General features: G+C 59.2%; 42 protein-coding genes and 13 pseudogenes. 25 read left to right on the top strand and 30 right to left on the bottom strand.

Going from position 1 to position 50,068, the window contains the following annotated elements; genetic code table 11:
* From B4968_RS04565 to B4968_RS25565, 3 genes are all read left to right on the top strand, one after another.
* Nucleotides 1-871 (top strand): thiamine pyrophosphate-dependent enzyme (locus B4968_RS04565; RefSeq protein WP_241525561.1); only part of this gene is annotated, 871 nt, incomplete at its 5' end.
* Nucleotides 868-2,007 carry an indolepyruvate oxidoreductase subunit beta family protein gene (locus B4968_RS04560; RefSeq protein WP_338153203.1) on the top strand — a complete coding sequence of 380 codons (1,140 nt, stop codon included), beginning with the start codon at nucleotides 868-870 and terminating at the stop codon, nucleotides 2,005-2,007. The genes B4968_RS04565 and B4968_RS04560, both read left to right, overlap by 4 nt.
* A 40-nt stretch (nucleotides 2,008-2,047) precedes the next feature.
* The gene (locus B4968_RS25565; RefSeq protein WP_420916457.1) at nucleotides 2,048-2,428 is read left to right on the top strand and encodes a DUF6537 domain-containing protein; all 381 of its coding nucleotides are present in this window, start codon (nucleotides 2,048-2,050) and stop codon (nucleotides 2,426-2,428) included.
* Nucleotides 2,429-2,498: 70 nt separating this feature from the next.
* Here B4968_RS25565 and B4968_RS04555 read toward each other — a convergent pair whose 3' ends face one another.
* On the bottom strand, nucleotides 2,499-2,678 hold the full coding sequence (locus B4968_RS04555; protein ID WP_083097020.1) for a hypothetical protein: 180 nt from the start codon (nucleotides 2,676-2,678) through the stop codon (nucleotides 2,499-2,501).
* A gap of 224 nt (nucleotides 2,679-2,902) precedes the next feature.
* On the opposite strand from B4968_RS04555, the gene B4968_RS04550 reads away from it, so the two are divergent.
* From B4968_RS04550 to B4968_RS24045, 7 genes and pseudogenes are all read left to right on the top strand, one after another.
* Entirely contained in the window at nucleotides 2,903-4,459 is a 1,557-nt protein-coding gene (locus tag B4968_RS04550; RefSeq protein ID WP_083097018.1) for an ABC transporter substrate-binding protein, read from the top strand.
* A 159-nt stretch (nucleotides 4,460-4,618) separates the two neighbouring features.
* On the top strand, nucleotides 4,619-5,599 hold the full coding sequence (locus B4968_RS04545; RefSeq protein WP_083097016.1) for an ABC transporter permease: 981 nt from the start codon (nucleotides 4,619-4,621) through the stop codon (nucleotides 5,597-5,599).
* A pseudogene (locus B4968_RS04540) lies at nucleotides 5,596-6,541 on the top strand (ABC transporter permease). Before B4968_RS04545 ends, B4968_RS04540 begins: the two are co-directional and overlap by 4 nt.
* 5 nt (nucleotides 6,542-6,546) lie before the next feature.
* A complete protein-coding gene (locus tag B4968_RS04535) occupies nucleotides 6,547-7,563 on the top strand; it encodes an ABC transporter ATP-binding protein (RefSeq protein WP_083097014.1) in 1,017 nt (338 codons plus the stop codon).
* A pseudogene (locus B4968_RS04530) lies at nucleotides 7,560-8,581 on the top strand (ABC transporter ATP-binding protein). Before B4968_RS04535 ends, B4968_RS04530 begins: the two are co-directional and overlap by 4 nt.
* A gap of 29 nt (nucleotides 8,582-8,610) precedes the next feature.
* Nucleotides 8,611-9,330: a LysR family transcriptional regulator gene (locus B4968_RS04525; protein WP_241525560.1), complete on the top strand. Its 720-nt coding sequence runs from the start codon at nucleotides 8,611-8,613 to the stop codon at nucleotides 9,328-9,330.
* Nucleotides 9,282-9,545 (top strand): LysR family protein, encoded by a 264-nt coding sequence (locus tag B4968_RS24045; protein ID WP_241525559.1) that lies wholly within the window; start codon nucleotides 9,282-9,284, stop codon nucleotides 9,543-9,545. The genes B4968_RS04525 and B4968_RS24045 overlap by 49 nt, the downstream gene beginning before the upstream one ends.
* A gap of 136 nt (nucleotides 9,546-9,681) precedes the next feature.
* On the opposite strand, the pseudogene nqrF reads toward B4968_RS24045, so the two are convergent.
* The 6 genes and pseudogenes from nqrF to B4968_RS04495 all read right to left on the bottom strand — a co-directional run bounded on the left by nqrF (nucleotide 9,682) and on the right by B4968_RS04495 (nucleotide 15,515).
* Nucleotides 9,682-10,901, bottom strand: a pseudogene (gene nqrF / locus B4968_RS04520) (NADH:ubiquinone reductase (Na(+)-transporting) subunit F).
* 13 nt (nucleotides 10,902-10,914) lie between these two features.
* On the bottom strand, nucleotides 10,915-11,523 hold the full coding sequence (gene nqrE / locus B4968_RS04515) for an NADH:ubiquinone reductase (Na(+)-transporting) subunit E (protein ID WP_083097012.1): 609 nt from the start codon (nucleotides 11,521-11,523) through the stop codon (nucleotides 10,915-10,917).
* Entirely contained in the window at nucleotides 11,523-12,176 is a 654-nt protein-coding gene (locus B4968_RS04510; RefSeq protein ID WP_083097010.1) for an NADH:ubiquinone reductase (Na(+)-transporting) subunit D, read from the bottom strand. The genes nqrE and B4968_RS04510 overlap by 1 nt, the downstream gene beginning before the upstream one ends.
* Complete coding sequence (locus tag B4968_RS04505; RefSeq protein WP_083097008.1) at nucleotides 12,176-12,982, bottom strand: Na(+)-translocating NADH-quinone reductase subunit C; 807 nt, start codon at nucleotides 12,980-12,982, stop codon at nucleotides 12,176-12,178. The genes B4968_RS04510 and B4968_RS04505 overlap by 1 nt, the downstream gene beginning before the upstream one ends.
* Nucleotides 12,975-14,146 (bottom strand): annotated as a pseudogene (locus tag B4968_RS04500) (NADH:ubiquinone reductase (Na(+)-transporting) subunit B). The gene B4968_RS04505 and the pseudogene B4968_RS04500 overlap by 8 nt, the downstream one beginning before the upstream one ends.
* A gap of 30 nt (nucleotides 14,147-14,176) precedes the next feature.
* Nucleotides 14,177-15,515 (bottom strand): annotated as a pseudogene (locus tag B4968_RS04495) (Na(+)-translocating NADH-quinone reductase subunit A).
* A gap of 215 nt (nucleotides 15,516-15,730) precedes the next feature.
* On the opposite strand from B4968_RS04495, the gene B4968_RS04490 reads away from it, so the two are divergent.
* On the top strand, nucleotides 15,731-16,756 hold the full coding sequence (locus B4968_RS04490; protein WP_083097006.1) for an FAD:protein FMN transferase: 1,026 nt from the start codon (nucleotides 15,731-15,733) through the stop codon (nucleotides 16,754-16,756).
* A 12-nt stretch (nucleotides 16,757-16,768) separates the two neighbouring features.
* Nucleotides 16,769-17,017: a (Na+)-NQR maturation NqrM gene (gene nqrM, locus B4968_RS04485; protein WP_083097004.1), complete on the top strand. Its 249-nt coding sequence runs from the start codon at nucleotides 16,769-16,771 to the stop codon at nucleotides 17,015-17,017.
* Between the two features lie 99 nt (nucleotides 17,018-17,116).
* On the opposite strand, the gene B4968_RS04480 is transcribed toward nqrM, so the two are convergent.
* On the bottom strand, nucleotides 17,117-17,305 hold the full coding sequence (locus B4968_RS04480) for a hypothetical protein (RefSeq protein ID WP_083097002.1): 189 nt from the start codon (nucleotides 17,303-17,305) through the stop codon (nucleotides 17,117-17,119).
* Between the two features lie 113 nt (nucleotides 17,306-17,418).
* On the opposite strand from B4968_RS04480, the gene B4968_RS04475 reads away from it, so the two are divergent.
* The gene (locus B4968_RS04475; RefSeq protein ID WP_083097001.1) at nucleotides 17,419-17,940 is read left to right on the top strand and encodes a CBS domain-containing protein; all 522 of its coding nucleotides are present in this window, start codon (nucleotides 17,419-17,421) and stop codon (nucleotides 17,938-17,940) included.
* A gap of 57 nt (nucleotides 17,941-17,997) precedes the next feature.
* Here B4968_RS04475 and B4968_RS24040 read toward each other — a convergent pair whose 3' ends face one another.
* The 14 genes and pseudogenes from B4968_RS24040 to B4968_RS04435 all read right to left on the bottom strand — a co-directional run.
* Nucleotides 17,998-18,444 carry an IclR family transcriptional regulator gene (locus B4968_RS24040; RefSeq protein WP_241525556.1) on the bottom strand — a complete coding sequence of 149 codons (447 nt, stop codon included), beginning with the start codon at nucleotides 18,442-18,444 and terminating at the stop codon, nucleotides 17,998-18,000.
* 29 nt (nucleotides 18,445-18,473) lie between these two features.
* Nucleotides 18,474-18,791 carry a helix-turn-helix domain-containing protein gene (locus tag B4968_RS24035; RefSeq protein ID WP_241525555.1) on the bottom strand — a complete coding sequence of 106 codons (318 nt, stop codon included), beginning with the start codon at nucleotides 18,789-18,791 and terminating at the stop codon, nucleotides 18,474-18,476.
* A 67-nt stretch (nucleotides 18,792-18,858) separates the two neighbouring features.
* Nucleotides 18,859-19,524 (bottom strand): TRAP transporter large permease subunit, encoded by a 666-nt coding sequence (locus B4968_RS25080; RefSeq protein ID WP_277620914.1) that lies wholly within the window; start codon nucleotides 19,522-19,524, stop codon nucleotides 18,859-18,861.
* Nucleotides 19,488-20,210, bottom strand: a complete 723-nt coding sequence (locus B4968_RS25075; protein ID WP_277620913.1) for a TRAP transporter large permease subunit — start codon at nucleotides 20,208-20,210, stop codon at nucleotides 19,488-19,490. The genes B4968_RS25080 and B4968_RS25075 overlap by 37 nt, the downstream gene beginning before the upstream one ends.
* 77 nt (nucleotides 20,211-20,287) lie before the next feature.
* On the bottom strand, nucleotides 20,288-20,758 hold the full coding sequence (locus tag B4968_RS04460) for a TRAP transporter small permease (protein ID WP_241525553.1): 471 nt from the start codon (nucleotides 20,756-20,758) through the stop codon (nucleotides 20,288-20,290).
* Between the two features lie 154 nt (nucleotides 20,759-20,912).
* A complete protein-coding gene (gene dctP, locus B4968_RS24030) occupies nucleotides 20,913-21,521 on the bottom strand; it encodes a TRAP transporter substrate-binding protein DctP (RefSeq protein ID WP_277620915.1) in 609 nt (202 codons plus the stop codon).
* A gap of 7 nt (nucleotides 21,522-21,528) precedes the next feature.
* On the bottom strand, nucleotides 21,529-21,843 hold the full coding sequence (locus B4968_RS24025) for a type 2 periplasmic-binding domain-containing protein (RefSeq protein WP_241525551.1): 315 nt from the start codon (nucleotides 21,841-21,843) through the stop codon (nucleotides 21,529-21,531).
* The gene (locus B4968_RS24020; protein ID WP_241525550.1) at nucleotides 21,801-21,974 is read right to left on the bottom strand and encodes a hypothetical protein; all 174 of its coding nucleotides are present in this window, start codon (nucleotides 21,972-21,974) and stop codon (nucleotides 21,801-21,803) included. Before B4968_RS24020 ends, B4968_RS24025 begins: the two co-directional genes overlap by 43 nt.
* 78 nt (nucleotides 21,975-22,052) lie before the next feature.
* Nucleotides 22,053-22,301 (bottom strand): AMP-binding enzyme, encoded by a 249-nt coding sequence (locus tag B4968_RS24015; protein ID WP_241525562.1) that lies wholly within the window; start codon nucleotides 22,299-22,301, stop codon nucleotides 22,053-22,055.
* A gap of 249 nt (nucleotides 22,302-22,550) precedes the next feature.
* Nucleotides 22,551-23,497, bottom strand: a pseudogene (locus B4968_RS04450) (class I adenylate-forming enzyme family protein); the annotation flags it as partial.
* A gap of 167 nt (nucleotides 23,498-23,664) precedes the next feature.
* Nucleotides 23,665-24,810, bottom strand: coding sequence for an acyl-CoA dehydrogenase family protein (locus tag B4968_RS04445; protein ID WP_083096997.1), 1,146 nt, complete (start codon nucleotides 24,808-24,810; stop codon nucleotides 23,665-23,667).
* Nucleotides 24,811-24,822: 12 nt separating this feature from the next.
* Nucleotides 24,823-26,019 (bottom strand): acyl-CoA dehydrogenase family protein, encoded by a 1,197-nt coding sequence (locus B4968_RS04440; RefSeq protein ID WP_083096995.1) that lies wholly within the window; start codon nucleotides 26,017-26,019, stop codon nucleotides 24,823-24,825.
* A gap of 271 nt (nucleotides 26,020-26,290) precedes the next feature.
* Entirely contained in the window at nucleotides 26,291-26,542 is a 252-nt protein-coding gene (locus B4968_RS25560) for a peptidoglycan-binding domain-containing protein (RefSeq protein ID WP_338153205.1), read from the bottom strand.
* A gap of 42 nt (nucleotides 26,543-26,584) precedes the next feature.
* Nucleotides 26,585-27,443 (bottom strand): annotated as a pseudogene (locus tag B4968_RS04435) (lytic murein transglycosylase); the annotation flags it as partial.
* Between the two features lie 193 nt (nucleotides 27,444-27,636).
* Here B4968_RS04435 and B4968_RS04430 point away from each other — a divergent pair.
* Both B4968_RS04430 and B4968_RS04425 read left to right on the top strand, forming a co-directional pair.
* Nucleotides 27,637-28,877 (top strand): annotated as a pseudogene (locus B4968_RS04430) (lytic murein transglycosylase).
* Between the two features lie 163 nt (nucleotides 28,878-29,040).
* On the top strand, nucleotides 29,041-30,054 hold the full coding sequence (locus B4968_RS04425) for an NAD-dependent epimerase/dehydratase family protein (protein ID WP_083096993.1): 1,014 nt from the start codon (nucleotides 29,041-29,043) through the stop codon (nucleotides 30,052-30,054).
* Between the two features lie 84 nt (nucleotides 30,055-30,138).
* Here B4968_RS04425 and B4968_RS04420 read toward each other — a convergent pair whose 3' ends face one another.
* Both B4968_RS04420 and B4968_RS04415 read right to left on the bottom strand, forming a co-directional pair.
* Entirely contained in the window at nucleotides 30,139-31,206 is a 1,068-nt protein-coding gene (locus B4968_RS04420) for a ParB/RepB/Spo0J family partition protein (protein WP_083096991.1), read from the bottom strand.
* Nucleotides 31,199-32,586, bottom strand: a pseudogene (locus tag B4968_RS04415) (AAA family ATPase). Before B4968_RS04415 ends, B4968_RS04420 begins: the two are co-directional and overlap by 8 nt.
* A 599-nt stretch (nucleotides 32,587-33,185) precedes the next feature.
* Here B4968_RS04415 and B4968_RS04410 point away from each other — a divergent pair.
* Nucleotides 33,186-34,456 (top strand): annotated as a pseudogene (locus B4968_RS04410) (replication initiation protein).
* A complete protein-coding gene (locus tag B4968_RS04405; protein WP_083096989.1) occupies nucleotides 34,453-34,965 on the top strand; it encodes a hypothetical protein in 513 nt (170 codons plus the stop codon). Before B4968_RS04410 ends, B4968_RS04405 begins: the two are co-directional and overlap by 4 nt.
* A 20-nt stretch (nucleotides 34,966-34,985) precedes the next feature.
* Here the strand turns inward: B4968_RS04405 and B4968_RS04400 are convergent, their stop codons facing one another.
* The gene (locus B4968_RS04400) at nucleotides 34,986-35,417 is read right to left on the bottom strand and encodes a MarR family winged helix-turn-helix transcriptional regulator (protein WP_083096987.1); all 432 of its coding nucleotides are present in this window, start codon (nucleotides 35,415-35,417) and stop codon (nucleotides 34,986-34,988) included.
* A 167-nt stretch (nucleotides 35,418-35,584) separates the two neighbouring features.
* On the opposite strand from B4968_RS04400, the pseudogene B4968_RS04395 reads away from it, so the two are divergent.
* The 8 genes and pseudogenes from B4968_RS04395 (at nucleotide 35,585) to B4968_RS04365 (ending at nucleotide 42,879) form a co-directional block, all read left to right on the top strand.
* A pseudogene (locus tag B4968_RS04395) lies at nucleotides 35,585-37,513 on the top strand (FAD-dependent monooxygenase).
* 151 nt (nucleotides 37,514-37,664) lie between these two features.
* A complete protein-coding gene (locus B4968_RS04390) occupies nucleotides 37,665-38,429 on the top strand; it encodes an SDR family NAD(P)-dependent oxidoreductase (RefSeq protein WP_083096985.1) in 765 nt (254 codons plus the stop codon).
* Nucleotides 38,430-38,440: 11 nt separating this feature from the next.
* Nucleotides 38,441-39,208, top strand: a complete 768-nt coding sequence (locus B4968_RS04385) for a crotonase/enoyl-CoA hydratase family protein (RefSeq protein WP_083096983.1) — start codon at nucleotides 38,441-38,443, stop codon at nucleotides 39,206-39,208.
* A gap of 4 nt (nucleotides 39,209-39,212) precedes the next feature.
* Nucleotides 39,213-39,407: a hypothetical protein gene (locus B4968_RS24010; RefSeq protein WP_241525549.1), complete on the top strand. Its 195-nt coding sequence runs from the start codon at nucleotides 39,213-39,215 to the stop codon at nucleotides 39,405-39,407.
* A 44-nt stretch (nucleotides 39,408-39,451) separates the two neighbouring features.
* Entirely contained in the window at nucleotides 39,452-39,709 is a 258-nt protein-coding gene (locus B4968_RS24005) for a MarR family winged helix-turn-helix transcriptional regulator (RefSeq protein WP_241525548.1), read from the top strand.
* Between the two features lie 103 nt (nucleotides 39,710-39,812).
* A complete protein-coding gene (locus B4968_RS04375; RefSeq protein ID WP_241525547.1) occupies nucleotides 39,813-41,531 on the top strand; it encodes a feruloyl-CoA synthase in 1,719 nt (572 codons plus the stop codon).
* 10 nt (nucleotides 41,532-41,541) lie between these two features.
* Nucleotides 41,542-42,414 carry an amidohydrolase family protein gene (locus B4968_RS04370; RefSeq protein WP_083096981.1) on the top strand — a complete coding sequence of 291 codons (873 nt, stop codon included), beginning with the start codon at nucleotides 41,542-41,544 and terminating at the stop codon, nucleotides 42,412-42,414.
* A complete protein-coding gene (locus B4968_RS04365) occupies nucleotides 42,415-42,879 on the top strand; it encodes a DUF3237 domain-containing protein (protein WP_083096979.1) in 465 nt (154 codons plus the stop codon).
* Nucleotides 42,880-42,998: 119 nt separating this feature from the next.
* Here the strand turns inward: B4968_RS04365 and B4968_RS04360 are convergent, their stop codons facing one another.
* The 5 genes and pseudogenes from B4968_RS04360 to B4968_RS04340 all read right to left on the bottom strand — a co-directional run.
* Entirely contained in the window at nucleotides 42,999-43,835 is an 837-nt protein-coding gene (locus B4968_RS04360; protein ID WP_173907530.1) for an NAD-dependent epimerase/dehydratase family protein, read from the bottom strand.
* Between the two features lie 29 nt (nucleotides 43,836-43,864).
* The gene (locus B4968_RS04355) at nucleotides 43,865-45,073 is read right to left on the bottom strand and encodes a pyridoxal phosphate-dependent aminotransferase (protein ID WP_083096975.1); all 1,209 of its coding nucleotides are present in this window, start codon (nucleotides 45,071-45,073) and stop codon (nucleotides 43,865-43,867) included.
* Between the two features lie 55 nt (nucleotides 45,074-45,128).
* Nucleotides 45,129-46,343, bottom strand: coding sequence for an NAD(P)/FAD-dependent oxidoreductase (locus tag B4968_RS04350; RefSeq protein WP_083096973.1), 1,215 nt, complete (start codon nucleotides 46,341-46,343; stop codon nucleotides 45,129-45,131).
* Nucleotides 46,340-48,050: pseudogene (locus tag B4968_RS04345) on the bottom strand (hydantoinase B/oxoprolinase family protein). Before B4968_RS04345 ends, B4968_RS04350 begins: the two are co-directional and overlap by 4 nt.
* Before the next feature lie 4 nt (nucleotides 48,051-48,054).
* Nucleotides 48,055-50,068: pseudogene (locus tag B4968_RS04340) on the bottom strand (hydantoinase/oxoprolinase family protein); the annotation flags it as partial.

Here is a 50,068-nt window from a genome sequence, read left to right as displayed (position 1 = left end):
GTGTGAGCACCAGATCAGCGCCGATATCGGCTGCCACGTGTTTGCCTCTTTGCCGCCCTTTGACATTGGCGGCGCCACCATGGGCTATGGGCTGGGGCCTGCCTCGAATGCGGCCTTTGACGGCGGCGGCGCGCGGCGGGCAATCTCGATCATTGGCGATGGCGGCTTCTGGCACAACGGGCTGTCCACCTCCATTGGCAATATGGTGTTCAACAAGGCCGACAGCGTCGCGGTGATCGTGGACAACTACTATTCTGCCGCAACCGGCGGCCAGGACATCCTGTCCAGCCGCGCCGACAACCCGACCAAATCGACCAACAATTCCATCACCAACGCGCTGAGCGGCGTTGGCGTCCGCTGGATCCGCCACATTGACCACACCTATGACGTCACCAGAATGCGCGCCATCTTTCGCGAGGCCCTGACCACCGAGTATGACGGCCCCAAGGTGATCGTGGCCTCCAGCGAGTGCATGCTGAACAAGCAGCGCCGCGAAAAGCCAAAGCGCAACACGCAGATCGCCGGCGGCGCCCGGATGGAGATCCCCCGCTTTGGCGTCGATGAGGACATCTGCACCGGTGATCACGCCTGCATCCGCTTGTCCGGCTGTCCCTCGCTCTCGGTGAAACATCTGGACGACCCGCTGCGCGATGACCCCGTTGCCAGCATTGATCAAAGCTGCGTTGGCTGCGGCAATTGCGGCGAGGTGGCGGATGCAGCTGTGCTCTGCCCCAGCTTTTATCGAGCCGACGTGGTGCATAACCCGGCAAAGTTTGAGGCCTGGTGGGCGGGCCTCTCGGGCAGCATCATCTCCTGGCTGCAGACCCGCCGCCTGTCAGGCCGGGTTGAATTTCTGGAGACCGCCCCATGACCGCCCTGTTGCAAAGCTCTGCACCGCAGCCGGATCAGGCGCTACAGTCCATCCTGAAAATCGCCATTTTGGCCGTTGGTGGCCAGGGCGGCGGCGTGCTCACCTCCTGGATCGAAGCGGTTGCCCGCAGTCAGGGCTATGCGGTGCAGGCGACCTCGGTTGCCGGGGTGGCGCAGCGCACCGGGGCCACCATCTACTATATCGAGATGGCACCGATCAACGCAGAGGCCGCCGCCATGCCGGTCTTCTCTTTGGCGCCCGCTGGCGGCGACGTCGACATCATGATCGCGGCCGAAATGATGGAGGCCGGGCGGGCCATTCTGCGCGGTTTTGTGACGCCGGATCGCACCACGCTGATTGCCTCGACCCATCGCACCCTGGCCGTCTCGGAAAAAATGGCACCGGGAGATGGCATCGCCTCCAGTGAGGAGGTCCGCGCAGCCGCTGAGATTGCCGCCGATCAGCTCATCCTGTTCGACATGGACCGATTGGCGACTGAAAACGGCTCGGTGATTTCCTCGGCGCTGTTTGGCGCTCTTGCCGGATCCGGCGCCCTGCCCTTTGGCCGGGCGGCTTTTGAAGATGCCATTCGCGCCTCTGGCAAAGGAGTCAAAGCCAGTCTGCGCCCCTTTGGTGCCGCCTATGCCCGCGCCCAGTCAAACGCCCCCGAAACGACAGCGCCCGCACCAGAAAACCCCCGGCGCCCACCCGCCACAGGCCCGACGCACCTGCTGGGTCAATGGCAGGCGCTTGAGGCCGCGGCCCGCAATCTGTCCGCATCTGACATGGTACTGCACGGGCTGCGTAAGGTTGTCGGATTTCAGGACCTCGCCTATGGCCGCGCCTATCTCGACCATCTGCGCCCCTTTGCCAAACAGGATCACGGCGATGGCGCCCTGGTTGAGGCCGCCGCCAAACACATCGCCAATGCCATGTGCTATGATGACATCATCCGGGTGGCCGATCTGAAAACCCGCAAGGCGCGGTTTACCCGCATCCATACCGAGATGGACTCTGGCTCCAAGCCGGTGCTGCTGACCGAATTTTTTCACCCCCGCGGCGAAGAAATCATCAGCCCTGCCTGCAGGTGCGGGCGCCTGGATCGAGGCCCGTCCCCGGCTCGCCGCCTGGATTGACCGCCGCCTCAACAAGGGACGCCGCATTCGCACCCACCGCTTGCGCGGCTTCATCCTGCTTTATATCATTGCGGGGCTGCGCCGCACCCGGCGCTACAGTCTGCGTCACCGGATTGAACAGGCCCATTTGCAAAACTGGCTGACCCTGTGCCTGCAGACGATCCCGCGCAATTACGACTGCGCGGTTGAGCTGTTGCAGTGTCGCCGCCTGATCAAGGGCTATTCCGACACCCACGCGCGGGGATTGTCGAAATTTTCCCGCGTGCTGGACACCCTGCCCCTAGTGATAGAGCGCGACGATGCGGCGCAATGGATCGCCCGCCTGCGCGACGCGGCCCTTGGGGATGAAGAGGGCAAGGATCTGGAAGGCGCCATCAAAACGGTGATGTCCTTTGCCCAGCAACCCCCTGTGTCCTCGTAGAGTATCCGCCAACACTGCAGTTGCGACAAAAGGGCTGCGCCCGGTGACGAAGGGGCTGCGCCCGGTGCGACTATTTTTTCTTGTCGCGGGCGGCTTTCTCTTCCTTGGTCATTTTATTGTTCCAGACATTATTGCTGAGACCCAGCTCGCTTGGCTGCGGCTTGGTCTTGCCAACACTGACTTTGCCGCCCTTGTTCAGGAATTCCTGGATCAGGGCGTCATCGGTGGTTTCTTTGGGGACATGTTTCATGGGTTCAACCTACGCTTTATAATCGTGCCGGGCAACAACTGCTCATGTGATGATACTGTGACACCGCGATCGTGACCAGCGCGCGCCAGCCCCTCTGCGTATAGAGCACTATTCCGGATTTGCATGGGCAATTTGAAATTGGCATTGGCCCGCAGCCAGCCCGGTGCCTTAGGTAGCAGGCACAGATTAAGGCTGCCAACAAAGGCATCCGAAATGGAGGCAAAATGAATAAATTTATCCGCATTGCTGCGGCTGGTGTGATGTCGCTCGCCTTTGGCGCCGTGGCCCAGGCCGAAGTCACAGTTAAAGTCGCTTATGACGCAGACCCCGTTTCACTGGACCCGCATGAGCAATTGTCCGGCGGCACGCTGCAGTTTTCACACATGTCGTTTGACCCGCTGGTGCGCTGGACTCAGGACCTCCAGTTCGAACCCCGCCTGGCCAAAAGCTGGGAACAGATCGACGCCAATACCACGCGTTTTCATCTGCGCAGCGGCGTGAAATTTCACTCCGGCAACGTGATGACAGCGGCTGACGTGGACTGGACCTTTGATCGCCTGAAAGAAAGCCCTGATTTCAAGGGTATCTTCAGCCTCTTTACCGACGTGAAAGTGATCGACGATCACACCTTTGATCTGATCACCTCAGAGCCCTACCCGCTGGTGCTGCACACGGTGACCTATATCTTCCCGATGGATAGCAAGTTCTATTCCGGCACCACCGATGACGGCAAAGACCGCGCCGCACTGGTCAAGCATGGCGACAGCTTTGCCTCGCGCAATGTCTCCGGCACCGGCCCCTTTGTGGTCAGTGAACGTGAGCAGGGCGTGAAAATGGTCTTTGACCGTTTTGATGGCTACTGGGACAGCGAAACTGCCGGCAATGTCGACAAGATCATCCTGACCCCGATCAAGGAAAGCCCCACCCGTGTGGCTGCTCTGCTGTCCGGCGACGTTGATTTCATCGCGCCTGTGCCGCCAACCGATCTGGCCCGTGTTGCTGACAACGACGGCACCGACCTGATCACCATGCCCGGCACCCGGATCATCACATTCCAGATGAACCAGAACCGCGTAGAAGCACTGAAAGACGCGCGCGTCCGCCAGGCCATCGACTATGCTGTCAATAACGCCGGTATCGTGGATCGCATCATGCGCGGCTTTGGCACTGTTGGCGCCCAGGCAAGCCCTGCTGGCTATCTTGGTCACAATCCAGACCTGAAACCCCGCTTTGATCTGGCAAAGGCCAAGGAACTGATGGCCGAAGCAGGCTACGCGGACGGCTTTGAAATCTCCATGATGGCGCCAAACAACCGCTATGTGAACGATGACAAGATCGCACAGGCAGTGGCGTCAATGCTGGCAAAGATCAACATCAAGGTTGACCTGCAGACCATGCCAAAGGCCCAGTACTGGCCCGCCTTTGACGAGCGCGCAGCAGACATGATGATGATCGGCTGGCACTCTGACACCGAAGATTCCGCCAACTTCCACCAGTTCCTGAGCCATTGCTTTGATCAGGACACGGGCAATGGTCAGTACAACTCGGGCAACTTCTGCAATGCCGAAGCCGACATGCTGATGGCCAAGGCCAACGGCGAGACAGATGCCGCCAAGCGCGCCGAGATGCTGCAGCAGATGGAAACCATCCTCTACAACGAGGCCGCTTTCATCCCGCTGCACTGGCAGAACCTGGCCTGGGGTGTCCGCAAAGGTGTCCACGCCGACAAGATCGTGAACGCCCTGAACTTCCCTTACTTCGGTGACCTCGTCGTCGACTAAGGCCTTCTGTAGCCGGGGTGGGTCTGCGTGACCTGCTCCGGCTCTTTTCCAAGACATTTCATTGTGGCTATGCATCCTGACCGTCAGGGAGTACCAGCCATGACGACCCCTAATCAAATGCCCCAGGCACAGTAATATGCACCAGGAAGGTGCGAAAGCATGTTTGCTTACCTTGTGAAACGCGTGTTTCAGGCGATCGCGGTGATGTTTGTCATCTCGCTGATCGGCTTTGCTATTCAGGACAACCTAGGGGATCCGCTGCGCGAACTTGTCGGGCAATCCGTGAGCGAAGAGGTCCGTCAGGAGCTGCGCGACGAGCGGGGGCTAAACGACAGTTTCATGACGCAATACCTGCGTTTTGCCGGCAATGCGCGGCGGGGCGATCTGGGCACCAGCTATTTTTTCAAAGAGCCGGCGCTGGATGTGATCCTGAAAAAACTACCCGCCACGATGGAGCTGGTTCTGGGCGCGACGATCATCATTATCGGCCTGTCGATCCCCGTTGGCGTCTATACCGCAATCTACCCCAATACCATTATCAGCCGTCTGATCATGGGGATCTCGATCATTGGTATTTCGATCCCGGTCTTTCTGACAGCGATCCTGATGATCTATGTGTTTTCCGTTGAATACGGCTGGTTCCCCTCTTACGGCCGCGGCGATGTTGTGCATGTCTTTGGCTATTGGGAGACCAATTTTGCCACTGTAGATGGCTGGATGCATATCCTGCTGCCCTCGATCGCGCTGGCCTCAATCATGCTGCCGCTGTTTGTGCGCCTGATCCGGGCCGAGATGATGGAAGTGCTGCAAAGCGAATACGTCAAATACGCCAAGGCAAAGGGCATCCGGCCCTGGCGGATCTATTTTGTGCATGCGCTGAAGAATACCCTGCTGCCGGTGATCACCGTGGGCGGCGTGCAGATCGGCACCATGGTGGCCGATACCATCCTGACCGAGACAGTGTTTCAGTGGCCGGGCATGGGGTTCATGTTTCTGGAGGCGGTGAACCGCGTCGACACCCCACTGATCGTGGCCTACCTGATCGTTGTCGGCTTTATCTTTGTTGTCACCAATACAATCGTTGACCTGATCTACGGGCTGGTCAATCCCACCGTCAATCTTGCGAGGATGGGCGCATGAACAGCCTGAGCACCCCGACAGAGCCCACGCGCTGGTCGCCGATCTGGAACTCCAACATTGGCCTACAGCTTCCGCCGCAACCCGGTAGCCATTGTGTCGCTCACGGTTTTCGCGCTGATCGCAGTCCTGTCCTTTTGCGCGCCGCTGATCGCCCCGTTTGATCCCTATGATCCGGGTCAGATCGACATCATGAACAGCGAATACCCCCCCCTCTGGGTGAATGGCGCTGACGCGCAGTTCATGCTGGGCACCGATGATCAGGGCCGCGATCTGTGGTCAACCATCCTCTATGGTACGCGCCTGTCGCTGCTGATCGGCATCTGTGCCGTGGCACTACAGGCCTTTCTGGGCATCTCGATTGGCCTGATTGCCGGCTATGTCGGCGGTCGGATCGACAGCCTGCTGATGCGGCTGGCCGATATTCAGCTGTCGTTCTCGACGCTGATGGTGGCGATCATCTTTCTGGCGGTGACACAGGCGATGTTTGGGTCGGAAACCTTCAACCAATATGCGGTCTATTTCCTGATCGCGGTGATTGGCGTTGCTGAGTGGCCGCAATATGCCCGCACCGTGCGCGCCACTGTTCTGGCCGAGAAAAAGAAAGAATATGTCGACAGCGCCCGTGTTCTGGGCTTTGGCCCCGGCCGCATCATGGTGCGCCATATCCTGCCCAACTCGCTGACGCCGATCTTTGTGATCTCAACGGTGCAGGTGGCCAATGCCATCATCTCAGAGGCCTCACTGTCCTTTCTCGGGCTCGGCATGCCGCCAAGCCAGCCCTCGCTTGGCTCGCTGATTTCATCAGGGTTTGACTATATCTTTTCCGGAAGCTGGAGGATCACCGCCATACCCGGCATCGTTCTGGTGGTCCTGGTCCTGGTGATCAACCTTCTGGGTGACTGGCTGCGTGATGCCCTGAACCCCAAGCTTTATAAGGGATAAGCGCCATGTCCTTGCTTTCCGTGCGCGATCTCAGCGTCAAATTCGCCATGCGTGACACAACCGTGACGGCGCTGGATCAGATCAGTTTTGATCTGGCCAAGGGCGAACGTCTCGGCATTGTCGGCGAATCCGGCGCCGGCAAATCCATCACCGGCTTTGCCCTGATGAACCTGCTCAGCCGTCCCGGTTTTGTCGACAAGGGCAAAATCATGTTTCAGGGCGACGACATTGTTCAGATGCCTGAGGCCAGGATGCGCAATATTCGCGGCAACCAGATGGCGATGATCTTTCAGGATCCCATGGTCACGCTGAACCCGGTTCTGACCATCGGGCAACAGATGGTCGAAACCCTGCAGGCCCATCGCAAGCTGAGCAAGGCCGAGGCCGAACAGATTGCCATCGTCAAGCTGCGCGAGGTCTATATCCCTTCGCCAGAGGAGCGGCTGAAGCAATACCCGCATGAGCTGTCGGGCGGCATGCGCCAGCGCATCATCATTGCCATCGCCCTGCTGCTGGACCCGCAGCTGATCATCGCGGATGAGCCGACGACAGCGCTGGATGTGACCATTCAGGCCGATATCATGGAGCTGTTGCTGGAGCTGTGCCAGTCCAACAAGGTTGGCCTGATCCTGATTACTCACGATCTGGGCGTCGTCAGCCAAATGACCGAGCGCACATTGGTGATGTATGCCGGCCGCATCATCGAGGCCGGGCGCACCCGCGAAATCATCAATGATCCGCAACATCCCTATACGCAGGGTCTGATCAATGCGCTGCCGCAACAGACCAAACCCGGTCAACGCCTGAAGCAAATCCCCGGAAACATGCCCTCTCTGACGGCAATTCCCGCCGGATGCCCCTTCAGCCCACGCTGTGAATTCGTAAAACCCCATTGCCTCACAGAGGCGCCAAAGACCGTGCAATATGCTCATGTCGAGGTGGCCTGCCACGAGGTCAACCGGCTGCACAGTAGTACAGACAGTATCACACAGAGTGACAAAGCCGAGGAGATCCAGGCATGAAGACCCCTCAGCCTTTGTTGGAAATGCGCGGCCTCGAAAAACGGTTCGAGTTGGATCAGGGCTTTCTGGAAACGATCAAGTTGCGGGGCGGCAAAATCGTGCAGGAAAAGCGCGCCGTTCATGCGGTCAATAACATCTCGCTGCAGGTGGCCCCGGGAGAGGCGCTATGCGTGGTTGGCGAAAGCGGCTGTGGCAAGTCCACCGTTGCCCGGCTGATTGCCGGCCTGCTGACACCCAGCGCCGGTGAAATCCACTATGACGGGCAGCGCATCGACAACCGCTCACGCCGAGCCATGATGCCCCTGCGCAAAAAGATGCAGATGATCTTTCAGAACCCCTATGCATCGCTGAACCCGCGCATGACCATCCAGCAGGCGCTGGAAGAGCCGGTGCGCTATCACAACCCTGCCCTGTCCAGGAGTGATGTGCGCGACAAGGTGGCCGAGGTCATGCGCGCGGTCGGGATCGATCCCAGCTGGGCCACGCGCTACCCGCATGAATTCTCTGGCGGCCAGCGGCAACGGATTGCGATCGCCCGCGCCCTGACGGTGGACCCCGAGTTCATCATCGCCGATGAGCCGATTTCGGCGCTGGATGTCTCTATTCAGGCGCAGGTTCTGAACCTGATGCTGGAGGCCAAGGATCAGCGCGGCCTGACCTATCTGTTCATCACCCATGATCTGAGCGTGGTGCAGCATTTTGGCACCAAGGTAGCCGTGCTCTATCTTGGGTCTGTCTGTGAGCTGGCCGATACCGCGACGCTGTTTGAAAACCCCAAACACCCCTATACCCGTGCCCTGTTGTCGGCTGTGCCGCAGCTCAAGGATGATCACCCCAATCACATCCGGTTGCGGGGTGAGATTCCAACGCCAATCAACCTGCCGCCGGGCTGCCCGTTTGAGAGCCGCTGTGCCCATGCCAACAGCCGCTGCGCCCCGAACAACCCCGCCCCCTGCAACAGCCTGATGGCTCGCTCGCCGCATGCCATGCGGTTGAAGAAGGGCGCCTGGACGGCTAAACCCCGGACAGGCGGAACGGAATGATACATTGGACATAGCCTGGCTCAGAGATTTTGAAGCTTTGGTCGCGCAGAAGAATTTCTCGCGTGCGGCAGAAGAGCGAAATGTCAGCCAGCCGGCCTTTTCCCGGCGTATTCGCGCCCTTGAGGAAGAGTTCGGCGTCACACTGATCAATCGCCAGACCCTGCCGCTGTCGCTGACGGCAGCCGGCGAAGTCTTTTTGGCGCAATCCCGTATCATGCTGCGCACCTATGATGAAACGCTGGAACGCTGCCAGATCATCGACGCGGCGGGCGAAAACGTTATCCGGTTTGCCACATCCCAGTCGCTCTATATGACGCATTACAAAACCCATATTGCGCCGCTGGTCGATCTGGGCGGGCTTGAGATTGACCTCAATTCAACCGGCTGGGCTGCCGATCAGTTTGTCTCGGCGCTGCAGCAACGCTATTGCGATGTGATTCTGACCTACTGGCACCCCTCGATGGATGCGCTGGCGCCTTTGGGGCTGGGCAATTGCGACTATATCACCCTGACAACAGACAGCTTTGTGCCGGTCTCCAAAACCGGCCCTGACGGCCCACTGCACCGGCTGGACGGCAGCGGCAAGAAACCCGTGCCGCTGTTGTCCTATGGGACGGTTTCAGCCCTGCGCTCGGTGGTGGACACACCCTGCGCCAGCAGATCGACGGCCCCAAGATGCTGGTCATCAATCAAAGCGCCCTGGCGATTTCGGTCAAGGCGATGATCATGGAAGGCTTTGGCCTTGGCTGGCTGCCACTGGAGCTGTGCAAGGCCGAACTCGCCGATGGGCGCATGACCATTGTTGGGGGCTCTGAGCATGTCCACCCGCTGGAGATCCGCCTGTACCGCGACAAGGAAAACACCAAACCGACGCTGAACCGGTTGTGGGGCGACATGCAGGCCTTGTCGCAGAACCAGCCGCAGGACTCGTCTGCCTGACGCCAGATCTGCTGGCTGCCAGACTACTCCCGTCTAATTATCCGCGTCCGGCCATCGCTGCCACGACAGGCCCGCCCATGCAAAAACCGGCCCCTGAAACAGGAGCCGTTTTGAAATTTGTAGGTCTGATCAGAGCTTAGCCGCCAAAATCATCCAGCATGATATCTTCACGGTCGACGCCAAGATCAACCAGCATATTGATCACCGACTGGTTCATGATCGGCGGGCCACACATGTAGAATTCACAGTCTTCCGGCGCGGGGTGGTTCTTGAGGAACTCCTCAAACAGCACGTTGTGAATAAAGCCGGTGTAGCCGGTCCAGTCGTCCTCGGGCATCGCGTCGGACAGCGCCACATGCCATTCAAAGTTGGGGAACTCTGCGGCCAGCTGGTCGAAATCCTCGACAAAGAACATCTCACGCTTTGAGCGCGCCCCATACCAGAAGCTGATCTTGCGATCTGTGTTCAGGCGCTTGAGTTGGTCAAAGATATGGCTGCGCATTGGGCCATACCGGCACCACCGCCGACAAAGACCATTTCCTTTTTGGTCTCGCGGGCAAAGAACTCACCAAAAGGACCAGAGATCGTCACCTTGTCGCCGAGCTTGAGGTTGAAGATGTAGCTCGACATCATGCCAGCCGGAATACCCTCAGAGCCGGGCGGCGGCGAGGCCACCCGCACGTTGAGCATGATCATGCCCTTTTCTTCCGGGTAGTTGGCCATGGAATAAGCCCGCTCAACCGGCTCGTTCACCACGGATTCATACTGCCAGACGTTGAAACGATCCCAGTCGCCGCGGTATTCTTCTTCGATGTCGAAATCGGTGTATTTCAACGCATGCGCGGGCGCTTCGATCTGGATATAGCCACCGGCGCGGAAATCGACGTTTTCGCCTTCGGGCAGATCCAGCACCAGCGCCTTGATGAAGGTCGCGACGTTCTCGTTGGAACGTACGGTACATTCCCACTTTTTGACGCCAAAGACCTCTTCGGGCACTTCCACTTCCATGTCCTGCTTTACAGCAACCTGACAGGAGAGACGGTCACCACAGGCCGCTTCGCGTTTGGTGATATGGCCTTCCTCAGTGGGCAGGATCGACCCACCGCCGGAATGACCCCGCACGCGACACTGGGCGCAGGTGCCGCCGCCGCCGCAGGCCGAAGGCACAAACAGCTTTTCCGCCGCCAGCGTCTGCAACAGCTTACCGCCTGCAGGCACCGAAATGGTTTTCTCGCCATTGATGGTGATGTTCACATTGCCGGTCGACACCAGCTTTGAGCGCGCCGCGATGATGATGCTGACCAGCGCCAGAACAATCAGGGTAAAGAGCAGGACGCCCAGTACAAAAGTTGTCATAGATCCAGCCTCCTTACAGTTTCACGCCGCTGAAGGACATGAAGGCCATGGCCATCAAACCTGCAGTGATGAATGTGATGCCAAGACCCTGCAACCCGTCAGGAATGTCAGAGTATTTCAGCTTTTCGCGCACACCTGCCATGGCGGTGATGGCCAGGGCCCAACCAAAGCCGGACGAGATGCCATAGGTCACCGATTCCGCAAAGCCATAGTCGCGTTCAACCATAAAGAGCGAGCCCCCAAGAATGGCGCAGTTCACGGTGATCAGCGGCAGAAAGATCCCCAACGCATTATACAATGGCGGGAAGTACTTATCCAAAACCATCTCGAGGATCTGCACCAGCGCGGCGATGACGCCGATATAGGAGATCAGACCAAGAAAGGTCCGGTCAACATCGTGAAACCCGGCCCAGGCCAGGGCGCCTGGTTTCAAAAGGTAGGTCAGGATCAGGTTGTTGGCGGGCCCAGGAATAGACTGCACCCCCATCACCGAGATCCCGAGGCCAATGGCCGTAGAGATCTTTTTGGAGACCGCGATAAAGGTACACATGCCGAGAAAGAACGACAGCGCCATGTTCTCGACGAAGATGGCCTTTACGGCCAGAGATAGCAGCGCTTCCATCAGTGGGCCTCGACAACTTGGATTTTATGTTCACGCTCTTCGACCTGTTCGGGCTTCCAGGTGCGGAAGGCCCAGATCAAAAGACCGATAACGAAAAAGGCAGAGGGCGGCAGCAGCAGCAAACCGTTGGGCACATACCAGCCACCGTTGTTGACGGTTTCCAGAATGGTGACGCCGAACAGTGAGCCAGAGCCGAACAGCTCACGCACGAACCCAACCAGCATCAGGATCAGCCCATAGCCAAGCCCGTTGCCGATACCGTCCAGAAACGAGGCCATCGGCGGGTTCTGCATGGCAAAGGCCTCGGCGCGGCCCATGACGATACAGTTGGTGATAATCAGCCCGACAAAGAACGACAGGGTTTTGGAGATCTCGTAGGCATAAGCCTTGAGCACCTGATCCACCAGGATCACCAGCGAGGCGATGATCACCATCTGCACAATGATACGGATCGAGTTGGGGATCTGGTTGCGCAGCATCGAGATGAACATCGAGGAAAACGCCGTCACCAGCGTCACCGCAATTGTCATCACCAGCGCCACTTTCAGCGAGGAGGTCACCGCAAGGGCGGAACAGATCCCAAGCACCTGCAGGGTGATCGGGTTGTTGTCCACCATGGGATCAAGCAACAGCGCTCTACGTGTCTGGGCCATCAGATATCTCCCGCTTTGAGATTGGCAAGGAAGGATGCATAGCCGGCTTCGCCCATCCAGAAGCGCACCAGATTGTCGACACCAACCGTGGTCAGCGTCGCACCCGACAGGGCATCCACATGGTAGTCAGCGCCAGCTGGCGGCGCGGTCTTGGCCACGGTGATCTGCAGCGCGCCGCTGTCGTCGCTCAGGCGTTTGCCGTTCCACTGCGATTTCCAGCGCGGATTATCAACCTCAGCCCCCAGACCGGGGGTCTCGGCGTGGCTGTAGAACTGCAGGCCAAAGATGTCATTGGCGTTTTCCTCGACAGCGATAAAGCCATAAAGCGTCGACCACAGACCATAGCCATGAATGGGCAGGATCACCTTGTCGATGTCACCGGCGTCATCTTTCAACAGATAGACGGTCATGTATTGCGACTGCCGCCCGATCGAGGCCGGATCATTTTCCAACTCAATCGAGGTTGCCGGATCACTGGCCGCCGCACGGTCATCAAAGCTGGCAACGTCAAAGGCATCGGTGAACTGGCCCGTGGAAAGCTCCAGAATGCGCGGCTCAAACGAGGCGCCAAAGGCCTTGGTGATGTCCATGCCCGGCTCATACAGACCCGCGACCTGCAGAATGTTGATCTGCTTGTCTTTCAACTTGTTTGCTTCTTGAATTGGGCGCAGCGCCACGGCGGCCGCCGAGACGATCATCGAGGCAAACAGGCACAGGGTGACGGCAACAAACAGCGTTTTTGGTGTCGAGTCAGGCGACATATCCAAAAAGCGGCGGATTGCGCCTTTGTTGGTTTGCTCAGACATGACGCTTCGCTCTCCGTTTGATATTGGCCTGAACGACAAAGTAGTCGATCAGCGGCGCAAAGACGTTGCCGAACAGGATGGCGAGCATCATGCCTTCGGGGAAGGCCGGGTTCACCACCCGGATCATCTCCCCACCATAAAGCCAATCAGCGCGCCATAGATGTAGCGGCCCATATTGGTATGGCTGGCCGAGACCGGCTCGGTCACCATAAAGCCCAGACCAAAGGCAAAGCCGCCGGTCACAAGATGCCAGTACCAGGGCATGGCAAACATCGGATTGCTGTCAGAGCCAACGGCGTTCAGCAGCAGCGAAAAACCAATCATGCCGACCAGGCAGCCCGCAACCAGACGCCCGATGGCAATCTTGGTCATCAGCAAAAAGCCCAAGCCAATCATACAGGCCAGCGTCGAAGTCTCACCAAAGGAGCCCTGAATAGTGCCAACAAAGGCGTTCATCCAGGTGACGCCATTGGCCGCCAGCTGATCAAACCCGGCCGAGGCCGAGACCGCCAGCGCGGTAGCGCCGGAAAACCCGTCAACAGGCGTCCAGATGCTGTCGCCAGACATATAGGCCGGATAGGCAAAGTAGAGGAATGCCCGGCCGGTCAGCGCCGGGTTGAGGAAGTTCTTGCCGGTGCCGCCAAAGACTTCTTTGCCGATTACCACACCAAACGAGATGCCAAGCGCGACCTGCCACAGCGGAATACTGACAGGCACAATCAGGGCATAAAGCATGGAGGTGACCAGAAAGCCCTCGTTGACCTCATGGCCGCGCACGGTGGCAAAGATCACTTCCCAGATGCCACCAATCACCAGCGTGGTGATATAGATCGGCAGGAAATACAAAAGCCCGTGCAGCATATTGCCCAGAGGGTTGGCTGGATTAAAGCCAATGCCAAAGAATTTGACCATTGCGGCGCGCCAGCCCGAGGCGCAATGGCCAATGGCAGTGTTGACCTGCAGACCGGTGTTATAGAGGCCAAACAGGATACAGGGGATCGTCGCGATGACCACATAGGTCATGATCCGCTTCATATCGACATAAGAGCGCGCATGTGGCGCAGCACTGGTGACCGTCTTTGGTGTATAGAGGAAGCTTTCCACCATCTCGTAGATGGGGAAGAGTTTCTCCCATTTGCCGCCCTTGTTAAAGTTCGGCTCAATGAGGTCAAAAAAGTTACGGAGACCAAGAGACTATCCCTCCTTTTCGATCTTCGTCAGACTGTCGCGCAGCGCCAGTCCGTATTCGTATTTTGCCGGGCAGGCAAAGCCGACCAGCCCGAGATCTTCTTCGTCCAGTTCCAGCGCGCCAAGCGCCTGGGCCTGATCGGTATCCATCACCAAAAGCGCGCGCAAAAGCTGCGTTGGCAAATAGTCCTGCGGCATCAGCTCTTCAAAGGTGCCGGTGGGCACCATGGCGCGCCGTCCGCCATTCAGGTTGCTGGTCAGCGCATAGAGCTTTTTGGAGAACAGCGAGCCAAGCACCGGCTGCACCGCATATTTGCTGGCCATAGGACGAATCCAGCCCAGCGGAATTTGTTTGTGGTCTTCTTCGATCACGGTGATCTGACGCGCATAGCGGCCCAGATAGCCATCAACGCCAGCACCGGCGCGACCCGACAGGATCGAGCCCGAAATCAGTGGTGCGGGTACCGAGGTGTCAACCTCACCGGCAATGAGATCCGCCATGGCAGCGCCCTCAACAGTGCGGATCAGACGCGGCGTGTTCACAAGCGGGCCAGACAGCGCGATGATGCGCTCGGAGTTGAGAGACCCCGTTGCCAGCAGGCGGCCAATGGCAATCACGTCCTGATAGCCGATGCTCCAGACCAGTTTGCTGGCGGTGGGCGGCGCAATGAAATGCATATGGGTGCCGGCCAGACCGGCAGGATGCGGCCCTTCAAACGCGGCAACCTCAACGCCCTCGACGCTGGGAACCGCAGCTCCCGCGGCGTGACAGAGGTAGGTGTTGCCCTCGCTCAGCGCAGCGATCGCCTTGAGGCCTGCGGCAAAATCTTCAGCGGCGTCGGCAATGATCACGGCGGCATCAGCTGCCAGCGGTTTCAGACTCCATCGCCGTCACATAGAGCGCGGCAGGGCGGCTGTCCGGTGCGGGCACTTTGGAATAGGGACGGGTGCGAAACGCAGACCACAGGCCCGCAGCACACAGACGCTCGGCCAGACCCTCGGTGGTGGAGATATCACCGACAGCGGAGAAATCAACTGGCGTTGCGGCTGCGGCGTCCACTTCGATCTCAACACTGATCAGCACCCGGCGGGCACCGCGATTGATCGCCTTGATCCGACCGGCCACCGGCGAGACCACCTGAACCTCAGGCGTGTCCTTATGGGCAAAGACCGGCGAGCCGGGAGCAACCACATCGCCCTCCTGCACCGCAAGACGGGGTTTCAAACCCAGGTAGTCGCTGCCCAGCAAGGCAACGGTCCTGACTGCGGGACCCTGATGAATTTCCTGAGCGGGCGCGCCCTCAACCGGAAGTTCGAGTCCTTTTCGTAGCTTGTAATGCCGCAACTGTTTCTCTTCTTCTCTTCGGTCGGTCAGAACCGACATGTCATGGCTGTTTTTGGATTCGGCCTGCAAATAGTCTGATCTGCCCCGGGTTCCTACCGGAAACTTGATCTATTCTGCCATCGTGACATTCATAGCAAAGTTTCCCAGGCTTGGCGAAGATTGACAGGGCCGCGAATAGCGTACAATAGAAGGGCGTTTCAAGGGTAGGTGGACAAATGGCACGTCTCTTTCTTGTTGCGCTCGCGTTTTTTCTCGCAGCGTGCAAATCGGATCCCATAACGCTGCAGTTTAGCGGTGAAACAATGGGCACAACGTATAACATCACAGCAGTCGACAAAACGGCCGCGCTGTCAGCCGATGCGCTGCAGGCCGCAATCACAGCCGAACTGGCAGCGGTCAACGCGCAGATGTCAAACTGGGACCCTACCTCTGAGATTTCCCGCTTCAACGCCTCCCCCTCGACGGATCCGGTCGCAATCTCACCAGAGCTGGCCAAGGTCATCAGCGCCGCCAATGAGATCCATGACAAAAGCGAGGGGCTTTTTGATGTGACCCTGGGCCCGCTGATCGAGATCTGGGGCTTTGGCGCCCGCGATCAGGACAGCCCCGTGCCTGCGGATGACGCCATCGCGGCGGCCATGGGTCAGGTTGGACAGAGCAAGATTCTGTCCCTGTCGCAGGAGCCTTTGACACTGCGCAAAAGCCTGCCGCAAGCCTCGGTCTATCTCGCCGCCATCGCCAAGGGCTATGGGGTGGATCAGGTTGCTGCGGTTCTGGCTGAGGCCGGGCTGAGAGACTATATGGTAGAAATCGGTGGCGATCTGGTCACTGCCGGCCAGAACCCCAAGGGCAACAGCTGGCGCATTGGTATTGAACGCCCGGATGCCGCCAGCCAGAGCATTGAGGAAATTGTCGATGTCTCGGGTCTGGGCATGGCCACCTCAGGCGATTATCGCAACTATTTTGAACAGGGCGGCATTCGCTACTCCCATATCATCGACGGCACCACCGGGCGCCCGATCACACATGGCACCGCCTCGGTCACCGTGCTGGCACCGGATGCGATGATGGCCGATGGCTGGGCCACAGCCTTGCTGGCGCTGGGTCAGGACCGGGGGCTAAAGGTCGCCGAAGCCGAGGGCCTCGCGGTTTTGTTCATTGCACGCAGCCCCGATTCCGGTGAGACAGGCTTTGAAACCACCGTCAGCTCGCAGTTTGCCAAACTGCAAGCCAAGCAATAGGGGCAGATCACCATGGCCACTTTCCTTCTGACCTTTGGGTTGTTGACCCTCATCATGCTGGGCATGTCGCTGGGCGTGATCTTTATGGGTAAGACCATCAAAGGCAGCTGTGGCGGACTGAACGCCATTTCAGGCGCTGACAAATGTCTGGTGTGCAAAAAGGACGTCGATCCCAACAGCCCGCTGCGCGACAAGCTGCAGTGCAAACGCGCCCGCCAGATGGTTGAGCAGATGGAAGCCGAGATGCGCGCCGAGGGCTGATCTGCCGCAGCAGGGGCACCAAACAGCATGAGTAACGGATACAGGCGGCCCTTTGGGTCGCCTTTTTTGCTGAGTCTGGATTTCTGCGTCTGGCGCTGCTCAGGCGGTCTGCATTGGCACAAAGGCCAGCGTCAGCAGCGCCAGTGCCGCCAGCAGGCCAAACAGCCAAAGCTGCCAACGCGGCCCTTCAGTCTTCCAGACCCGGCGATACCGATTGCCCGCCAGCACCGCCAAAAAGATTAATACCGTGGCCGTAAGCGGCGTCAGTGTGAGATGTGAGGCAAGCAAGGTATTCCCCCAAAGGACATTTGTCGTCTAAGCTGAATGGCACAGCACCGGACTACTATACAACCTGGCCACTTAAACAACCCGGCCTATTGGACAACAGGGAGGATTCCACAATGCCAAGCTCGTATCAGGCGCCCAGCCGTGGGGATCAGGCGAAAAAGACCACCCGCAGTCAACCCGCCGAAAGCAATATGTCGCAAGACACCGCAACCGTGCAGCACCTCATCTCGCGCAAGGGGGGAACCGTCTACACGATCTCGTCTGCCGACACACTCAGCACCGCCGTACACCGTTTTCGCGACCGGCGCATCGGGGCCCTTTTGGTCACGGATGACAATGGCGCGCTAAAGGGCATCTTGTCGGAACGTGACATCGTGCGAAAGCTGGCGGAAACGCCAGGACAGACCCTGCCGCAAACGGTCGCCGAGACCTTGACAAGCAAGGTCGAAACCTGTACGCCCTCTGATGCGCTGGTCTCTGTGTTGCGGCGCATGAACGAGGGGCGGTTTCGCCATATGCCAGTCAAGGACGGCGACCGGCTGTGTGGCATGCTGACCATTGGCGATGTGGTAAACTTTCGCCTCAACGAGCTGGAATACGAGGCCCTGCAGCTGAAACAGATGATTGTCGGCTAGGCCAGCACGAAACTGTTCCCTCCCGCAGCGATGTGTGGGAGGGGCATTTGTCCGGTTTCAGTCCTCAGCCATGATTGGAAAGCGCCGCCCGGTGATATGTAGCAATTCCTGCACGGCAGAGACCAACGCCGGGCCAACCGTCTCTGTGATCAGCTGATCGGTCAGATCAACCGTGCGCGCGCCACTCAGAAACGAGACCGGCTCGCCAAATTCAGAGGGCCGATAGGGGGCCGCGATCGCGTTGATCGTGGTATTGAACCGTTGGTCTCCACGCACAAAGGCATAGCCATCGCTCAGCAGGCCAGACTGTGCCACAGCCCAGGCCTCTTCATAGCTGTGCTGGTCCTCAGCCGACATCCCCTGGGTGAGTTTTGCCAATTCACTGCGCCCCAGGGCGCCCAAAAAGGCAGCCCCGGTCGAGGATTTGAGCATCGGCATCCGGTAGCCAACGTTGAGCCAGGTGGTGGTTGAGTTGCGCGGCCGCCAGGTCTTGACGATCAGCATCTTGCCATCATCCTGAATGGCCACCCCGGTCAGGGTTTTGGTGGCATCGGCCAGTTTCTCATAATCGGGCCAGCCGTCTCGACAAAGCCAAATGAGGCCCCGGCAATATTCCCCAGCGCCAGTGCCGCAGGCCCAAGCCGGTATTTGTCGTGATGCCGCCCATGGGTCAGATAGCAAAGGGCACAGAGCGTAAAGGTCAGCCGCGACTCTGTAGAGCGTGGCACACCGGTGCGTTCCGAAATCTCCAGATTGCCCAGCCCGTCATCGTTGGGTCCAAAGGCCCGCAACACATTGAGACCACGCGCCAGAGTATTGGCAAATCGCTTGTCATCTTTCAGATCTGGCATCGCCTCAAACCCTAGCTATCCTTGGGAATTCCACCATATAGAATTTTGCAGCAAGGAAAAGCCCTGTTCATTTTGACGTCATCTGGACGTCATCGACAAGAACAGGGAAATCGACGGGAAACCGACAATCAGCGCCAGCACCACCACATCGACGCACAAGAACCGCCAGATGCCGGCAAAGACAGTGCCGATGGGGGCCGGCCTTGCCCACCACATTGGACAGCACAAAGACATTAAGCCCAACCGGCGGCGTAATCAGACCGATCTCCAGCAGCTTGACCACCACAACGCCAAACCAGATCAGGTTCATGCCATAGGATTCCACCAAGGGCACCACCAGCGGCAGGGTCAAAACCATGATACCAATGGGATCAAGGAACATGCCCAGCATCAGATAGACTCCACAGATGCAGATCAGCAGCACCATCGGCGACAGCTGTGCGTCGGCCACCGACTGCACCAGCGCTGGCGCCATGCCCGTCAGCGCGATGGCGGCAACAAAGATCTTGGCGCCCGCCGCAACAATAAAGATGGCCGAGGTCTGCACGCAGGTTTCACGCACCGCTTCCCACAGGCTCTGCAGGGTCAGGCGCCTTTGGGCAAAACCAATAAGCGTTGTGATCACAACGCTGACCGCCGCGGCCGCTGTTGCGGTGAAAAAGCCGCCGTAGATGCCGACCACGATGATCACAAAGATCAGCGCCGCAGGCCAGGCCTCGCGGGCTGCCGCCATCTTTTCGCCAAAACTGGCGGGCGCACCGCGCTCGGGCACCAGTTTGGGTTCACCAGGATCCAGACCCAGATCACCAGCACAAACCCCGCCAAGGTCAGCAGGCCGGGCAGAACCCCCGCCAGAAACAGCTTGCTCACCGAGGTCTCGGTAAGGGTCGCATAGATGATAAACAGGATGCTCGGCGGGATCAGCGACCCCAGGGTGCCGCCTGCCGCAACACTTGCGGTGGCGAGACGCGGATCATAGCCCAGCCGCAGCATCTCGGGGGTGCAGATCTTGCCCATGGTAGAGGCGCAGGCAAGGCTGGAGCCGGTGATGGCGGAAAAGCCACCGCAGCCCATGACCGAGGCCACAGCCAGACCGCCGCGCTGCCGCACCAGCCAGACCTTGGCCGAATTATAAACCGCCGTGGTGATCCCGGCGCGATAGGCGATGTTTCCCAGCGCCACAAACAGCGGGATCATCGACAGATCAAAGCTGTGCACCAGATCGAACGAGTTTGAAAACACCAGCGACGAGGTGGCGCGAATGGCCCGCTCGGGCATGAATGTGCCGGTTCTGAAGGCAAAGATGGTAAAGGCAGCCATGGTGGCGACCCCAATCAATGCAAAGGCAATCGGCACCCGCATCGCCAGCAATACCAGCATCAGGCCAAAGGCCACTAATCCAATCGTTGCCGGATCCATCAAGTCTATTCCCGAAATTGAAGTGTTCAACGAAGCGCATCAGCGCGCTGTGGCGTGGGGCTCACCCGGTCAGCAGTTCAGTGACCTGTGGGCTCGAAATTCAGCGCCTCACCGCGCCAGACGGTTACGATATCGCCCAGAGCCATTGCCAGCAGCCGCAGCCAGCACAGCGAAATACCAATGAGAAAGGCCAGCTGCCCCGGCCATTGCGGCAGGTTGAGGTCGCCATAAAAGGCACTGCCGGTATTGATCTGGTGCATCAGCTCTTTGCCGCCCGAATAGATCAGCGGTGTCAAAGCAAAGACGCCAAACAAAGTGCCAAAGATCACAAAATACTCGACCATCCGCGGCGGCAGCATATTGGTGAGAAACTCTACCGCAATATGGGCCCGCTGGGTGGTGACAGCAGCCAGTGGCATGATGATCGCCAGCACCATCAACTCGCGCACGATGATCACCGCATCGGGCACCGACGCCTTGAACAGGTTGAGCGCGATCACATCGGCAAAAATCATCAATGCCAGCAAAATGATCGCAGCCGTCGCCACGTCGACAAAGAGTTTTTCTATTCGGTAAACATGGCGTCGCCCTTATGCAGTCTGGTGGAGCAGCAAAACAACTGGATCAAAAACCAACTGGTTCAAACAGCTGGACACAGCAGTACCGGGGCAAGGTTTCCCCTGCCCCGGTGGCTGTATCAGATCAGTTGCGCTCCCAGGGATACCCCTTGGCGTCAAACTCAGCCGTGAACTCGGCCACGGCATCAGTATAGACCTTGATCATGTGATCAGGGTTGAGACCAACGCTGGCAGCGTTCTCTTTCCAGTCCGCCAGGAAGGGCTCGGTCGCGGCGTTCAGCGCGGCGCGCTCTTCTGCGGAGACCTCGATCACCTTGACGTCGCGTTCATAGCCACCTTCGCGCATAGCCTTGAGCGCCTTGGAGTTTGCACCGATAACGATCTGGGCGAATTTGTCTGCCAGCTCTGTACCCGCCTGGGTCATCACGGCTTTCTCATCGTCGCTCCGGGCGTCATGGCTTTGCTTGTTCATGAACATGCCGTAGCCGCCGATCTGGCCCCAGTTCAACACGGTGTAGCTGTCGATGACTTCGTGCCACTTCAGCGCCTGGATGATGTAAGAGTAGCCTTGGGTACAGTCGATCAGGCCGGTATCCAGACCCTGATAGGCCTCATAGACACTAAGATTGACCATGGTCGCGCCAGCTCGCCAAAGACTTTGCCGTAGACGCCGGCGCCACGCACTTTTTTGCCAGCGATATCCTGGATCGAATTGATCGCATCGCCCTTGCAGGCCACGTTCACATCCGAGGCTGTAAAGGTGCCGATATAGACCAGGTTCTGGGTGCCAGATTTTCAGTGATTTCTGGCACGGTGCGCATCAGATGATCGGTGGCGCGCAGACCAACCCAGGGGTTGGGGCCGCCCAGTGGCAGATCCGCCAAAGAATAGGCCGCCATCTCTTTTTGGAAATAGGCCGAAATGATCGAGCCGGCATCCGCCACGCCATCGCCAATCGACTGTACCGAGGCGGAGGCTTTGAACAGGGCACCGCCCCACTGCACATCGAGCTTCATGTCGCCGCCGGACAGCTCTCCAATGCGGCCGTCAACCATTTCAGCGCCGCAGGAACCGTGCCGCGTGCCGGGCCACTGTGGCCATAAAAGATGGTGGTTTCTGCCGCTGCAACAGTCCCAAACGTCAAAGCGACAGCCGCCGCTCCAAATGCTGTTTTCACAAAGCTCATAGTCAGATTCTCCTCCCCGAGATCACATTTTGTCTTGGCCAACATACAGAACACCATTCCGTATAGTAGAATTTACAATCAGATAGTGGTTTCACCCTGAAGCTGATCAGCAAAGGTGCTAATCAGTTTTGCTTTTAGAATTTTGCCGGTGGGTGCGGTCGGTAGATCCTGCGTCAGAATGATCCGGGTGGGCCGTTTGTAGGGGGCCAGCTTGTCTTTTACAAACCCCGATAGCTCCGCCTCGCTCAGGCTGCAACCGGCCGCCACTTTGACAAATGCCAGGACCTCTTCGTTGCCTGCGGCAGGCCTGCCAACAACGCCCGCCATGATGACTTCGGGATGGTCGCTCAGCGCCGCCTCAACCTCGACCGGGTAGACGTTAAACCCGGATCGGATGATCAGCTCCTTTGAGCGTCCGGCAATATGCAGCCGCTCTTCCTGGTCAAGCCGCCCCAGATCGCCGGTACGGTAAAACCCGTCAGAGGTCAGCACTCTGGCGCTTTGGGCGGGATCGCGAAAGTAGCCCTTCATCACCTGTGGCCCGCCCAGCAGGATCTCACCGATACCCTCATTAGGCGTCGCGCCTTCGGCCTCAAAATCAAGCCGAAACAGGCTGCCTTCCATCGGGAATCCGACGCTGACATCGGCATCGCCAAGCGGGCTTTTAGTGGCGCAGACCCCGGCAGAGCCTTCGGTCAGCCCATAGCCGTTTTGCAAGGGAATACCGTAAAAGGCTTCGGCCTCTCGCTTCCAGACCGGATCCAGTGGCGCGCCACCAGACGAGACAAAGCGCAGCAGATCCCCCTCATAGCGGGGCTTGTTCTGGGCGCGGGCATAGTGGAACAGCAGCGCGTGCATCTGCGGCACGGCAGGCAGCAGCGTGACATCCGTTTGCAACGCCCTATAAAGCCGGTCAACCGCAAACCGTGCTTTCAGCCGCACCCTGCCCTGCGCACCGCAGACCGACAGGAAGGCCACCAGACCAAAGATATGCGCCAGCGGCAGGGCCCGAAAGGTCATGTCATCGTCCTGCATGCCCCGCACCTTGGCCGAGGCCATGGCGCCCGACATCAGGTTGTGATGCGTCAGCATCGCGCCTTTGGCGCCCCTGTGGTCCCCGAGGGATACAGCAGGATCGCCACCTGCTGATCAGCCGCTTTGAAACAGGGCTCCGGCTGGCTGCCAACGCGCCTGAACACGCCAACAGTACCAAACCGCCCGGTTGCGGTCTTGGCCGAAAATGCCTTGCCATGGATCACTGCGGCCTCAGAGGCCTCGCGGCAAAATATCACCGCGCTTGGGTCGCTATGGGTGATAAGCCGGTCGAGCTCGGCATGGGTGAGACGGGCGTTGAGCGGCACCGCGATTGCGTCGATCTGGCTGGTGGCAAAAAGAAAGGCACAGACCGCGAGGCAGTTCTCAAACACCATCACCACCCGGTCGCCGGGCTTGACCCCCTGCGCCAGCAGAACCGCCTTGGCGTCCTCGGTGGCAGTCTGCAGATCGGCCCAGCTGTGGTTCACATCGGCATGGTCAATGATCGCCAGAACATCGGGCTTTGCGGTGGCAGCCGCACTCAGATAGTCGTGAATTCGGGTCTGCACGCGGCGTCCCTCCCTAAAAGTGTTGGTTTCAGTGACAGTCCTTGAATTGCATCATGCGCCCGGCCCCGTCAGGCCAATCAGGCCGGTCAGGCAGATTTCAACGCTATAAATCGCTCCAGGTGATGATCCACATCGCCAAACTGATGGTCGATCATGGTCAGGCGCCGGGCATAGTGTGACAGCGCGTATTCGCCGGTCATGCCAATACCACCGTGCATCTGGATGCATTCTTCAGCCACCAGCGCTCCGACCCGGCCAATCAGGTTCTTGGTGGCGCTGACCTCGCGCTCACGGATCAGTCGTGGCTTGTCCAGAGCCCCCGCCAGGTTGACCACAGCCGAGCGCGCCTGCTCGATCTCGATCAGCATATCGGCCATCCGGTGCTGCAGCGCCTGGAACTTACCAATCGGCATTCCAAACTGTTTGCGCTCTTTCAGATAGTCCACCGTCAGGGCTTTGGCCGCTTCCATCGCACCAAGCGCCTCTGCGCAGATGGCCAGTGTCGCCTGCGCCACGGCCGCCTCAATCGCGCCGTAGCCCTGGCCGCCAACGCCCAGCCGACGGGTCGCATCCAGCTGCACATTCTCCAGCGTCCGGGTTGCGCCGGAGGCGCAATCAATATTGCCCTGTGTTGTGACCGATACACCGGGCGTGTCCGCCGCGACCAAAAACAGCGAGATCCCGTTTTGCCCCCAGGCCCCGCCGCTCTCACGGGCGGAGACCACAAAGAGCTGTGCGGCAGCGCCGTTGATCACCTGGGTTTTAACGCCCTCCAGGGTGATCACTTCACGTCCCGCGTCGCCAGAAAGACGCGCGGTCGCCTCAACATGGGACAGATCATAGCGCGATCCCGCCTCGCTATGGGCAAAGCCCAGCACCAGATCGGCTGCGATGACCTCAGCCAGCAGCTCCTGTTGCGTCTCGTTTGCGAGGCTGGCCAGCATGTGACCGGCAAGGGCAGCATTGCCCAAAACAGGCTCAATCACCCCGGCACGACCCAGCTCTTCGAACACCACCGCGATATCAAAACCAGCGCCGCCAAAGCCGCCCTGCGCCTCGGTGAACAAGGCGCCCAGCACGCCCAGCTCTGCCAGTGCGGCAAAGACTTCGGCGTTATGGGTCTCGCCTGCCTGCAGCAGTTTTTGCCGGGTCTCGTGGTCATAATTCTCAGCGAGAAAGCGGCCCAGCATGTCGCGCAGCATGCTGCGCTCTTCGGTCAGAGTAAAATCCATGATTGCGGCCTCTCAAAGTTCCAGGATCGTTTTGGCGATGATGCTGCGTTGCACCTCGTTAGAGCCGCCAAAGATCGACAATTTGCGCATGTTGAAATAGGCCGGCGCGGCAGCGGCTGTGTGCTCGGGGCCCATCGGGTCCTGATTGTCGCCGCCGTCCAGATATTCTGGCAAAAACGGCATGGCATCAGGCCCGGCAGCCCGGCGCAGCAGCGATGTAAGCTCTTGCCGGATCAGGGTGCCTTTGACCTTGAGCATCGAGCTTTCAGCGCCCGGCGCCTGACCCGCCGCCGCCGCGCTGACAACGCGCAGATTGGTGGTACGCATCGCCATCAGGTCGATTTCAACCTGCGCCATACGACCGGCAAAATGTGGGTTCTGATCCAAGGGTCGCCCCCCGGTCATTGTCGCCGCGGCAACTTTTTTCAGGGTCGCCAGCGCCGCATTAGAAAAGCCAACCCCGGCGATATTAGTCCGCTCATGGGTCAGCAGGTATTTCGCATAGGGCCAGCCCATGTCCTGCTCGCCGACCAGATTCTCCACCGGCACCCGCACGTTATCAAAGAAGACCTCGTTCACCTCGGCCTCGCCGTCGATCAGCGTGATCGGGCGCACGGTGACACCGGGAGTCGTCATGTCGATCAGCAAGAACGAAATTCCGGCCTGCTTTTTGACATCCGGGTTGGTGCGCACCAGGCAAAAGATCCAGTTGGCGTGCTGTCCCAGGGTGGTCCAGGTCTTTTGTCCGTTGACCACATAGTGGTCGTCCTCCAGCTCGGCGCGGGTTTTCACCGCCGCAAGGTCTGATCCGGCACCGGGCTCGGAATAGCCCTGACACCACCAGTCCTCACCACTGAGGATGCGGGGCAAAAAGCGCTGCCGCTGCGCTTCGCTGCCAAACTGCAACAGCACCGGCGCCAGCATCGACAGACCAAAGGGCACCAGGCGCGGCGCGTGGGCCAGGCAGGCCTCTTCCTCGAAAATCTGACGCTGCACCGCATCCCATTCGGCGCCACCGTATTGCTTTGGCCAGTTGGCTGCCAGCCAGCCCTGCGCATTCATGATGGCGTTCCAGGTTTCGGTATCGGCCTTGGAGATCCGTTTGCCCAGACGCACCTTCTCGCTCAGCGCAACTGGCAGATTTTCTGCCAGGAACGCCCGCACCTCGGCGCGAAAGGCCTCCTGCTGGGGGGTGTAGTTCAGATCCATCTCGACCTCGCCTCAATATTTTACGCGCACTCAAATAGTACGCCTTAAACTCACTGCGCTGTGTTTGACCGCCCCCGGACCGGAGCGGGCGCGTTTGGGGCAGGTATAGACCGGCGAATTAATAATTTCAATATGTGGAATTCAAATCGTGATAGTGAAATGCAATGCCGAATTCAGGCCTTGTCGCAAAACCATATGAGCTGAAACGAAAAAGGGCGGCCAAAGCCGCCCCGTCGTCTCAATCACAGTCTCATATTTAGTCAGGGTAGCCTCAGCCCAGACTGCGCAACAATGCAAGCGAGGGGATGCCGGTGGCGGGCTGGCCAATGCTCGCCTGATAGGCGCTGATGGCGGCCTGGCTTTTGGGACCAATCACCCCGTCGCTGCCACCGGTATCAAACCCTTTGGAAGTCAGGCGTTGTTGCAGGGCAACCCGGTCGTCCTTGGTCAGCCCATTGGCGTCCGGCGGAAAGCTGCCCTTTAGCGGCCCGCCGCCTGCGATGCGGTCCGCCAGATGGCCCACACCGATGGCATAGGCATCTGAGTTGTTGTAGCGCTTGATGGCGCGAAAATTGCCTGTGACCACAAAACTGGGGCCACCGGCCTGCGGCTGTAAAACGGCACCATTGGCAGCGGCGCCTGTGAGACTTCGCGGCCCCAGCTTTGGCCCCGTGTCCAGCCATTGCGCGCAAGGTAAGCCGCTGTCGAGGCCAGCGCATCTGTCGGATCCTCGGAGCAGATATCGCGCCGCCCATCGCCGGTGAAATCCACCGCAAAGGCCTGATAAGACGTCGGAATAAACTGGGTATGCCCCATGGCACCGGCCCAGCTGCCAGTCAGTTTTGCCGCAGAAATGTCGCCATTCTGCGGATTTTCAGCGCCGCAATCAGCTGTTTTTCAAAAAACGCACCGCGCCTGCCGTCATAGGCCAGCGTCGAGGTGGCTGAAATCACCGGAACATCGCCGCGCCGGTCGCCATAAAAGCTCTCGAGCCCCCAGATCGCAGCAATGATCGAGGCATCCACGCCGTATTTCGACTCGAGCGCCCGCAGGGTGCTCTGATGGCGCTGATAGGCGGCGCGCCCCTTGCTGACCCGTTCATCCGAAACCGCAATCGAGAGATAATCCTCAAGGCTGCGTTTGAATTCGGTCTGGTTGCGGTCGCGTTTGATGACGCCGGGCAGATAGCCCGTATTGCGAAACCCAGCCTGTAAGGTGGCGGCGGAAATCCCCTGTGACTGGGCTCTGGTGTGAAAACTGGCCACCCAGGCGTCATAGCCTGCATTGGGACTGGGCCGCAGATCAGCTGGCAATCCTGCCTTTGCCACCCCTGTGGTGCCCGCGCCAGAGGCGGAAATATTGCTGCAGGCCACAAGCCCAAAGCCCGCAAGCCCAAATCCAAATGACCGTCTGGTAATACCCATGATACCTGCTCGCTGTTTTTCTTTTATCCTAGCGCATCTCGGGCCGCTTGCAATCAATGGCCCGCCTTTGTTGGGCCTCGGTGGCTCGTTCCCGCCGAAAACGGCGAGACATGGCTTCACATGGCTACACTCAGGGTCCAAACCCGCTAGTCTGGCCGACAGAGTACCCTCTTATTTTGCCGGAAGCCGCCCCATGCTTATGCGCCTTTTTGTTACCCTTGCCGCCCTGTGGCTGCTGCCCCTGCCCGCCTCAGCCCAGAGCCGCGCCAAGGTTGAGCGCCAGTTTCAAAACTGGCTGCAGCAGGATCTCTGGCCACAAGCCAAGGCGGCTGGCATTTCAAAACGCACCTTCAAGGCGGGTTTCTCAGGCGTCACGCTGAACTGGGATCTGCCCGATCTGGTGCCCCCCGGCAGCCCGCCCCGGATACCAAAACAACAACGCCAGGCCGAGTTCGGCGCCCCGGCGAAATACTTCAGCCGAGGCGGGTTGGATGGCGCCACCTCTATGGGGCGCAAAATGGCGCGAACCCATGCAACCACCCTCAGCCGCGTTGAAAAAGCGACCGGTGTGCCGGGCAGGATCATACTGGCAATCTGGGGCCGCGAGAGCGCCTATGGCCGCGCCAAGATCCCGCACAATGTGTTCCGGGTTCTGGGCACAAAGGGGTTTATGAGCACCCGCGCGCCCTATTTCACCGCAGAGCTTCTCGCGGCGCTACAAATTGCCGAGGCAGGGCATGTTGCCGCCTCGGCTATGAAAAGCAGCTGGGCCGGCGCTCTGGGTCAGCCGCAGTTCATGCCCAGCAGTTTTTTGAAATATGCTGCCGATGGCAATGGCGATGGTCGCGCCGATATTTGGGGCTCTGAAGCCGACACGCTGATGTCGATTGGGCATTTTCTGGCCCAGCATGGCTGGCAAAAGGGGCGCGACTGGGGGTTTGAGGTCTCGGTACCAGCAAGCGTTTCCTGTGCGCTGGAGGGCCCGGATCAGAGCCGCAGCATTGCAGACTGGGAAAAGCTGGGTATCACCCGCGTCTCTGGCCGCGCATTCCCTGCGGCGGAACGCACAGGTCAGGGATTTTTGATGATGCCCGCCGGGCGGCTTGGCCCTGCCTTTATCGTGACGCCAAATTTTTACGTGCTAAAGGACTACAACAAAAGCGATCTTTACGCGCTGTTTGTGGGCCATGTCGGCGATCGTATCCAATATGGCGTGGGTGATTTCAAGGCCCGCTGGCAAAAGCTGGACAGGCTGTATCGCTCGGAGTGGCGGCTATGCAGCGCGGGCTCGAGGCACTAGGTCATGATGTTGGCGGTGCTGATGGGCTGGTTGGCTTCAAAACCCGCCGCTCAATTGGGCGCTGGCAGCAAACGCGAGGCGCGCAGGCCAGCTGCTTTCCAGATAGATCAATGAAATCATTGGCTTCGCAGTAGATTTCTGGAAGGCTCTCTGCCCCTCGCACTGATCTTCAAGCCGTGATATAGGGGCCAGAAGATCATCAGGAGCGGCTGGCCCTATCAGGTCGGCTGCACGGGCAAGATACCCAAAGGCGCCGCGGTCTTTGGCATCACGAGCGCAGGACAACAGAAAAACACTATGAAACGCGTTCTTGTTACCGGCTCTGCCGGATTTATCGGCTTTCATCTGGCAAAACTCCTGTTGGACGAAGGCTTTCGCGTGCACGGCTTTGACGGCATGACCGAATACTACGATGTCAGCCTTAAACGCAGCCGCCACGCCCTGTTGATGCAGTATCCCAACTTTACCGCCACCGAGGCCATGCTGGAGGATCAGCAGGGTTTTGACGCCATGGCGGATGCGTTTGACCCCGAGGTTATCGTGCATCTCGCAGGACAAGCTGGCGTGCGCTACAGCCTTGAGAACCCGCGCTCTTATCTTGAGACCAATGTGATGGGCACGTTTAATGTGATGGAGGCAGCCCGGCGCCTGAAGGTCGAGCACCTGCTGATGGCCTCATCCTCCTCGGTCTATGGCGGCAATGACCTGATGCCCTTTACCGAGACCGAACGCACCGACGCGCCGCTCACCATCTATGCGGCAACCAAAAAGGCCAATGAGAGCATGGGGCATTCCTATGCCCACCTGTGGGATTTGCCGACAACCATGTTCCGGTTTTTCACGGTTTACGGCCCCTGGGGCCGCCCGGATCTGGCGTTTTACAAATTCGCCGATGCCATCCTGCAAGACCGCCCCATCGACATCTACAATCATGGTGAGATGTACCGCGACTTTACCTATGTCGATGATCTGGTGCGCGGCATTCGCCTGCTGGTCGATGTCATCCCAAAACGTCCCGACAGCAAAGATCAGATCGAGCCGGGCGATAGCCTGTCGCCTGTCGCGCCCTACCGGGTGGTGAATATCGGCAACTCTGAAAAGATCCGGCTGCTGGACTTTATTGATGCGATTGAGACAAGCCTCGGCAAAAAGGCCATTCGCAATTATATGGATATGCAGATTGGCGATGTGCCGGCCACCTGGGCCGATGCCTCTTTGTTGAAACATCTGACCGGCTATCAGCCGCAGACCGATTTCCGCACAGGTATCGACCAGTTTGTCGCCTGGTACAGAGACTACTACGCCAAATAGAGCCGGTTTAGCCTGTCTGGCTAGACCTTTTGCTTTGAATCCCCGGCGCCTGCTTTACTCAGGCGCCGGACCGTTACCCAGGCTTTAGCCAATCTGGCGGGCGATCAACTGCAAAATCCGCTCCGCAGTATCGGCGTTCAGCACCCTGCCCTTCAGCTCTATGCGCAGACTATCCGCCGAGATCTCAGCACTCAGCGCACCGCCTTTGGGAAGGCCGCGCGCAGGCAGCCGGGTGATTTCCTGCGGCCGCCCACCGCGAGATTTGTTGCGCGGTGCTGCTCCGTCTGCTTTCAGAGCCTGCTGCAAAAGAACCCATTCCGTTTTGGCATCCTGCGGCGCCCCACCAGCAAGGGCCGTGCGCAGATGGGATTGCCCTCCGGCCTGCAACGCGCTGGCCAGCGCAAGACCTGACTTTTCCGTCAACCCGGTCGGGAACTGCAACAGATCCCCAAGAGCCTCGTGCACCCTGGCAAAGCTGCGCACCTTTGAGCGTTTCGCCTTGGACGCCGCCGCAAACAGCGTATCAACAGCGGCCTCAACCGACGGAAACACTCCCTGCCCTGCCGCCAAAACCGCAATGCGGCCGCGCTCATAGTGGCTGAGATTGGCGCGGACTTCGTTTTCCTCGACCATCGAAATATAGGCCACCTGCCCCGCGCCCGCCTCACGGACAAAGGCAGGGATCAGCGCAAAACTGCTATCTTGCTGCGCCAGTGCGCGATAGGCCTGCAGGCGGCGAAAGCCTGAGATCAGACCATAGCCCGCCTCGGTCTTTGCCACCTCAACCGGGGCGCGCAGCCCGTTAGCCTGGATCGATGCCTGCAGCTCTGCCATTGCCTCGGCATCTTCAACCAGACGGTCGCGGCGAATGAAATCCTGATCGATATCCTCGATGGCCAGCATCTGCACCACCAATCCGTCCTGTGCTGCGGCGCGCCAACGGGCCGCATCGCCCTGATCGCGAGCCAGTTCCACCCGGTCCGTGACCGAGGTCATGCTGTTCAGGCTGGCGGCTTCGGCGGCGACCTGCGCGATGGGCGGCACGGCTGATTTTGTCTCAAACGGGTTGGCCGAAGGTTTCGCCACGAAACCCTCCTCCATCTGCTGCAGTTCAGTTGCGTCGGGGGCTGTCAGCCGTCTGCGTTTAGCCATCCTGCTCATCTCCCATATTTGCATCGCGCCACCAGCAGCCGAAATCAACAGTTCCTTGAATTCGGCATAGGTGCGATCAAAGGTTTCACGCCCCCGCACATAGGTGTCACGGTTAAAATCGCGATAGTCCGCCTCGTAGATCCCATTGACCTCCTCCCCCGCCTGCCCCACCAGCGCGGTGTAATCCTGCCGGTAGGCATTCATGAAATCGCCAAAATAGGCCTGGATCACATTGGCCATATCGGTCTGCTGGCTGGCATCAAACCGGGTGACGATGGCCCGTACAACATCCCATTCGAACTTGATTTCCGGTAAACCCGCCGCACGTTGCGCCGCGTTTTCGCCGTCCTCGATCGAGGCAAAGGTGGTGTAGAGCATGTCAAAGAACCGCCCCGTGGAATCGAACTCCAGATAAGACGCGCCCAGCGGCACCAGTAGAATATCAGCCGCCGCCAACGCATTGATGGTCAAATAGCCAAGCGCCGGAGGGGTATCCAGAAAGACCACATCATATTGATCGAGGATTTTTTCGTCCGCAAGGAAATTGGTCAACCCGTCCCACAGCGGCCAGCTGCGCAACCCCATTCGCCAGACAGGAATCTGGAACTCGGCCCAGTAGAGGTTGAGCTGCGCGCCGATGAGATCAATATTGGGCCAATGGGTGTTTTGAATCACATCCTTTGGCGTGGTTTTCAGGGCTTCCTGCAGGGTTTCGTCCAGCGGGATTTCTGGCTGACCGGCAGCAGTGCGCACTTCATTCTCGGCTGTGACGGCCTTGGCATAATCCTTGGCCACCAGCGGGAACACTGTTTGCCACTCATCAGCCACCTTACCGCCCATGATCGAGGTCATTGATCCCTGGCTGTCAAGGTCAATCACCAGCACCTTATATCCGTCCAACGCCGCCGACATGGCGAGATGGGCGGCAGTTGAGGTCTTGCCAACTCCGCCCTTAAAGTTCGCAACCGCTACGACCTTTGCAGGCAGGCCTTCGGGGCGATAGGGGAGGTATTCTTTGGTGCTGACGCCTTCACTGGAAAAATGCTGTCTGAGTTCCAGAACCTCTTCCAGCGTGAACCATTTTGAGCCACCTTCGCCTTCGCCTTGTGGCAGGTCGGGATGCGCTTTCAGCACCCGCCTTAAATGGGCTGGAGCGACTGGGATCAAGTATTTTGTAATTTCCCAGGTTGAGAATTTGCGCAGTCGTTTTTGCCCATCCGGAGCGTAACCACGCCGCGCCAGATCTTCGCGTCCCTTGCTGCAAAATGCGGCGGCTTTTGCAAAGCGGGCTGTGCCGATTGGATCGGGCAATTTCTTTGCAGCGGCTTCTGGATCAAGATTAAGATAGGGGGGCAGGGCTGGTGAGGGGGATTTGCTCATACGGATGCCTCATAACATGTTCGCCTTTTTGGCGTATGTCATAGAAACTAGCGGACATCTTGTGATCAATCCAGCATGGATGGGAAAGATTTCGATCTTGAGTGATAAAAGCGCCGGTTTCGCCGCGAAACTACCAGGAAATAGAAAAAATCGCCACAACATAGGTTTGTATTTTTTAGGAACTTTAGAATCTTTGATCTGTAATAGACATTTATAAACAGAGACTTGAGAGTCTTTGGGGACCTGAAAACAGGACGAAAGGTACTGTTCTACAGGTTGAAAGGTACCTGCCTACGGGATAACGGGTGCCGTTCCTCGGGATTTGGGGTGCCGATTCTCAGGATGGCTCCAGCGGGAAAATAGGCTCTTTACAAGGCGGGTAGGCTCGAAATGTGACTCTGGGCCTGGGTGAGTCGTTTGGTGCTGTGAGGCCTGTTCTGGCCGCAGCTGAGCGCCCGTGCATATTTTATCCCGTCGGTCGGGAGTCGCGTTCTCCTGTATATGGGTACCTAAAGGGCATGGCTTCAGGAACCTGGACGTGATTGATCTTTGGGTACCTTCTATGGCAGGATGGCGCAAAAAACGAGCGGGCAATTACGATGAGCGATTCCAAGATCGACATAGAGGCTTTGTCTGGCGCGTTGCGGCGCGCGACAGTCAAAAAGAATGTGGCCGCGATTCATATCAGTGGCAAGCTCAGTCTGTTGCAGCGCAAGCTGTCCAATGTATTGCTGCTCAACGCCTATGACGCCCTGACCACGGCGCAAAGCCATACCTTAGATGCGCGCACCCTTGCGACCATTGTCGGCTATAACTCGAATGATTTTGACACCCTGCGCGCCAGCCTGCGGGCCCTGGCTGAAACAGTGGCGGAATGGGATATGCTGGATGACAAGGGGCGACAGGAATGGGGGGTCTCCTCCTTGCTGTCCTTTGCCAAGCTGAAGAACGGTGTCTGTGAATATGCCTATTCGCCAGCGCTGGCGCAAAAGCTGCATGACCCCAAAATCTACGCCTTGATCAATGTCCATATTCAGCGCAATTTCAGCTCGGGCCACGGGCTGGCGCTCTATGAAAATTGCTATCGCTTTGTGCGGACCCGGTCGACCGGCTGGTGGAGCCTTGAGACCTTTCGCAAGCTGATGGGAGTGGATGGCTCGAGCTACTACGAGAGCTTTAAGCATCTGAATGCCAAGATCATCAAACCCGCCGTCGCGGAAGTTAACAAAAGCTCTGATATCTGCATCGAGCCCGAATTCCAAAAGAAGGGCCGTTCGGTCACCGAGATCCGGTTCCTGATCAAGGCAAACCCGCAGATGGCGATGTTTCAGATTGATGATAGTGATGGCATGCGCAACCTTGCGACCTATAAGGCGCTGCGCGGCCAGGGGGTGTCTGACCGGCTGGCGCGGCAGTGGATTACCGAGCATGGCGAAACTACGTGCAACAAAAACTGTCTTTGATGGAAGAGCAGGACAGGGTCAAAAGCTCTGTTGGCTATCTTTCGGCCGCCCTGCGCGACGACTACCAGCCCAGCCAGCCTGCTCAGGCTGCGCCATCGCCTGCAGTGAGTCCCGAAGCGATTGAGGCGGCCCGGTTGCGGGCCGAAGAACAGGCGATTGAGGATGCGGGGTTTGCTGCCCGGCAGGCTGCGCGGGCCGATCGTGCCCGGCGGCTTGATCTGGTTGAGGTGCTGGTTTCGCGGCGAAACCCGACCCAGCGGGACGCCGACCGGCAGTTGTTCATGGCGGGGCTTGAGGATGATCTGGAGCGGGAGAACTTCCGGGCGCATGGCTGGCGGTCGGCCCTGAACGCCAGCGCCATCATCGCCTTTTGGCAAGACATGGAAGCGGAGGCATTTGAAGAATGACAGCGGATAAGGCAAGGCAGATCAAAGTGTCGGACCGGATGCAGCGCGACTATAGCTATCATCTGGATGCGCCAATGGGTGAGGATTTTGCCGAAGGGTTCACGCCCTTTTACACGCCCGCTGAAATGCTGGCTCTGGGGGTTTTTGAGGGCAAATACCTCAATGACTGTCGCGACGAGTTTCCCTCCGACTGGTTTGAGACCGCAAAGCTGTCGCAACGTGCCAATGCGGAGGTAAACTATTTTGGCATCAAGAGCCGCCAGCCGCTTAGCCATTGGCAACAAAAGGGCTGGATCTATGGCCCCGATCCGCGAGGCTGGTTTCAGTGGTATTGCCGCTATTACATGGGACGTCGCCTGCCAACGCTGGATGAGATCCAGATCAAACGGTGGCGCGGGTTTGCGCGACATGCGGGCCAGATCCGGGCCAACTGCCACACCGGTGATATCTTTTGCCGCCCCCGGCAACGCCAGGCCCTGCTGCAATGGGCCTATGATCCCTTCATTTGATTGGTGAAAGGGCAGGGGAGCTACTCAAAAGCACCTTCGCCAAGAGCCTTGCGCGCCAGTGCCAAAAAGCTTGCCCGCTCGCTATCATCCAGGGCCTGAAGAATATCGTCTTGCAGGGCGGTCACATGGGGCAGGACCGCGTCAAACACAGCCTGGCCTTTCGGGGTAAGCCGCACTTCGCGGGCCCGGCGGTCTCGCTTGCTGATGCTGCGGGCGACATAGGCCTTGTGTTCAAGCCGGTCGATGACGCCGCCGATGGTGGCGCGGTCATAGGCGATTTTGGCGGCAACACCCGCCTGGTCGATCCCGGGATTTGAGGCGATTGCGTCCATCGCAGCAAACTGCACGGGGGTCAGGTCAAACCCGGCCTCTTGCAGCTGTTTGGCAAAGGTGTGGGTCGAGACCTGGTTCAGCCTGCGGATCAGGTGGCCTGCCATTTTTTGCGCTTTCATCTGTGCTCTCCCGTTTTGGCCTGAGGCCCTTGCATGCAGTGTAATACAGATGCGCCGTGGAGGATAGTTTGTGTGCATATTATTTCTTGACCGCATATGGTATGTGTAGATACTAAATTGTAGCGGCAACCTGTCTGGTGGCCGGCAACGATGTGGAGGGGCAAAAGATGCAATTTTACAAAGACGGCTTTCGCGGCGGCAATCCTGATCTCAAAACAGCAGCTCCGGGGCGCCGGGAGCGTGCACCTTTTGCGCCCCTGCCCAAAAAGGTGGATGTCCTGATTGCGGGCTGTGGGCCGGCCGGTCTCTGTCTGGCAGCGCAGTTGGCGCAGTTTGCTGAGATCGACACCATGATTGTTGAGCCCAAGCCCGGCCCGCTTGAGAAGGGCCAGGCCGATGGCGTCAACACCCGCACCATGGAGATGTTCCAGGCCTTTGGGTTTGCCGAGACGGTCAAGCGCGAAAGCTATTGGGTGAACCAAACCGCCTTTTGGATGCCTGACCCCAAGACCCCGGCGCATATTCGCCGGATTGGCCGCACGCAGGATGTCTGCGGCATTTCCTCGGAAATGCCGCATACACTGATCAATCAGGCGCGGGTGCATGAGCTGTTTCTGGAGGTGATGCAGAACGCGCCTGCGCGGCTAGAGCCGGATTATTCCTGGGCGGTAAAGGATCTGGCGATTGACGCCACAACCGAGGACTACCCCGTCACCGTGACGCTGGAAAACACCGGCATCAATGCGGGTGAGGTCACAACTGTGCGGGCCAATTATGTGGTGGGCTGTGATGGTGCGCGTTCAAAGGTGCGCGAGGCTATCGGCGGTACCCTGCAGGGGGGGGCGGCGCATCAAGCCTGGGGGGTGATGGATATTCTGGCCAATACCGACTTTCCGGACGCGCGGCAGAAATGTCTGATCACATCGGCCCAAGAAGGCAACCTGCTGATTCTGCCGCGCGAAGGCGGCTATCTGTTCCGTATGTATGTCGAGCTGGACAAGCTCAATAAAGATGAGCGCGTCTCTAGCCGCAATTTCACCGCAGAGCACATGATCGGTGCGGCCAATCGCATTCTGCGGCCCTAAACGCTCGACGTCAAAGAGGTGGTCTGGTGGTCCATCTACGAGATCGGGCACCGGATGACCGACAGATTCGACAATCTGCCCGAGGGTTTGCGCGATGGTCTGCATGATGCGCCGCGGGTCTTTACCGCAGGCGATGCCTGTCACACCCATAGCTCAAAGGCAGGGCAGGGGATGAACGTCTCGATGCAGGACACATTCAACCTTGGCTGGAAGCTGGCGCAGGTTCTGCGCGGGCGCTCGGATCCCAGCCTGTTGCACAGCTATTCGGCGGAACGCTGGGTTGAGGCCAGGCGGCTGGTAGAGACCGACCATGCCTGGGCCCGGATCATGTCGGCGCCTCCCGGACAGTCAGAGCTGGACGGCTCGGACATGCCGCGCTTTCAAAAGCAATTCATCGAGAACCTCGAGTTTACCGGCGGGCTGGCGGTGAAATATGACAGCTCAGCGCTGATCGGAGCCGAGACACATCAGGCGCTGGCCACGGGCCAGCAGATTGGCCGCCGCTTCCATTCTGCCCCGGTTGTGCGGGTCGCGGATGCGATGCAGATGCAACTGGGTCACGTGGCCGAGGCAGATGGCCGCTGGCGCATCTATGCCTTTGCCGACAGGAACTGCGGTGCAGGCTCCGCGGTTTACAGGCTGGCCGAATGGCTGGCCTCTGATGCCTGCTCTCCGGTGAGAAAATACACCCGCGCTGGCGAAGACATTGATGCGGTGATCGACCTGCGCGTGATCTTTCAGCCCGGATTTGAGGCGCTGCCGGATGGCCCCGTGCCTGCGCTTTTGAGGCCCAAGAAAGGCGCGCTGGGGCTGCAGGATCACGAAAAGATCTTTTGCACCGACCACAAAGGGCTGGGCGATATCTTTGATATGCGGGGCATTGATCGCGCGCAGGGCTGCATGATTGTGGTGCGCCCGGACCAGTATATCGCGCAGGTTTTGCCACTGGATGGCTATCACGAACTTGCGGCTTTCTTTGATGGCGTCTTCCAGCCTCTTGCTGATTCCTAGCCTCTGCCGGGGGAGGGCAGGCCGCGCTCTCCTCTGAGCCTCGTTTGGCAAGGTGCTGAAACGGCGTCCTATTTGATGTTTGACCATAACCGTTATGATCTATAACTATTAGCATAGCAAATGTTGAGCACATTTAGATGGAGGGCACCTCATGCTGATTGATGGACAAATTGCTTTGGTTACTGGCGGCGGCAGCGGCCTTGGGGCGGCCACTGCGCGACAGCTGGCCGCCAAGGGCGCCAAGGTTGCCATTCTGGACTTTGACATCGACCGGGCCAGTGCGGTTGCTGCTGAAATCGGCGGTATCGCGGTGCAGGCAGATGTCAGTGACGAGGCCGCCGTCAGTGCCGCCATCGACAGCGCTGTCGCGCAGCTGGGCGGGGTGCCCCGCATTGCGGTCAGCTGTGCCGGCATTGGCATGGCGGCGCGGATTGTGGGCCGCGAAGGCAAGCTCTCCTTTGATGTGTTTGAAAAGACGCTCAAGGTGAACCTCTTTGGCACCTATAATGTCATGAGCCACGCCGCCCGTCGCATGGCCGAGCTGGAGCCAATGGCGGATGGCGAGCGCGGGATCATTATCAACACCGCCTCCGTTGCCTTTGAGGATGGCCAGTTAGGGCAGGCGGCCTATGCCGCCTCCAAAGGCGCCATTGCCTCGATGTGTCTGCCCGCCGCGCGTGAGCTGGCGCAGTCCGGCATTCGCGTCATGGCCATCGCGCCGGGGCTGTTCCAAACCCCGATGATGGAAGGGTTGCCGCCGGAAATTTCGGCCAAGAACACGGCCAATATTCCCTTTCCGACCCGCCTTGGCGCGCCCGAAGAATACGCGCTGCTGGCCGAGCAGATCGTCACCAATCCCTTCCTGAACGGAACCACAATTCGCCTGGACGGGGCCGTGCGCCTGCCGCCACGCTGAGGAGAGAGACTATGAGCGACCCCATTCTCAAGATCGAGATCGCCGACAGCATCGCCACCCTGACGATGAATCGCCCTGCTAAGCGCAACGCCATGTGCGAAGAGCTGCTTGTGGCCCTGGACGACTTCTTCTCCTCCCCGCCAAAAGAGGTGCGGGTGGTGATCCTGACCGGCACCGCCGGGCATTTCTGCTCGGGGCTGGACCTGTCGGAACATGTGCACCGCTCTGCCGAGGAAAACCTGCATCACTCGCGCCATTGGCACAGCGTGATGGAGAAGATCCAGTTTGGCGGGCTCGCAGTTGTCTCGGCGATGTTTGGCGCGGCCATTGGTGGCGGGCTTGAACTTGCGGCCTCGACCCATGTGCGTATCGCCGAGGCCTCGACGATCTTTCAGCTGCCCGAGGGACGCCGGGGGATCTTTGTGGGCGGTGGTGCCACGGCGCGGGTTGGCCGCCTGCTGGGGCCTGACCGCATGACAGAGATGATGCTGACGGGTCGCAAATACAACGCCGACGAAGGCCTCGCCCTGGGGCTGGCGCATTATTCGGTGGCCGAGGGTGAGGCCCTGCCGCTGGCGCAGCAACTGGCAGGCAAGATCGCGCGCAATGCACCGCTTTCGAACTATCTGATGATCCAGTCCATCGCACGTATCAGCGACATGTCGCAAAGTGACGGCTTGTTCACGGAATCTCTGGCGGCGGCCCTGTCGCAGACCACACCCGACGCGGTTGAGGGCCTGCAGGCCTTTCTCGACAAACGCGCCCCAAAGTTCCGGTGAACCCATGAAAAAGCCGCAGACAACAGCCACAGGAAAAATCGGGGCAGGTCGGGCTGACGGGATATCTGTCAGCGATGCAACCCTGCGCCAGTTCATCGGCTACCACATGAAGCGGGCCTTCAATGTTGTACAGTCTGATCTTGCCCATACCCTGAAACCCTTTGATCTGCGCATGCTGACCTATACCGCCTGGTTCTGATCGTTGACAATCCCGGCCTGCGCCAGTCGCAGCTGGCCGATGCCATGGATGTTGAGCGCCCCAATCTGGTGGTGATCCTGGACGAGCTGGAACGTCGCGAGTTGATCACGCGGGACCGCGTCGCCACCGACCGGCGCGCCTATGCGCTGCAGGTGACGCTGAGCGGACGGCAGCTCTATGACAGGGCCGTGGCGGCCGTCACCGCGCATGAAGAGCAGCTGTTGCAGGGGCTGGACGCCGAGAGTCGCGACACCGTTGTGGCGGCCTTGAAAATTATCGAGAACAGCAGAGGGAAAGTATAACCCATGCAACGCACATCACAGTTTCTCAAGCATTCTGTTTCTCGCGAGGACCGTGCAGACGGGACTATCCTGCTGCGCTCGAACCATGCGCTGGGGCCGGGTTGTGGACAAGACCTCGGACTGGCTGCATCGCTGGGCCAAAGAGGCCCCGGACCGGGTGTTCATTGCCGAGCGTAGCGGCGCGGGCTGGCGCGAGGAAAGCTACGCGCAAACCCTGCAGAAAGTGCGCGCCATTGCGCAGTCGCTGCTGGCGCGCGGCATGGGGCCGCAGACACCGATCCTGATCATGTCCGGCAACGGTGTGGATCACGGGCTGTTGTCGCTGGCGGCGCAGTATATCGGCGTGCCCACGGCCCCCGTGGCGGAACAGTATTCGCTGATCCACGGGGCGCATGGGCGGCTGCGCCATGCTATTGAGCTGGTGCGGCCGAAAATGGCCTATGTTGTGGATGCCGACCAATACAGCGAAGCGCTGGCGCTGGATGCGCTGGACGGCATCGAGATCGTTGCCAGTCGTCCGGGTCGGTCGGACCATGTGACCGCCTTTGAGGCGCTGTTAACAGGTGACGGGAGCGTCGATCTGGACGCGGCCAATGCACAGGTCGGGCCGGAGACGGTGGCCAAGATCCTGATGACCAGCGGCTCTACCTCGGCGCCAAAGGGTGTGCTGACGACGCAGCGGATGATGTGCGTCAACCAGACCCAGCTCGCGGATGGCTTGCCCTTTTTGCGTGACCATGCACCACGGGTGGTGGACTGGCTGCCCTGGAACCATGTCTTTGGCGGCTCGCATAACTTTAACATGATGCTGGCAAACGGCGGCAGTTTTTACATCGACGATGGCAAGCCGGTTAAAGGCCTGTTTGATCGCACGCTGGAAAACCTGTCGATGGTCACTGGCAGTCTGGTGTTCAACGTGCCGGTTGGCTTTGCCATGCTGCGCGACGCTCTGGAAAAGGACGCAGCCCTGCGCCAGCGCTTCTTTGAAAACCTGGATCTGGTGTTTTACGCCGGGGCCTCGTTGCCGCAGGATGTCTGGCAAAGCTTTGAGAGGATGGCGGTTGAGATCAAGGGCGAGGTGCCGCTGATGACCTCCTCCTGGGGGCTGACGGAAACCGCGCCCGCGACCATGATGCAGCAAGAGCCAATTGGTCGCTCTGGCGTTGTCGGTGTGCCGATGAATGGTGTCACCGCCAAGCTGATCCCGGATAATGACATGCGCTGCGAGGTGCGGGTCAAAGGCCCCAATATCATGCCGGGTTATTTTGAAGACGCGCAAAAGACCAAAGAGGCCTTTGACGATGAGGGCTATTTCATCACTGGCGACGCCATGGTGTTTGTTGACCCTGAGGATGTGAACCAGGGCCTGCGCTTTGATGGCCGCATCTCGGAAGACTTCAAGCTTTTGACCGGCACATGGGTGCGCGCGGCGGGGCTGCGGATTGAGCTGCTGGCGGCGCTGGCGCCACTGGCGGCGGATCTGGTCATCACAGGCCAGGACCGCGATGAGATTGGCGTGATGATCTTTCCGGATCGCGATGCGCTAAGCGCGGCTGGCTTTTCGCTGGAGGAAGACGACGGCGCGCTGAGCTGCCCCAAATTGCTGGCGGAGATCCATCACCGGCTGAACGCGCGGGCAGGGCGTGTCTCGGGGTCTTCAACCCGGGTGACGCGCGCTATTGTGCTGGCAGAGCCCGCCTCATTGACCGAAGGTGAGGTGACCGCCAAGGGCAACCTCAATTTCCGCAAGGTGCTGACAGGCCGGGCCGCACTGCTGGCGCGGCTCTATGATGACGCCGACAGCGGCATCGCAAAACTGTAAAGGAAACAAAATGGTAGATCTTTCCAAGATCCGGGCAATCGACTTTCACACCCATGCGGAAGAGTCCTGTGGCTGCCACACCGATGACGGCTACGATGAGCTGCAAAGCACCATGGCCAAGTATTTTGGCGCTCCCTGGGAGCCCCCGCCGACCATCCCGGACACCGCAGCGCATTACCGCAAGCAGAACATCGCGGCGGTGATTTTCCCGGTCGATGCCGAACGCGAAACCGGCTATCGCCGCTATTCCAACGACGAGGTCATCGAGCTGGTCAAACAGAACGACGATGTGCTGATCCCTTTTGCCTCGATCGACCCTTGGAAGGGCAAGATGGCGGTGCGTGAGGCGCGGCGTCTGATCGAAGATCACGGCATCAAGGGCTTTAAATTTCACCCCACCATGCAGGGGTTTTATCCCAACGACCGCATGGCTTATCCGTTTTATGAGGTGCTGGCTGAGCACGGCTGCATCGCGCTGTTTCACACCGGGCAAACCGGTGTTGGCTCGGGCATGCCCGGCGGCAATGGCATGCGGCTGAAATATTCGAACCCGATGTATATGGACGATGTGGCGGTTGATTTCCCGGGTATGAAAATTATTCTGGCGCATCCCTCGTTCCCCTGGCAGGAAGAGGCGCTGTCGGTGGCGCAGCACAAACCAAACGTCTATATAGCCCTCTCTGGCTGGTCGTCAAAATACTTCCCGCCAATTCTGGTGCGCTATTGCAACTCGATCCTGAAGAAAAAGGTGCTGTTTGGCTCGGACTGGCCGATGATCAGCCCCGAGCGTTGGCTGGCGGCTTTTGAGAAGATCGATATCAAGGATGAGCTGCGCGAAGATATCATCAAGAACAACGCCGCGCGGCTGTTGGGGTTGATGTAGATGCAGATTCCGGTCCCCAGCCTGACCCATTCCTTCACCCTGCGGGTCGAGCTTGCCGCACCGCTGGATCTTGGCGCGGGGCGGGCAGGGCATCGGCGCATCATCCCGATTGTGGGTGGTGCGGCGCTGGGGCCGGATATCACCGGCGAGGTGCTGAACCTCGGGGCGGATTGGCAGACGATCTTTGCCGATGGCGCCGCCCATCTCGATACCCGCTATGCGCTCAGAACCCATGCGGGCGCGCTGATCGAAGTGGTCAATATCGGCACCCGGCACGGCCCAGCAGATGTCATGGCACGTCTGGCTGCGGGGGAGGAGGTCGACCCCGCCAGCTACTACATGCGCACCGCAGCCCGGCTGGAAAGTGGGGATCCGGACTATGCCTGGGTCAACCATACCCTGTTTATCTGCGCCGGGATCCGCAAAGCCTCCGCCGTGGAAATTGCCTATTACAAAGTAGACTAAAGAGGGTATCGCGGCACCTGGCTGCGCGCCCTGAGCGCGTTTAGCGGCACAATGCAGGTAAACCCAAATGGGCGCTGCTGCGGAGCAAGAGAGACCTGCCCGGCAGCAACGCTGGTGGGTTATGCTTTTTTTGTGTCGTCAATAATGTCCATTGTCGCTTTGCCACTGTTGCCCAGCTCGACCTTTGCAAAGGGGCCGCCATGGCACATGTGCTCTTGGTCCTGGCTGTCGAGCGGCGCGGTCTCAGACAGAATTTTTTCGGCAAACTGCTCGGCATTGTCCTTTGGGCGATAGCCCAGAAAGCTGGCTTTGCTGTTGTCCACCGGGGCGCGATCATTGTTCGACACGCCATAGACAACAGAGAATCCGGTCACTGGCGTGTCGATGCTGCGCTGCACCAGCTGGATAAGATCGTCATAGGACAACCACGACCCCAAGGCGCGCGCATTGGTCACCTGCGCACAGGACAGAATGCGCATATGGACGCTCTCCAGCCCGCGCTTGTCCCAATACATCGACCCCAGATCCTCGGCAAAACACTTTGCCAGACCGTAAAAGGTATCGGGGCGGTGACGGGCCTCGGTATCAATAAAATCTGTCTTGGGGTGCATGCCTACCGCGTGAATGGAGCTGCCGTAGACGACGCGTTTCAAGCCGTTCTGGTAGGCGGCTTCCCAAATATTGTAGGCCCCGACAAAATTGGGCCCCAGCAGTTTCTCAAAGGGGCCTTCGTCGGCATATGCACCCATGTGAACAACCATGTCGGCGCCCTCAAGAACCCGCATCATGTCGTCCAGACTGGCCAAATCGCCCTGTGCGTAGGTTTCCCCCTCATAGAGCTTGCCAATGCCGTCAGTGATATCGGTGGAGATGAGCTCATCGCACATCTTGCTCAGGGGCTCGCGCAGGTAGGATCCCAGACGGCCAGCGGCGCCTGTCAGGACTAGTTTTTTCATCATACTGGTTCTTTCATCGTACGGGGCCTCTATGCCAAGGTTAATTTGCCAACCGCGAGGGCAAGCCTGTCCATGGCTGTGGACAGCACGTCTTTTGACGCCGCGGTTGAGATGCGAAAGAAGGGCGACAGCTCATAGGCGCTGCCGGGGACAGCGGCGATGCCGGCCTCTTTCAGGATATAGGCTGTGATTTCAGCGTCGTCGCGCAGGATCTCGCCGTTCTGTGTTGTGGCCCCGATCAGGGCGGCACAGCCGATAAAGCCGTAAAAAGCCCCACCGGGCGGATCAAGCGTCAGCCCCTTGATGTCAGCGATACGCGCAACCACCAGATCCCGGCGGTCCTCAAAGGCGGCGCAGAACCGGCGCACCTCATCCTGCGGCCCATTCAGGGCGGCGGCTGCGGCGGCCTGGGCCACAGCACAGACGCCAGAGCTGATCTGGCTTTGCACCTTGGCCATCGCGGCAATTAGGGGGAGCGGTCCGGCACCGTAGCCGACGCGCCAGCCAGTCATGGCATAGGCCTTTGAGACACCATTCACCGTCAGCGTGCGGTCTTTCAGGCTGGGGCAGGCGGCTGCAAAGGACAGGAACTTGCGCCCGTCAAACAGAATGTGTTCGTAGATTTCGTCCGACAGGATCAGCAGGTCAGGATGTTTTTCCTGAACGGCGCCAAGGGCGCGCAGGTCGGCATCGCTATAGACCGCGCCTGCGGGATTGGAGGGCAGGTTCAGCATGAGCCAGCGCGTCTTTGGCGTGATCGCGGCCTCCAAAGCCTCTGGTGTCAGGCGAAAGCCCCCGCTTGCGGGGCATTGTACTGTCACCGGGGTGCCACCAAGGATCAGCACGATGTCTTTGTACTGACCAAAATACGGCGCACAGAGCAGCACCTCATCGCCCTGTTCCAGCGTCGCCATCATGGCATTGAACAGAACCTGTTTGGCGCCGTTTGAGACGATGACCTCGTTTGCCGCATAGCTCAGGTTGTTCTCGCGGCTGAGCTTGGAGACCACCGCCTGTCGCATCGCGGCGGTGCCCTCGGTGGGAGGATAGCGGGTCTCGCCATTCAGAGCCGCCTGATGCGCGGCCTCTATGATATGAAGCGGCGTGTCAAAATCAGGCTCCCCCATCCCAAGGTCAATAATATCTTCGCCAGCAGCGATGGCGGCCTTGGCAGCCTGTGATGCCGATGCCGATGCCGAGGCTTTGACGGGGGCGAGGCGCGAGGCGGCAACCTTCATAACAGCGCTCCTTTTTTGGCGGTCAGGGCCGCATCTGATACCCGTGGTCGCTCCACTAGATAATCGCCTTTTCAATGATGGGCCGGTTCTGGGCGAGACGGTCAAAGTGGAACGGGGACAGGTCCAGCGTTTTATAGGCACCATGCACCATCAGCTCGGCGGTGCCGCGCCCCATGGCAGGGGATTGCTGCAGCCCGTGGCCGGAAAACCCGTTAAGGAAAAAGAAGTTCTCGACCTCGCTATGCGGCCCCGTAATAGCGTTTTGATCCAGGGTGTTATAGGAATAGTGGCCTGTCCATTCCGACTGCACCTTGATCGCCTCAAACTGTGGAATGCGGGTCGCAAGGATGGGCCAGATGTGGTTCTCCCAGAGGCTGTGATCCATGTGGAAATCGTCGTAAGCCACGGCGGGATCAATGTCGGTGTGGCCGCCAGCCTGATAGGTGCCGCCGCCGTTTTCACGCACGTGAACACCAGAGGGATCAATCGTCAGCGGCAGATCCCGGTCGAGCGGTTTTTCGGCAGAAAACACCCATGAATAGCGTTTGCGGGGCTCAACAGGAATGGTGACACCAATCATTTTGGCAGTCTCAACAGCGCGCGGCCCCGAGGCGTTCAGCACCTTGCCACAGGCAATCACGTCGCCTGATTTCAGTGTCACGCTTTCAACCTGGGTGCCTGCCGCATTTTTGGTCATCGCGACAACTTCGTTTTGCACATATTCCACCCCGCGTTCGCGGGCAGATCTGCGCCACCAGTCAAACACGGCTGTGGCGTCCCAAAACCCCTCGTCGACCGTGTTGATCGAGCCCAGCACGATATCGTCGACATTGTAGAACGGATAGGCCGCCTTGATTTGTTCGGGGGTCATCAGCTGTGTTGCCGCCCCGGCCGCGTTCTGGATGATCTGGTTTTGCCGCAGGACATCGGCGAAATCAGCATTGTCCGCCAGATACATATAGCCAAAACTCTGGATCGAGAGGTTGGGCACGCGGCTGTCATTGCCCATATAGCGCGGCAGGTTTTTGACAAAATCCGCTGCAAACTGCGAAATCCGCACGTTCAGCGGGCTGGAAAACTGCTGCCGCATGCAGGAATTGGTGTGCATGGTTGAGCTGAACTCATAGCTGGGGTCTTTTTCAACAACCAGCACCGTGCCGTCAAAATCCTTGTCATCAGACAGGAACCAGGCAGCGGAGGAGCCCATGATTGCGCCACCGACAATGACGATGTCATAGCTGGTGTTTTGTGGTGCTTTTGTTTTGGTCATAGGTCTTCCCCTTTTGTGATGGCCGCTTGCACCGCAGCAATGTCTGTTGCACTCAGACCATAGGCGGTGGCGGCTGTTTTTGCTGAAATATAGCCGCGCGCGAGGTCGCGTTTCACGGCAGATTTGCTCCGGTCTTTCGGGTCACCGTAGCCAGCGCCTCCGGGGAAGGCCATCCTCACTTTGCGCCCATGCGCGACAAATTGTTTGCCCTTGCCATTCATCTTTGTGCCATCGTCCTGCACGATGGTGGTGGGGGCACCGGCGCCGCCGCCACGCCGCCCGATGGCCGGGTGGTCAACCCGGTCAAACATCGCCTGAATGTCGAATTCATGGCCCTCACGCGCGCCCACTTCCATGTATTGCCCCAACCCGCCGCGTTGCTTGCCTGTGCCGCCCGAATCCGGGCGCAGCTCTTTGCGCCAGATGATCACCGCGCCTGCGTGTTCGGTGGCCTCAACCGGCATGGTCATCACGCCAGATGGAAAGGCGGTGGCGTTCAGCCCGTCATGCGCGGGCCGCGCGCCCGCACCGCCAGAGTTGAAGGTCAGCACCTCGGAGCGGCGGGCATATGCCGGGGCAGGGGCATCGCTGCGCGGTCGTAGCGAGACCTGAAAATTACACAGACAGCCGGCGCCTTCGGCGGGCACCACGCCGGGCAGGATCTTGTCAAAGGCATTAAAGACGGCATCGGGAACAAAATGCCCCACGATGTGGCGCAGCGCCACCGGGGCGGGATGCACCGCGTTGACGATGGAATTCACCGGGGCCTCAATTTCAAACGGGGCCAGTGAGGCGGCGTTGTTGGGGATTTCCGGCGCAATCGCCACCTTTAGCGCATAGCAGGCATAAGCCTTGGCGTAGACCAGGCGGGCAGTTGATGCCCTTCTTGTCGAGCCCCGAGGTGCCGGTGAAATCAGACACAATCCGGTCCTCATGGACAGTGACCCTGACTTTCAGGGTGATCGGTGTGTCAAAGCCATCAACTGTCAGCTCACCCTGCGCCGATTGGCGGGGCAGGGCGGCAATCCGTTCCAGGGTCGCCCGGCGCGAGTTGTCGAGAATAAAGCTGGCGATGCCGTTTAGGTCGCTCAGACCAAACTCCTGCATCATGTCGATCAGGCGGCGGTGGCCAATCTCGTTGCAGGTCGCCAGCGCGTAGATGTCGCCAATCAGCTGATCCGGTTCACGCACATTGCCACGCACGATCCGCACCAGAGTTTGGTCGACCGTGCCGCGTTCGGCGAATTTCATGATTGGCAGGTACAGACCTTCTTCATAGATACTGGCGGCATCGGCACCAAAACCGCGGCCGCCAATGTCGACAATATGCGCGGTGCAGGCAAAAAAGCCGACCAGCTGGCCGCCATGGAACGAGGGCGTGACCATGGTGATGTCATGCAGGTGGCCGGTGCCTTCCCAGGGATCATTGGTGATATAGATATCGCCGTCAAAAATATTGTCGCGTCCAATGCGGCGGATGAAATGCGCCACCGCATCGGCCATTGCGTTCACGTGGCCGGGAGTGCCGGTGACGGCCTGTGCCAGCATCTGCCCCTGCAGGTCATAGACGCCGGCTGACAAATCACCCGCCTCGCGTACCGAGGTGGAAAAGGCGGTGCGCACCAGCGCCTGCGCCTGTTCCTCAACGACCGAAATCAGCCGGTTCCACATGACCTGATAGGCAACGTTTGAGTGCTCTTGTGTCATGGCTTTATCCTTTCACGCGCAGATCAATGCAGCCGTCGGGCTGGCTTAGCGCGGTGCGGCTGGAGGGTACGATGATGCTGGTCTCGTCTTCGGTGATGACGGCGGGCCCGTCGACGCGCACGCCATCTGTCATAGCCGCGCGCAACACAACATCAGCGGCGACAAAATCAGCCAGAGCAGGATCAAACAGCCTGCGGCTGCCCTGCACGGGGGCGGGGGCCAGATCAGTGTAGCAACCTCATCCACCAACTTAACCGGTTCTGGCGGCGTGGTGGCGTTCACCGACCAGACGGTGATCTCGATATCCATGCCCGCCACGGCGCGGCCAAACAGTTTGACGTAGTCTTCGATAAAGCGCGCCTCAAAGGTTGCCACATCGGGATTCATCGCTTGTGCTTCGCTCAGGGTGATCGGGATTTCCCAGCCCTGACCGCTATAGCGCATATAGACTTTGAACTCGGACAGGATCGGGCTGGCGGCGTCGCAGTTGCGCACAAATCCGGTGGCCTCGGCCTGCAAATCCATCAGCAGTTGCCTGATCTTTTCAGCATCAAACCCCTTGAGCGTCATATAGACGGACCGGTTGGCTTCAAAACTGAAAGGCGCGCGCAAAAATCCGATGGCAGAGCCAACGCCCGCACCCTGCGGCACCAGCAGGCGGTCGACGCCGAGCTTTTCGCACAACCGGCCGGCATGCAGCGGCGCGGCCCCACCAAAGGCGATCATGGTGTAGTCAGACAGGTCTTCGCCGTTTTCAACCGCGTGCACACGGGCGGCATTGGCCATGTTTTCGTCAACCACCTCGGCGAGGCCAAAGGCGGCGGTGGCGGCATCCATATCCAGCACATCGCCAAGCACATCCGTCAGCGCCCGGCCCGAGGCAGCCGCATCAAGTGTCATAGAGCCGCCGGCAAAATTATCGGGGTCCAGCTTACCCAGAACCAGGTCGGCATCGGTCACGGCAGGTTTGGCCCCGCCGCGGCCGTAGCAGGCGGGACCGGGCTCGGACCCGGCGCTTTCGGGGCCGACACGGATCTGGCGCATCGCGTCCACATGCGCCAGTGAGCCGCCGCCAGCCCCGATTTCAACCATGTCGATCACCGGGATAGAGATCGGCATGCCAGAGCCCTTTTTGAACCGGTAGGTGCGGGCCACCTCGAAGACGCGACTGGTTTTGGGCGTTTGATTCTTGATCAGGCAGATCTTGGCCGTGGTGCCGCCCATGTCAAAAGAGAGCACCTTGTCCAACCCGTAGCGCGCCGCGATATGGGCGGCACAAACAGCGCCGCCGGCGGGGCCGGATTCAACCCGACGCACCGGGGACTCTGCGGCGTTCTCGAGCGAGATAATACCGCCCCCCGAGTGCATCAGAAAGATCGTACAGCCGACACCTTCGGTGCGCAGGCGACCTTTGAGGCGGCCCAGATAGGATTTCATCAGCGGCTTGATATAGGCATTGGCCACAACCGTGTTGAAACGCTCGTATTCGCGCATCTGGGGCGAGACTTCGCACGACAGCGAGACCATGGCATCGGGCATCCTCTCGGCCAGCACCTCGCCCACCAGTTTTTCATGGGCGTCATTGAGGTAAGAGTGGATCAGCCCCACGGCGATGCTGTCATATCCGGCGGCAGCGATTTTAGCGACGACGGGTTCGATATCGGCGCGGGTCAGGGGCAGCAGCTCAGCGCCGCTGGCGTCCATTCGCCCCGGCACGGTATAGCGCATCTGACGCGGCAACAGCGGCTCTGGCAGGCTGAGGTTCAGATCATACTGTTCAAACCGCGATTCCGTGCGCATCTCGATGACATCGCGGAACCCTTCCGAGGTGATCAGGGCAGTTTTTGCACCACGCCGCTCGATCAGGGCATTGGTCGCCAGTGTGGTGCCATGAATGATCTGATTGATCTCGGAGGGCGCAATCCCGGCCTTGGCGCAGACCTGCTGCATGCCCTCAACGATGGCGTTTTCCGGCGCGATATAGGTGGCCAGCCCCTTGGTGGAAAAGGAGGCTGTGC

The sequence above is a fragment of the Pseudophaeobacter leonis genome, from assembly GCF_002087335.1.
GTDB lineage: Bacteria > Pseudomonadota > Alphaproteobacteria > Rhodobacterales > Rhodobacteraceae > Pseudophaeobacter > Pseudophaeobacter leonis.
This window is presented reverse-complemented; position numbering and strand designations above follow the sequence as displayed.

Excerpts from the sequence above, each read along its gene's own strand:
- B4968_RS25075 (WP_277620913.1), bottom strand. The coding sequence starts at position 20,210 with ATGGATCCGGCAACGATTGGATTAGTGGCCTTTGGCCTGATGCTGGTA.
- B4968_RS04560 (WP_338153203.1), top strand. The coding sequence starts at position 868 with ATGACCGCCCTGTTGCAAAGCTCTGCACCGCAGCCGGATCAGGCGCTA.
- B4968_RS24010 (WP_241525549.1), top strand. The coding sequence starts at position 39,213 with ATGAAAAAGCCGCAGACAACAGCCACAGGAAAAATCGGGGCAGGTCGG.
- B4968_RS04385 (WP_083096983.1), top strand. The coding sequence starts at position 38,441 with ATGAGCGACCCCATTCTCAAGATCGAGATCGCCGACAGCATCGCCACC.
- B4968_RS04350 (WP_083096973.1), bottom strand. The coding sequence starts at position 46,343 with ATGACCAAAACAAAAGCACCACAAAACACCAGCTATGACATCGTCATT.
- B4968_RS04390 (WP_083096985.1), top strand. The coding sequence starts at position 37,665 with ATGCTGATTGATGGACAAATTGCTTTGGTTACTGGCGGCGGCAGCGGC.
- B4968_RS04425 (WP_083096993.1), top strand. The coding sequence starts at position 29,041 with ATGAAACGCGTTCTTGTTACCGGCTCTGCCGGATTTATCGGCTTTCAT.
- B4968_RS04405 (WP_083096989.1), top strand. The coding sequence starts at position 34,453 with ATGACAGCGGATAAGGCAAGGCAGATCAAAGTGTCGGACCGGATGCAG.
- nqrM (WP_083097004.1), top strand. The coding sequence starts at position 16,769 with ATGGCCACTTTCCTTCTGACCTTTGGGTTGTTGACCCTCATCATGCTG.
- B4968_RS04550 (WP_083097018.1), top strand. The coding sequence starts at position 2,903 with ATGAATAAATTTATCCGCATTGCTGCGGCTGGTGTGATGTCGCTCGCC.
- B4968_RS04555 (WP_083097020.1), bottom strand. The coding sequence starts at position 2,678 with ATGAAACATGTCCCCAAAGAAACCACCGATGACGCCCTGATCCAGGAA.
- B4968_RS24035 (WP_241525555.1), bottom strand. The coding sequence starts at position 18,791 with ATGCCAGATCTGAAAGATGACAAGCGATTTGCCAATACTCTGGCGCGT.
- B4968_RS04545 (WP_083097016.1), top strand. The coding sequence starts at position 4,619 with ATGTTTGCTTACCTTGTGAAACGCGTGTTTCAGGCGATCGCGGTGATG.
- B4968_RS04445 (WP_083096997.1), bottom strand. The coding sequence starts at position 24,810 with ATGGATTTTACTCTGACCGAAGAGCGCAGCATGCTGCGCGACATGCTG.
- B4968_RS04490 (WP_083097006.1), top strand. The coding sequence starts at position 15,731 with ATGGCACGTCTCTTTCTTGTTGCGCTCGCGTTTTTTCTCGCAGCGTGC.
- B4968_RS04440 (WP_083096995.1), bottom strand. The coding sequence starts at position 26,019 with ATGGATCTGAACTACACCCCCCAGCAGGAGGCCTTTCGCGCCGAGGTG.
- B4968_RS04355 (WP_083096975.1), bottom strand. The coding sequence starts at position 45,073 with ATGAAGGTTGCCGCCTCGCGCCTCGCCCCCGTCAAAGCCTCGGCATCG.
- B4968_RS24015 (WP_241525562.1), bottom strand. The coding sequence starts at position 22,301 with ATGGCGGGCGTTGTTGGCAGGCCTGCCGCAGGCAACGAAGAGGTCCTG.
- B4968_RS25080 (WP_277620914.1), bottom strand. The coding sequence starts at position 19,524 with ATGGCGGCAGCCCGCGAGGCCTGGCCTGCGGCGCTGATCTTTGTGATC.
- B4968_RS24005 (WP_241525548.1), top strand. The coding sequence starts at position 39,452 with ATGGATGTTGAGCGCCCCAATCTGGTGGTGATCCTGGACGAGCTGGAA.
- B4968_RS04535 (WP_083097014.1), top strand. The coding sequence starts at position 6,547 with ATGTCCTTGCTTTCCGTGCGCGATCTCAGCGTCAAATTCGCCATGCGT.
- B4968_RS04420 (WP_083096991.1), bottom strand. The coding sequence starts at position 31,206 with ATGGCTAAACGCAGACGGCTGACAGCCCCCGACGCAACTGAACTGCAG.
- B4968_RS24020 (WP_241525550.1), bottom strand. The coding sequence starts at position 21,974 with ATGAGCTTTGTGAAAACAGCATTTGGAGCGGCGGCTGTCGCTTTGACG.
- B4968_RS04365 (WP_083096979.1), top strand. The coding sequence starts at position 42,415 with ATGCAGATTCCGGTCCCCAGCCTGACCCATTCCTTCACCCTGCGGGTC.
- B4968_RS04370 (WP_083096981.1), top strand. The coding sequence starts at position 41,542 with ATGGTAGATCTTTCCAAGATCCGGGCAATCGACTTTCACACCCATGCG.
- B4968_RS24040 (WP_241525556.1), bottom strand. The coding sequence starts at position 18,444 with ATGCTGATCGTCAAGACCTGGCGGCCGCGCAACTCAACCACCACCTGG.
- nqrE (WP_083097012.1), bottom strand. The coding sequence starts at position 11,523 with ATGGAAGCGCTGCTATCTCTGGCCGTAAAGGCCATCTTCGTCGAGAAC.
- B4968_RS04400 (WP_083096987.1), bottom strand. The coding sequence starts at position 35,417 with ATGAAAGCGCAAAAAATGGCAGGCCACCTGATCCGCAGGCTGAACCAG.
- B4968_RS24045 (WP_241525559.1), top strand. The coding sequence starts at position 9,282 with ATGCTGGTCATCAATCAAAGCGCCCTGGCGATTTCGGTCAAGGCGATG.
- B4968_RS04475 (WP_083097001.1), top strand. The coding sequence starts at position 17,419 with ATGCCAAGCTCGTATCAGGCGCCCAGCCGTGGGGATCAGGCGAAAAAG.
- B4968_RS24025 (WP_241525551.1), bottom strand. The coding sequence starts at position 21,843 with ATGGTTGACGGCCGCATTGGAGAGCTGTCCGGCGGCGACATGAAGCTC.
- B4968_RS04505 (WP_083097008.1), bottom strand. The coding sequence starts at position 12,982 with ATGTCTGAGCAAACCAACAAAGGCGCAATCCGCCGCTTTTTGGATATG.
- B4968_RS04360 (WP_173907530.1), bottom strand. The coding sequence starts at position 43,835 with ATGAAAAAACTAGTCCTGACAGGCGCCGCTGGCCGTCTGGGATCCTAC.
- B4968_RS04510 (WP_083097010.1), bottom strand. The coding sequence starts at position 12,176 with ATGGCCCAGACACGTAGAGCGCTGTTGCTTGATCCCATGGTGGACAAC.